Origin of the sequence: Streptomyces sp. NPDC001480 (assembly GCF_042894725.1) — a bacterium.
Classification (GTDB): Bacteria; Actinomycetota; Actinomycetes; order Streptomycetales; family Streptomycetaceae; genus Streptomyces.
Map to the genome: position 1 here is coordinate 1 of NZ_JBIAVX010000026.1, position 54957 is coordinate 54957.

The following is a 54957-nucleotide window of genomic DNA, read 5'->3' on the forward strand; positions in this document are numbered from 1 at the left end:
ACGCCTGGTGGAACGAAACCGCCCTCGCACGCACCCGCATCTCTCGACTGGCAGCCCTCGGCCTCGCAGCGTGAGGTCAATTGGGCAACAGGGTCATCGAGGTCTTCCACAACCGACAGCGGCGCCACTCAGCACTGGGCTACCGCACCCCGATCGAGTACGAACTACTCTCCGAGCAAGACACCATCCCCTCCCCCAGTTGGCCACCGCAACTGGAACCCCAAACCGTGGGGCAGGTCATCTTGAACTGGCTTGCCCTGAGGGGTGGGTGGGAAGGATGTTGCTGTGCCTCGTTCCCCCGGCAAGCCCTTACGCATCGGCTGATCACACTCGCCGAGAAGGTGCTGGTTCTGCGACAAGGCAGCCGCCGGCACTGTCAGCCAGGGAACTCCGCCACGGCCTTGCCGAGGTCACGTTCGAGGTCACCAGGCGTCTGGAGGCCCCGGTTCGCGAGGTAGTCCAAGCGCTCACGGCTCTCGGGCAGTGCAACCAGGCTGAGGAACGTGGCCGAGTCGGAGCGGACGTTCGCCAGGGGTGGCAGCGTGAGGTCGTTGATCGCGCGCTTCGCGGCCTTGCCCCCTCCGGGCGGGAACCCGGAGATGCGCTTGGCCAGGCGCTCGACGAAGCCGTCCAGCTCGGCGTCGGGTAGGGCGCGGTTGATCCAGCCGTAGCGCTCTGCGAGCTCGGCGTCGAAGTCGTCGGCGCCGGTGATGGCCTCGATGGCACGTGTTCTGCCCAGCCGCCGGGTCAGGTGCTGGATTCCGCCGGCGCCGGGCAGGGCGCCGGTGCCGGACTCGAACTGTCCGAATACCGCGTTCTCACGCGCGGCGAAGATCATGTCGCAGGCGAGGGCGAGTTCGTTGCCACCGCCGCGGGCCCTGCCGCGCACCTTGGCGATGGTGATCACCGGGACGTGCGCCAGCTTGTACAGGAACATACCGAGCGAGGCGTCACCAGGGCCGCCGGCCTTAGCGGCTTCTGCGGTGTACTGCGGGATCGCCGTGAGGTCCACGTGCGCCGAGAAGAATTCGGGTGAGGCGCTGTCGATGACGACGACCCGCACGTCGCCCGGTCCGTGTGCAGCGTGCCGACAAGTGAGACGAGGTCATGTACAAGGTCGACACCGATGAGGTTGAGGGGGCCGGCGTCGAGGGTGGCGAACAGGACACCGGCCTCCTCTCGCGTCCGAATCGACGAGTACGCAAAGCTCATGATCTTTCCTTTCCATCAGGGGTGCGGAAAGCAGCTGGAGACAGGCGGAGTCCTGCTGGAACCACTGCAAGCCACGCGAGGCATGCCTCGGACCGTGAGGGGGGCGGCTCGAGCGGTGACTTAGCGCTTGGCGATGAGCATCAGGAATGGGGCAGCCGACCTGCCCGATTCACTGTTGAGAGGGGCGCTATGTCCTCCAGCTTCCACCCTGGAGTGGCAGGTTGGTATGCGCCTGCGGACTCTGGGGCCGCAGAGTGCCGGGCCTCGTTCGCTAACCGATCAGCTCCCGCGAGCTGTCGATGCGGTTCTGTAGCGGATTGCTCCCTACCAGCGGGGGGGGGGGAGCTGTCGTCGCTGGTCCACGCAGATGGGGATGGTTCTTCTTCGGATCGCGTGCGGCACGCCGGGTAAGGGGTGCGTTCGCCCGTCAGGCGAGATGCTCACGGAACCAGGCGCGGGCGGCGCCGCTCGCCCGATCGAACTGTCTGGCGTACGGGTCGAAGTGGCCGCCTGGGATCAGCTGCAGTCGCTTGGGCTCCAGGGCACGTTCGTAGGCGGCGAGCGCCAGGTCGGTCACGGTGACCGCGTCGCCCAGGGCAACCACCATGAGCAGCGGGGTGGGCGAGACCCGCACGCATGCTCAGGAAGGCCGCCGCGCGCGACGTCATCGGCTACGTTGCTCCGGTCGGCGAAAACCAGGAGACAATCAAGCGCGCCATGCGCGCCGTCCACACGGGCGCGGTCGCACCGCGCTGACGTCCCGCTCAGGCTGGGCACAATGAAGATCCATCCTCTTGAAGCCGCCTTGCTGGTCACGGCCGGAGATGTGCGGCTGCGGTCGTTGGTCACGGGCGGCTTCCGGAGTCCAAGCCCTTGTCTGCCGCTTCGGCGATCAAGGGCCACCGATTCCGAATTGTCCGTCTCGACGCATCCTCTTCACCTTGAGTGGGCGGGCGTTCCGTGGGTCGCCGCGCCTCTGGAGACCAACATGAATGAACTACTCACCGAGGCGATCGAAGCGCACGGCGGGACCACGCGCTGGCGCCAGCTGACTCGGGCGCGAGCCACCCTTGTCAGCGGCGGTCATCTGTTCGCCGCGAAGGGCTTGCCGCAGGATCCCGCGCCGCGCGAGATGACCGTTTTCCTCCATGAGGAGCACGCCTCGGTCAGACCATTCGGCGCCCCGGACCAGAAGACCGACTTCACCCCCGGACGTGTGAGTATCGACAAGCTCGACGGGCGGATGGTGGCCGAACGCGAGGACCCACGGTCATCCTTCAGCGGGCACACTTTGGAGACCCCCTGGGACGCACTGGACCGCGCCTACTTCAACGGTTACGCCCTGTGGACCTACCTCACCACGCCGTTCCTGCTGGCCATGCCCGGCTTCACGGTCACCGAGATCGCGCCGTGGCGGGAAGGGGACGAACTGTGGCGAGGACTGCGCGCCACGTTCCCACCCGAGATCGTCAGCCACAGCACCCACCAGGACTTCTACTTCGGCGCCGACCGCCTGCTGCGCCGACACGACTATCACGTCGATGTGGCAGGCGGGTTCGCCGCCGCGCAGTACGTCTACGACTGCCTGGAAGCGGACGGCATCACGCTGCCCACGAAGCGCCGGGCCTACCGCCGCGACGCCGATGGCTATCCCATGCTCGATCAGGTCATGGTCTCGATCGACCTAAGCAACATCCACTTCAGCTGACAGCAAGGCGCCGCCGGTGGCGGTACAGCAGCGAAGTCTCGCCTCCTACTCTTCGTTTTTGTCCCGGTCACTATCAAAGACGAAGAGTGGTTCGGCGCCATGAGCGGGTGTTTCGGCGAACGAGATGGCTTCAGTAAAGCGTTCGAGTGGGAACGGCCGCCCGGGGGATGCTCAGCACTCCATCAGTGACGAGAGTACGAACCTCGGACAGCGCGTCCAGCACATCCGCAGGTGAGGCGATGCCGAACCAGCGGTTCAGCCAGAGACCGCGGACCACTTTGGTCTCGTAGACGACCGAGCGTGCCGACAGCGGAATCGTCAGCGCCGTCGGGTCGGTCTGCCGATGGGTGGAGAGCGCCCCGTAGACCGCGACCTCTCGACCCACCCGTACACCCTCCGCTGGAGCGGTTGCGTGCGCACTTCGAGTTCCTGGGCGCAGACACGGTCGCCAGCGGCTTCGCCTGCGGATGCCTGGTGAGCGACCTGGGCGCAGAGGTGGCGGACCACTCCGAGGAGATCCGCTCCGCCGCCCGGGGTGATTTCGAGCAGTGGGCCGCGCACATCCGGCGGGTGCTCGCCGAAGCGCAGGAAGCAGGTGAGCTGGACGATGCTCTGGACGTCGAGGACGCCGCGCTGTTCATCCTTAGCGCCTGGGAGGGCACGCTGATCGCGGTCCGGGCCGACAAGTCCTCCGCTCCCTTCGACGCCTTCTTCCGCATGGTCTTCAGCGTCCTCCTGCGCTGATCGTGCCCGGCTGCCGAAGACTCGTGGGCACCGCCACCCACACCAAATGCTTCACCGCCCGCGGGACGAGCGTGGGCACACGTACACGACTCGTCGTCGGACGGTCCTATGGGCGCTGAGAGGGAAGAGTTTCCTCGGTCAAGACCGTCTTTCCCGTCGTTGGTCTGACGGATCCCACCCGCGCACGCGTGGGGCGTGCGCGGGCTCGATGCCAGACCCCCGGGACCTTGCCCTGCTGCTCCTGCAGCGATTGGGAACTGAAGCGCTCGCCGAAGCGCGCCCACCTGGGACATTCGCTTAGTGATTCCTCGGACGGTTCCACGACCTGCGGAAATCCTTGAGGTCGCAACGGAGGCACCCAACACGTCTCAGAGTGCGAGGGAGCGGCGCGCAGGAGCCAGGCGCAGGCTGGATAGGGGAGGTGGGTCGTGGCGCACAACGAAGCCATTTCGCCTGTCGAGGGTGCGGCAGTCCTGGAAGCTTTGTTCCACCAGTCCCCGACTGGCCTGATGGTCCTGGACCCGGAGCTGCGGATTCTACGGATCAACGTAAACACGTCGGTCCTGCACGCAGGGCCCCCTGAACAGATCATGGGCCGGCGCTTCGCCGACGTATATGACCTTTCCGCGCCCGATGAGGTCGAGGCGATGCTGCAGGACGTGCTGGAAAGCGGCGAGCCGGCACGGGGGCGACTGGTGGAAGTGCGTCCGAAGGGCGCGCCGGGGCCGGAGTACCAGTTCTCCGTCTCGGTATCTCGTCTTGAAGACGCGCAGGGGAGGACCTTGGGTGTGCTGACGGAGATCCTCGATGTCACCGAACGCGAAAAAGTACGTGCCCGTCTGCGCGTCCTCGGCTCGGTGCGCGAGCGCGTGGGACAGACCCTCGACGTGGTGGCCACCTGCGAGGAACTGGTGCGGGCGGTGGTGCCGGACCTTGCCGACATCGCCGTGGTGGACGTGGTGGAATCAGTGGTGCGCGGCGAGGAACCTCCGCCGAGTCCTCTCGGGCGGGAGGTGCCGTTGCGTCGTGCCGCCTTCGGCCTCAGTGGCGGCGAGGAGCAGGCACATCCGGTGGGTGACGTGCGGGCTCTGCCGTTCCCGACGCCTTACGCGCAGACGCTGAGCGACCTCAAGCCCCGTCTCGTCGCCCTGGGCCCCGAAACGCCCTGGCTGGCGGCCGTCCCGCAGCGCGCCGAGGCGATCCACGCCTCCGGTGCCCACAGCCTCATCACCACGCCCCTGACGCTGCGGGGAACCGTTCTGGGGCTGATGAGCCTCTACCGCACCGACCAGGACGACGTCTACGACGAGGGCGATGTCACCCTCGCCGTCGCTGTGGCCGCTCACACCGCGCTGTGCATCGACAACGCTCGCCGCTACACCCGCGAACACACCATCGCCTTGACCATCCAGCGCCACGTGCTGCTTCCTGAGGCTGCGACGCGGACGACCGTTGAGACCGCGCACCTGCTGGTGCCCTCTGATTCGGGCGGAGGCGGAGGGTTCGGCACATTCGCCCTGTCCGGCGCCCGCACCGCCCTGGTGGTCGGCGAAGTGGCCGGCCAAGGCATCCACGCGGCCACCACCCTGGGGCAGGTACAGACCGCCACCCACTCCCTGGCCGCGCTCGATCTGGAGCCCGACGAACTACTCGCCCGCCTCAACGACACCGCCATCAGCCTGGCCCAGGAACGCGCAGCTCTGCCGCCCGGCGAACCCATGCCGCTCACGGGAAGCTGCGCCTACGCGGTCTACGACCCGCTCGCCCAGACCTGCACCATCGCCCTCGCCGGCCACCCCCCACCCGTCATCGCCCATCCCGACGGGACCACCGAGATACCTCACCTACCGAGCGGACCTCCCCTGGGCAGTACGGAAGGACCCCCCTTCGCTGCCACCACGGTCCCTATCACCGACGGCAGCGTCCTCGCCTTCTACAACCCATCCCTGCTGCACGCCTCCCAATCCCCGGAGACCCTCCAACGGGTGCTCGCCCACACTGACCGGCCACTGCAGGACCTGTGCGACGACGTGCTCTACCGGCTGCGGAACGACAGCCGCCACGGCGACCTCATCCTCCTCCTCGCCCGCACCCACGCATTCCCCGCGGACCACGTCGCCGCATGGCATCTCGACCACCACCCCAAAGCCGTCGCCACGGCGCGCACCCACACCCAACACCAGCTCACCCGTTGGGGAGTGGATGACGAAACCGCCTACACCACCGAAATGATCGTCAGTGAACTGGTCACCAACGCCATCCGCTACGGCACCCCGCCGGTGCGGTTGCGGCTTATCAAGGACCGCACGCTCGCCTGCGAAGTCTGGGACAGTAATTCGCTCGCGCCGCGGCTGCGCCACGCGAAGACCATCGACGAAGGCGGGCGCGGCTTGTTCATCATCGCCCAACTCGCACAGAACTGGGGTGTCCGTTACTCCCTCGACGGCAAGACCGTCTGGGCCGAGCAGACTCTCCCACCCCCAGCCTCGCCCGGTCCCCAACAGCGGTCATAGCGACACCGAGGCCGCCCTGATCCTCGTCGGCCAGCCGTATGCCTCCGGCTGCGACCGATGGCATCGGGTCCCGAGAACGACGAATCCGTCCTCGGCGAAGGGGCACGCATAGGGTCTGACAGGAAGGAGAGCACCTGGCCGATGCAGCTCGGACGGGTCAGCCAGTGCCGTGGGTCCCCTTTGTCGCGCCGGGCATGGGGATCAGTGGGCCGGGACCGGGAAGAGCATGCAGCTGCTGGTGGCGTGGGCCAGGAGCCGGTCGCCGGAGTCGCGGAGCTCTGCCTGGGCGAGGGCGGTGCGACGGCCGCTGTTGAGAACGGTGCCGATGGCGCGGACTTTGCCGGTGTCGACGGTGATCGGGCGCAGGAATTTCAATGTCAGGTCGATCGAGGTGTATCCCATGCCCTGGGGCAGTACGGACTGCACCGCGCAGCCGGCCGCCGAGTCGAGGAGCGTGGCGTAGACGCCGCCGTGGACACTGCCGATCGGGTTGTAGTGTTCCTCCCCCGGCACCAGAACGAAGACCGCCCGGCCGTGCTCGGCCTCCTCCAGGGTGAAGCCCAGAGTGGCGGCGATCGGCGGGGCGGGAAGTCGCCCGGCCAGGATCTCGCGGAGGAAGTCGAGACCGCTGTGGTGGGGGAGGGCGCCGGCGGAGATGGCAGGGTCTTCCCAGCCGAACACACGTGATCTGTGGATGGCCGCTCCTGTCTCACCGGTCGCGTCGGCACGCAAGGACTTCTTCGACGTTTCGGACATGCGGCAGCTCCTCAGGGGCGCGTGTTGTCGGTGTGCCGTGTCGGCGGGCTGTGCCGGGGGTGGGCCCACGCTGCGGTGGAATCGTCCTGCGGGGTGTTTCAACGCCGGTGCGTTCAGGGGCTGTCCTGGCCGACGCGGATGAGACCCGGGCCGGCATCGACGAACGAGTCCCCGATCGGCACGTCGTGCCCGTCGTCGCAGCGGAGCACCGCGTGCACCGGAGCACCGCAATCCTCGTGGCGTACGACCACGGGGGGCCCTTGTTCGTCGGCGGCCCACCTGTCGCCCCATTGCCGAAGCGCCACGATGACGGCACGGAAGTCCCGGCCCTTCTGGGTCAGTTGATAGGCGTACCGGGTCCGCTGGCCGGGCTCCTGATAGGGGACGCGCTCCAGGAGACCGGCGGCAGTCAGTTCCTTCAGGCGCGCTGCGGCGGCGGGTTCGCCGATGCCCACACGCTTGGCGAAGTCGTCGAACCGGCGTGTGCCGAAGAACGCCTCGCGCATGATCAGCAGCGCCGTCCTGTTGCCGACGATCTCCAGGGTCCTGGCGATGGAGCAGTTGACCATGGACCAGGTGTCCCGTTCGTCCAGTAGATCCTTCATCTCTCCATCCTCCACCTGGCTTGCCTCATGCAAAGTCAGCCTATACCGTTGTGGCTGACTTATCCAATCATTAGTCAGGCCGGGTGTGCGCATCCCGAGGAAGGAATCATGGACATCAGCACAGCAACCGTCCTGGTCACCGGCGCCAACCGCGGGCTCGGCAGGGCGCTCGCTCAGGAACTGGTCGCGCGTGGCGCCACGGTGTACGGAGCAGCGCGCCGACCGGAACAGATCGATCTGCCCGGTGTGAAAGCGATACGGCTCGACGTCACCGACCCCGCCTCGGTCGCCGCGGCTGCGGAGGAGGCCCGTGACATCACGGTGCTGATCAACAACGCGGGCAGTTCCACGGGCGCCGATCTGCTGGCCGGCGACTGGGATGCCGTCCGCCTGGAGGTGGAGACTCACTACCTGGGCACCCTCGGCATGATCCGGGCCTTCGCCCCGGTGCTCGAGTCACAGGGCGGCGGTGCCATCCTCAACATCCTGTCCGTGCTGTCGTGGATCAGCTTTCCCGCCGTCGGCGCTTACGCAGCGGCGAAGTCCGCGGAGTGGAGCCTGACCAACGCGCTGCGACAGCAGCTCGCGCCCCGGGGCATCACGGTGTCCGGACTCCACGTCGGCTACATGGACACCGACATGGCCCGCGATGTCGACGGGCCCAAGACCGACCCGGCGGACGTCGCCCGCGCGGCCGTCGACGGCATTGCCTCTTGGGCTGCCGAAATCGTCGTCGACGACCGCAGCCGCCAGGTCCAGGCCGACCTGTCCGGTGGCGTCGCCGCTCTTTACCCGCAGCTCGGCTGAGACGAGGACACCGTGACTTCGACTCCTTCCCCCGCCTTCGGCCGGCTCAAGCCGACCGGCAGGCAAACCGGTCTCCGGCCATCCGCGAACCAGCCCTCCCGGCTCACTGCCACCGTCACGCTCATCGCCATGTGTTTGGGCGCCATGACGACCTTTCTGCTGATCACCGCATCGGTGTCGGCTCTGTCGGCCATCCAGGACGACCTGCACGTGTCCCCGACCGGCCTCGTCTGGATCCCCTCCGCGTACACCCTGCTCGTGGCCAGTCTGGTGATGTCCGCGGGCACCATCGGCAACCTCTACGGCCGCAAGCGAACCTTCGCCATCGGCGCCGCGATCATGATCATCGGCTCGCTCATCGTCTACGCGGCGGGTTCGGCGGGAGGCGTCATCGCCGGCCAACTCGTCTCCGGCCTCGGTGGCGCGCTCATTCTGCCCAACAGCCTGGCAATCCTGGGCGCCACGTTTCCCGACCCCCACCGGCGCACCGAAGTCGTCACCATCTGGGCGGCCGCCTCCGGTATCGGACTCGCCGCCGGCCCGCTGATCGCGGGCGCCCTGCTGGACCACTTCCATTGGAACACAGTCTTCCTGTCGACCGCCGTCCTCGCCGTGGTCACCATGGCCGCCGCCATCTTCGTCGCTGAATCGCGCGGCCCCGAGGGCGAGCTCGACATCCCCGGCCAGGTCCTGGCCGTCCTGGGCATCGCCGCTCTCGTCTACGCGCTCATCGAAGGCGGACACGACGGCTACACCAGCCCCCGCATCCTCACCGCTTGGATCATCGCGGCCGCGGCCCTGACGGGTTTCGTCCTCGTCGAGCGCGCCGGCCGGAAACCCATGCTGGACATCAGCCTGTTCCGGTCGGCGTCTTTCAGCGCGGTCATGTTCGTCGCGGCCGTCTCCCTGTTCGGCTTCACGGGACTGGCCATCCTGGCGGTGCTCTTCTACGAGCGCGTCCAGCACCTGTCCGCCCTGGACGTGGGATGGCGGCTGCTGGCCTTCTTCGGCGTCTACGTCATCGTCAGCTACGCGACCGGACGCGTGATCCGCCGCACCGGCTTCAAGCTCCCGCTGACCCTGGGCTTCGTCATCGGGGCCGCCGCCACGGCCGGACTCACCACGCTGGATCCGACCACCTCCTACGCCCGGGTGTGGTGGCTGTTCGCGCTCTTCGGGGCTGCGAGCGGGATGGTGGCCGCGCCGAGCACCGCGGCCGCCCTGGTCAGCGTCTCCCACGAACACGCCGGCATGGCTTCCGGAGCCGTCAACGCCTTCCGCCAGATCGGATCCGTCACCGGCTCCTCCCTCCTCGGAGCACTCCTCGCCGGCCGACTCCAGTCCCAACTGCCGACCCGGCTGGACGCCCACCACGTCCCCCGAGCAGCCTGGCCCGCCGTCGAGCACGCCGTCTCCACCGGCAGCGGCAGCCACCGAGCGGCCCCGCCGAACGTGACCGCCGCGATCGGCGACGCCTTCACCTCCGGCGTCCACGTCGGAATGACCGTCATCGCCGCCGTATTCTTGTGCGCGGCCCTCGCCTCGGCCCTGTGGGTACACAACCGACCGCACCACACGACTGTCACGACGAACTGACGCGTGACTTCCAGGAGTAACCCCGAGAACGGTGGATTCGTCTGCTGGGCGATGCCGACGGGGTCGGGACGGTGTCAGGCGGCCGCAGCAGGGCGTGACTCGCCGAGGAAGACCTGGCGGGCGTGCCAGTCACGGTGAGCGGCCGCGACGGGGTGTGCTCCGGGCTGCGGGCCGACGAGTGGACGGCCCTCCAGGGCTATGACGTGCTCGCGGGCGGCGGGGCTGTGGCCGGCGAAGCGCTGTGAGACCAGGACGCGCTGATCGTCTCCCACCCCGAAAACACCCTTGTCGAAGAGCTTGTGGTGCAGCGAGCACAGGCACAGTCCGTTGTCGATCTCGTCGGGGCCGCCGAACGCCCACCAGCGCACATGGGCGGCCTCCAGCCCGGCCGGCACCGCGCCGATCCGGCGGTCCTATCCGCAGAAGGCGCACCGGTACTCGTAGGCGGTCAGCACCAGCTCCCGCAACCGCCGGTCCCGCTGCCTGCGTGCCGCCGAGATCTGCTCGGTCTGCGCCGGCTCCCGTTCCGGGCCGACGGCTTCGCACAGTTCGCCATGGACGGAGGGTGGGAGGTGCAGGTGGAGCAGCACTCACGCGATCCCGCCGAGCAGTTGCGGTTCGCGCCGCAGAGCTGCTCTCAAGTCCGGCGCGAGCCGCCCGGCGGCACTGTCTCCCTGAGATCCCGCACTCCGCTTCCGGGGCTGCCGGGCCCGCGACCGATGCGCACTCCCCATACGCCGCCGCTGGCCAGGTGGTGGAAGGGGTAAGCCGGCGTGGTCTTGTTCGAAGGGCCGTACTCGGTGAGCAGTCGTTGCAAGTTCTGCTCCACCGCGCTGTAGCGCAGGCCGCCCTCCGCGTCCTCCTGAAAGCGGCCGAGGGCGTACGGGAGCAGCAGCGGCTTGTGCGGTGCGCGCGTCCCGCTCCTGGTCCACTGCCTCAGTCCCGCGGTCCGCTCCAGTCAGCCCATGGCGGCTGATCGTAGACGGGCCATCCCCGGCGCATGATTGGACGGGAACGGAAAGCCCCGGCATGAGTTGGCTCAGGCGCGGGGATCGGCCAGCCAGCGCAACACGCTGAGACTCGGCAGGAACCAGTACTCGCCGCCACAGGTGATGTCGTAGCGCTCGACGTCGTGCAGGCGATGCCGGACGGGGCGCTGGGGATCGAGAAGAGGCTTGTCCCGACGACCGCGGTAGGCCGGCGTGGCCGCCGGCGGCTGCGATGCCGCAGTGCGCTCATCCAGCGCCGGGCATGGCGTCCTGAGCGGCCGCCCGGCTGGCGGGGTGACGTGCACGCCGCACAAGGAAGACCGACGAGGCGACCAGGCACCACACGGCGAGCACCACATACGGCTCGACGTGCCGGTTGTGCGGGAAATAGATGGCATTGCGCTGGGCATTCACCGACGCGCCCGGCGGAAGGAATCGCCCCAGACGGCGATTCATAACGGATCAACCGTGACTGGCGCACGACGTCGTCGAAAGATGACAGCACCAAAGGAGATGCCCACGGCAGCAGCCGACCAGCCGGCCGATTTCGACACCGGCCCCCAGAGCCCGGCCTCGTTCGACGGCTTCTCGTCCGCAGAGGCTGGTGCGGGCGGGAATCGGCTGGTCGAGTGAAGTTCAGGCGTAGGCGTCCTCGATAGCCAATCGTCGCACTGTGCGCAGCGTCGACTGGAGACGGTCCAGATCGGTCGAACCCAGAGCGAGGCGGAGCGCCTGTGGCGTGTGCATCGAGGTGGTGAAGGGCTCCGCCGTGCTTACCGAGATGTGCTGACGTGCGAGGTCGGCGGTCAGGCGATCAGCGCGTGCATCATCGGGCAGCGGAAGCCAGGTGAAGTAGGACGAGGGGTGGCTGATGAGCGGCAGACCTGCCAGCTCTCGTCCGGCGAGTGCTTGGCGGGCTTTGGCATCCTCTCGTTTCTGCACTTCCAATTGGTCCACCGTGCCGTCGTCGAGCCAGCGGCAGGCGATCGCGGTGGTGAGGGCCGGGGTGTTCCAGGTGGTTGCCCGAATCGCGCGTTCGAGTGATGGCACCGCGGAGGGCGGGGCGAGGACGAAGCCTACCCGGAGGCCGGTGGCGACACTCTTGGACAGTCCCGAGACGTAGACGGTGATGTCCGGCGCGGTCGCGGCCAGAGGGGGTGGTGGGTCCTCGACCAGGTAGGCGTAGGAGGCGTCTTCGATGATGAGCGGGCCGTGCTGTCGAGCGATCTTGATCAGGCGGGTTCGGTCGGTTGTCGGCATGACCCACCCCAGAGGGTTGTGCAAGGTTGGCATGGTGTAGATCGCCCGCACAGGGCGGGTCGCGCACAGCTTCTCCAGGGCGTCGAGATTCGGTCCGTTGGTGGTTGTCGGTATGGGCTCCAGGTCGAGATGAAAGGCATGCGCGAGCACCTTGAAACCGGGATAGGTGAGTGCATCGACCGCGACGACGTCGCCAGCGTTGAGCGCGGCCATGACGGTGATGGCGAGGCCGTGCTGCGCACCGTTGACGATGAGGATCCGGTCCGCGTCGGTGGTGATTCCCCGGCGCCTCAGGTGCCGTGCGATGGAGGCTCTGTCCTGGGCACGCCCTCGATGTGGTTGGTAGTGCAGCAGCGAGTCGAGATCACCGGAGGTAGCCACGTCCCGCAGGGCCTGCCGAAGGAGATCAGCTTGCCCGGGCAGCGACGGATAGTTGAAGCTGAGGTCGACCGCATCCGTGGCGACGATCTGCAGATCGATGCCGTGACCGGCGGGAACCGCGATGTCACGCACGAACGTGCCGCGGCCTTGTTCCCGGCTCACCAGGCCCATGGTTTCGAGTTCGGCATACACCCGGGTCGCTGTCACCACGGCGATGCCCTCACGGGCGGCGAGCCCGCGATGTGTCGGCAGCCGCACGCCTGCGGCGAGCCGCCCGGTCCGGATGTCGGATGCGAGCGCGTCAACCAGCTTTTTGTACCGCGAGGCTGCCATGCACCGAATTGTATCCATGACAATTCTTTAACTGTCCTGTTCGCGAGTCCTTACCGTGAAGATCCACCCCACTCATAGGGAAGGACAGCCGCCGTGCACATCGCCATCCTCACCTTCGAGGGCTACAACGAGCTCGACTCCCTGATCGCTCTCGGTGTGCTCAACCGCGTCAGGACCGACGACTGGCGCGTCACCATCGCCACTCCCAGCCTCAAAGTGACGTCGAGGAACGGGGTGGTCATCGAACAGATGTCCACACTCGAGGAGGCGTGCGCCGCTGACGCCGTCATCATCGGCAGTGGCATCGCTACCCGCGAGGTCGTCGAAGACCCGGTGATCATGAACATCCTGCGCGCCCTCGACCCCGCGCGCCAACTCATCGCCGCGCAGTGCTCCGGCGCGCTCGTACTGGCCAAGCTCGGCCTGCTCAACGACATCCCCGCCTGCACCGACGTCACCACCAAGCCATGGGTCATCGCCGCCGGCGTCGAGGTGCTCAACCAGTCCTTCTACGCCAAGGACAACATCGCCACCGCCGGCGGCTGCCTCGCCTCGCACTACCTCGCCGCCTGGATCATCGCCCGCCTCGCGGGCAACGACGCCGCCGAAAACGCACTGCGCTACGTCGCCCCGGTCGGCGAGAAGGAGGAATACATCGAGCGTGCCTGGCGCAACATCACTCCCTACCTGCCCGCACCCGCACCGGCGCTCGTCTGACCAGTCGCAAGCAGTGACCGGAAGTCATGCCCCCGTCCGCCTGACTGGTCGTTTGCGGCCCGAACACCTACCGGGCTCCTCTAGCCTCGGGACTGTAAATCGTTCGGTCCTGTCTCACTTTCGGTGGTGACGGAGGGTGGCGCTATCCGAGGAGGATGCGGAGGCGGTGGAGGGAGAAGCCTGCTCGGCCGTGCATCTGGCGCGCGATTCGCTTGGTCTTGGTGTTGACACCTTCGGTGGGGCCGTTGCTGTACGCGGTACTGGGATTCCTCTCAGCCCGTTTCTCCACGCCGCCCTCCCGAACCGGACGTGCGAGTTGGCCCCGCATCCGGCTCTCCACAAGCCCCGTTGAGCAGTTGCTTTCCTCAGGTCGTGCTGGGCCAGGGCGTCGGGATGGTCGTCCCCCTGGGCCGGTATCGCGTGGTGACTACCGAGCCCGGGTTGAACAGGACGACGTCGCCGTCGTGCGGCCACCATCCGCCGTCGCAGTAGCGGCGACGGAGTTCCTTCCACCCGGTACCGAGGTGTTTGCGGCGGAACCATCCGAAGACTGACGTCAGACGATCATGCGCAAGTATTGGAAGGCCCGAGCGGACACCCCCGGGCGGAAGCAGGCGGTACAGCCCCGCAGCACCTGGTTGAGCTTGTGCAGCAGGACTGACAGCGGCAGGCTGACGTTCATCCGGCAGAGCGTCTTCGAAGGTCTTTCACCCCCGCTCGACTTCAAGCGCCTCGTGGCGCACGTGATCCTCAGCCCAGTCGATTCCACAGGTCACGTGCAACGCACGCTCCTTTCGGGCTTTCCCTGTCCGTCGATGCCGGGCCGAGGCAGGACCGCCCGGCGACCAAATAGAAGCGCTCATGGGCGCACCACCCCATCAGCCGTCCGTGGCCCCAGCGGTGTCCAGGGTCCTCGTTCTCGTGAAGAGTTCCACGGCTCCGGCTGATCGGGAGGTGTTCCTTGCATGGCGACCATCGTGCAGACACGGAGTCAAGTGGGCGCGGGGGCGCACTCGTAGCCCGTGCTGCTGCTGCCGTAGTGGGTCGTGCGGATCGGCAGACCGGGCGCGGACGTGCGGCGAGGTCGGCGACCTTGCGTACGTCGGCTGCGTCCAGGCCGAGATGCCTTAGGTCTTCGGCGAGGAGGTCTTGGCCACCGCGATCCTCGACCGGCTCCTGCACCACCGCGAAATCGTCTCGATCAACGGCAACAGCTACCGGCTCAAGAACCGCCTCCAGGCCGTCGAACGGGACACCGACGTGGCCTGAGAGCAGTGGAGCACATAACTTCGTACCCGGTGGTGCACTCAGACGAGTACCTGGACACCAGTCGGCGCTGACGCAAACACTACTCGAGTCCAGGCCGCTATACCCGATGCCACCTGGGCGCACTTCGCCTGCCACGCCAGCGTCGACGCCGCTTCTCCTTGCCGAAGCGGCATATGCCTGTATGACGCCGCTCTCCCCATTTCTGAGATCAGCCGACTTCAGCTGCAACATGCCGAAATGGCTTATCTTTCCGCATGCTCGACGGCGCACAGCGGTATAAGACTCGCAGACGAGTCCATCAACCTGGCATCGGCTTTCCATCTGGCTGGATTTCGTCACGTCATTGCCAGCCTCTGGCCCCTCGATGATCACCTCGCTGCAACGGCCGCCCGTAGTTTCTATAGTCACGTGTCTGGCAGCGCCACCGCGGACTTCGCCGCCTACGTCCTGCATGACATCACACTTGAACTACGGACCAGTCACCCTGATCGCCCTGACCTCTGGGCGCCACTTGTTCATAGCGGACCCTAACCTCGGGCTTTCACGAAGCGGGCTGTCCGGCCAATGATCAACAAGGCAGAAAGTGCCTCTGACCAGCGAGAATTAGGATTGCTGAGATCCTTGTTCCCGTCACCGTCGGAGGCACTTCCCAGGTGAAGAAGCGTATCGCGTCCGTGATGAGGTCGGTCCAGGGCCAATGGGCCGCGAATCTCAGGTGCCGGCGGCGGGCGGATGTGACGAGTTGAGCCGCGGCGGAGAACAGACTCAGTCGTAGGCGGCGTGGCTCCCAGTGCGCTCGGCAGCAGGCGCGACCACAGCTCCCGCTTGAGCTTGACCGTCAAGAGGTCCCTATGCTCTTCGTAGAGCGCCGCCAGCGTCGCATAGTCGAGCTTATGGGACACGCTTCCAGCGCGCAGGCGGCCCTCGATCACCTGGGGGGTCGGCTTGGTGCTGGATTCCTCAAACGGAGTACACGTATCGGCGGCGTAGGACACGGGTTGAAGGCGCGGGTCTTCCCCATACCCAGGGCCGGGCTCGTGGGTCAGATGCAGGTTTGGGTGACAGGTTTGGTCACGCGGCCTGGAGGGCCGGTGTGGTCATGACGGCCTCGAATTCGACGGGTGTCATCCGGCCGAGTGCGGCTTGTCTGCGGCGCCGGTGGTAGGTCCTCTCGATCCAGGCCACGATCGCGATCCGCAGTTCTTCACGGGTGGCCCAGGTCCGGCGGTCGAGGACATTCTTCTGCAGCAGGCTGAAGAAGGATTCCATGGCCGCGTTGTCGGCTGCGCGGGCCGGTGGTGGTCACTGTGCTCGGACAGATGCTCCGTAGCTGTCGGTCTGGCGGAGCACCGTGGCCTCCCGGGCCGGTGCGGGCCATACCTGGATGAGGTACCACTCGGTGATGTCGTCCGGGGCGAGGTCGACGGCGGTGTCCCGGCCACGTGCGTGGACGCGCAGCCGGTAGTCGCCGGGGCCGTCGAAGGACAGCTCGGGCAGCTCCTCGTCGAGGTCGGCCATCAGGCCGCGCACCATCAGTTCTCCCGATGCGGAGTGCAGCGAGACTTCGACGATCTCCTCCCAGTCGGCGCCCCCGGGCTGGGGGGCGCTGGTGTGGAAGGTGACGGTGACGTCGACCTCGCCGGTGTGGATGCCGGTGAGCACGGTGGCGATGCCGTCTTGCACCTCGACCAATCCGTTGTGCTCGGGAGGCAGGTCGGGGCCGACGGGGCCGCCCTCATCGCTGATCCTGAACTGGTGGTAGTGCACAGGCACGAGCTGCTGCCCGTGTGTGGCCTGCTCGTTCATGAGGGTCCCGGATGGTCGGCGGATGACTAGCTCTTGATCCAGACGAGGAACCTATCCTTCTCGGTGATCCGGTTGTACAGGTAGAAGTTGCCGAGGGCTTTGCCGCCGTCCCGGCTCTGCGCCGCGGGGATCATGCGCCAGCTGAAGTTGCCGTCACCGGTGGAGGCGCCCTGCCAGGTGGAGGCGAACGGGTACTCGTCGCATTCCTTGCCCGCAGGCCGGTGCCGGCTGGACGGGCACGCCTTGTTCCGGTTCTTCTTGATCTTGGCCTTGTCTGTGAGGCGTGTCAGGTACTTGGTCGTGCCGTGCTTGCCGGGCAGGTGCTTGGTGTTCTGCGCGTACTCGATGTGCTTGGCGAGTTCAGGGAACTCGCCACTCTTGCTGTACACCAGCTCCGGGATGTACGGCATGACGCACCCAATCCTGGAGGTGCCGGGCAAGGCGTTGTCGCAGCGGACCACTGGCGTGTTCAGTGTGATCTCATTCGTCGGCGCTGCCCACCGGTTGGTGAACTGCCAGTGGGCCGTCCCCTGCCCGTTGCCTATGTCGCCCTTGGGGGGCCCCTGATCGTGGTGTCGAAGAAGAACTGGCCGACAGCGTCCTTGTCCTGGCTCATCGCCTGAGAGGGGAACTTGCTGTCGTTGACCTTGCACTTGCCCGCGCATGTGCCCTTGCCGCCCGCGCTGCTGCCCACGGCGTCGCCCGAGGCGTTCACCTGCATCAGCTCGACCTGGTACGCCCACCTTGCGATGCCGTAGTCGCTGTAGGCATAGGCAACGACCAGATAGTGCACGTCACTGACGCCACCTTCGCCGGCGTACTCCCGGCTCGCCCAGCAACTGGCAGCCGACCGTCGAAAACACCGCGAGGAGGTTACTCAGTTGCAGGCCGCTCTCGAAGCTGGCCACAGCGAGCTGCTGGTCCTGAGACGCAAGTTGGATGCGCGAGGAATCTAGTGAGCGCGTCGATGCTGCACCAGCGGTGGCCTGCCCTTGAAAGTGATCAACCAATGGGCTGAACCACCCTGCTGCTGGCAGGGCAGGGCCGTCGCGCCGCCCACTCTCGCACCGCGCACCGGTGGCCACTGGGGTGTGGGACCAGGGTCGTCCCTGGTCCCACACCGCCGGGCCGGAAGCATGCTCGGCAGAGGACACCCGGCCGCGCTGGAGCACGGGCGGAGCAGATGTGGGAAGAGGCGATCATGGAGCGACTGGACGGCACCGTGGTCCTGGTCACCGGGGCCAGCAGCGGTATTGGCGCGGCGACCGCCGTCGCGCTCGCGCAGCAGGGAGCGGCGGTCGCCCTGGTGGCGCGGCGGCGCGACCGTCTGGAGGCCGTGGCGCGGCAGGTGCGCGATGTGGGCCCTCCCGCGCTGTGTGTCGAGGCGGATGTGACCGACCGAGGGCAGGTGGCCCGGGCGGTGGAGAAGACCGTGGCCCGCTTCGGTCGGTTGGACACTGTGGTCAACAACGCCTGCGCCATGCTCGTCGGCCCCGTCGAGGACGCCCCGCCGGGCGAGTGGGAGCGGATGATGGCGGTCAACCAGTTGGGGCTGCTCTACGTCACCCGCGCCGCGCAACCGCACCTGGCGAAAGCCGCTGCCTCGGACCTGCGGCACGTGGCCGACGTCGTCAACATCGGCTCGACCGCAGGGCGGGTGGCTCGCCCCGGGACGGCCGTCTACTCCATGACCGTGGCTGGCGTGTTGGCCTTCTCCGCGTCTCTGCGGCAGGAGCTGCAGCCGCAGCGAATCCGGGTGAGCGTGGTCGTGCCCGGTGCCGTGGGCATCGGACATACCCCGCAGGCGCGGGAGGAGCAACGCGTCGGCAGCGAGGCGCAGGTCCGGAAGATCGAGCGTCTGGCGCCGGAGGACGTGGCGCGCAGCGTGGCGTTCATCGTTGCCGGCCCGCACCGCGTCGCGTGAACGAAATCCTCGTCCGGGCGGCGGATCAGGCCTGGTGAGGCGGCGGACCTCTGCGCCGGATCTGCCAGAGCTAGCGCCGCCCGGCTGAGGATCCGTCGCCCAGGGTCGGCAGCGCTTCCCGCAAGGCTCTGCGTGACGTGATGCCGAGCTTGATGTAGATCTTCCGCAGGTGCCATTCGACGGTCCGCGCGCTGATGAACAGCTCGGCGCCGATCTCCGGGTTGGTGCGGCCGTCCCGGGCCAGGCGCGCAATGTGCGCCTCTTGCGACGTGAGCCCGGTGGCGGCCTGGGACTCCGGTCTGCGGATCTTCTCGCCGGCCGCGGCCAGCTCGCGGCGGGCCCGTTCGGCGAACGCCTCCGCGCCCATGACGGAGAACCGTTCGTGGGCGGCCCTGAGCTGGTCGCGAGCGTCAGTGGGCCGTTGCTCGCGGCGCAGCCACTCGCCGTACAGCAGCCGTGCCCGTGCGGCTTCGGGGCGCAGCGGTGTGCGGTCGAGCCGCTCGATGGCCTCGGCGTACAGCGGCTCTGCTGCGGTGCCGTCGGTGAGCAGGGCTCGGCATCGGCTCTCGATGCCTACCGGCCAGTCCGAGTCGCCCGCGTGTTCGGTCAGTCGTCGCAACGCCTGCTCGGCGACGTCCCGCTTTCCGGCGCGGACGGCCGCCTCGATCAGTTCGGGGAGCACCCACCAGGTGATCTGCGGCAGGTAGGTCTCGTCGACGGCCCGCTCTGCGGCTGCCATCGCTTCGGCGTACTGGCCGAGTCCGTTGCGCAGCACCGCTTCCGTCCAGTGCGCGGCCTGCAAGGAGATGCCCTCGCCGCGCTCGACCGCAGCGGCGGCCGTCGCCTCGATCAGTGGGATGCCCTCGTCCGCGGGGCCCCGGTATGCGGCGAGCAACGCCGCTCCCAGCGGGAACATCCTCGTCCCGGTTGCTGCGGCGATCGTCTCGCCCTCGTCCCGTAGCGCCGCTGCCGCCTTCAGGTCGCCGCTCCACGCGGTGACCAGCTCCCGCACGCCGAGGGAACCGACCAGCGGAGCCAGGGCGCCCGATGCGCGGGCATGCTCCGTCCAGCGCCCGCTCAGCAGGGCGAAGGTGTCGAAGTCCCACAGCAGGACGGCGGCCGTCGCGACGAGGTTGGCGCCCTTCTGGAACCAGCCGGGATCGGGGTCGTGCACGAACGCGTCGACGGCCTGACGCAGGCTCGAAGCCGCGGCGGCCGGCCCTTCGTCGATCAGGGTCGCCAGGCCGCACAGCAGCAGCTGGGCCGGGCCGGGCGACGGCTCCGCCAGGGCCCGCGACTGCAGGGTCGCCCGTGACACCTCCGGAAGATGCCCGCCGGATTCGGCGAACCGGCCGGCGACCAGGGAAGCAGCCCAGGCGTCGAGGTAGGTCTCCCGCGCCAGACCCGCGTCGAGCCCGTCGAGCTGCATCGCGACCCGCAGGAGCTGCACCGGGGCTGACCGCCCGGGGACCGCGGCCCAGTCGATCTGCCCCCGCAGCCGCGCCACCAGGGCCCGCTGCAGATCGGTGTCCGCGTCCGCCTCGGCTTCGGCCACCAGCCCTGCGGCGGTCCGCAGCGAACCCGCCTGCAGGTGTGCCGACGCGGCCGCCAGCGTACGGTCCGCCCGCGTATCGGGGCGCTCGGTGAGCGTCGCCGCCCGCTGCAGGAACCCGGCGGCGGCCGACAAGCCGCCGCGGGCCTCGGCCCGTCCCGCCGCCCGCTCGAGCTCCACGGCGATGTCCTCGTCCGGCGCGGTGGCGGCTGCGGCCCGGTGCGACAGCCGGCGTTCGGGATCGGCCTGCGGATCCGTCGCCTCGGCGAGCGCCTGGTGCGCGGTTCGGCGCTGCTCCGCGCTTCCTGCCGCATACGCCGCCGACCGCACCAGCGGATGCCGGAAGCGCACCAACGAATCGATGACGAGCAACTGCTCCGCCTCGGCGGCCGCGGCCTCCTCGCGTCCCAGGCCCAGGGCGCGCGCCGCACGCCACACGAGTACGGGGTCGGCGGTCGGGTCGGCCGCGGCCAGCACCAGGAACAGCCGCGCTGCCTCGGGCAGGCCCGCGATCCGCTGCAGGTAGAGGTCGTGCAGCATGCCGGTCATGGACGGTCGGCTGGCGAAGCCGCCGGCCAGCTCCTCCGGGCTCATCCCGCCGGCCAGCTCGACCAGGGCCAGCGGGTTCCCGCGGGTCTCGGCGATCAGCCGGTCGCGGACCCGTCCCTCCAGACGCCCGGGAACGGTCGCGGTCAGCAGCTCGCGCGCGTCCTCGTCGGTCAGCCCGCCGAGCGTCAGGCCCGGCAACACGGCGAACCCCGGGTCATCGGCGTCCCCGGTGTCTGACCGGACGGCGAACAGCAGCAGAACGGACTCGGCGTTCAGCCTCCGACCGACGAACCCGAGCACCTGCTTGGACACGCTGTCCAGCCACTGGGCGTCGTCGACGAGGCAGACCAGCGGTCGCTCGGCCGCGACCTCGGACAGCAGGCCGAGCGTCGCCAGGCCGACGATGAACGGATCCGGAGGACTTCCGCCAGCCAGCCCGAAGGCCACCCGGATCGCCTGCTGCTGGGGAGCCGGCAGGACGTCGAGCCGGTCGAGCATCGGTGCGCACAGCTGGTGGAGCGCGGCGAACGGTAGCTCCATCTCCGACTCGACGCCGCAGACCTCTCGGACCTGGAACCCGAACGCCTGACGTGCGCAGTACCGCATCAGGGCTGTCTTGCCGATGCCGGCCTCGCCCCGGATGACCAGGACCGAGCCGGCCCCGTGACGGGCGTCGGCGAGCAGGGCGTCGAGTTCGATCCGCTCACGGGCGCGCCCCATGAAGGCAGCACTCCGCGATCTGGACATGCACACAGGCTACGGGCGCGGGCCGAGGTCCGGCACTCGGATCGCCCTCCCGTCGCTCCCCGGATCTCGCCGGGGGTTGCGCGCCTGCCCGGGGCTTCCTGACCGCCGGGACCCGGGGGTCCTCCCAGGGACTTGCCTGGGGGCAAGGGACCTCCTGAAAACCACTCTGGAGCTACCGGCCCTGAACCGCATGCGGGGCCACCACCAGCACACCGGATGGGACAGGTGACAACGATGAAGAGCGTGAAACTCGGCAGTGAGGGTCTGACGGTCAGCGTCCTCGGCTTCGGCTGCATGGGCATGAGCACCACGTACGGGCCCAGCGACGACAAGGCGAGCCGTGCCACCCTCGCGCGGGCAGTCGACCTGGGGGTGACGCTGTTCGACACGGCCGAGACGTACGGGCCGTTCCACAACGAGCGCCTCGTGGGCAGCGCCCTGGCCCCCGTCCGCGATCAGGTACGTATCGCGACCAAGGTGGGCTTCGTCTTCGACGACGACGGAAACATGGTGACCCACGACGGGGGCCGGCCCGCCGTCGACTGCAGCCCAGAGCACCTGCGCTCCGCCGTGGACGGTTCGCTGGGCCGCCTCGGCGTGGAACAGATCGACCTCCTCTACCTGCACCGCATCGACTCGAAGATCCCGATCGAGGAGTCCGTCGGCGCCATGGCGGAGCTGGTCGCGGCCGGCAAAGTCGGCCACATCGGCCTGTCCGAGGCGTCCGCCGCCACCATCCGGCGCGCCCACGCGACGCATCCCCTCACCGCCGTGCAGAGCGAGTACTCGCTCTTCGAGCGCGGCGTGGAGCACAACGGGGTCCTCGACGCCGTCCGGGAACTCGGCATCGGCTTCGTCCCGTACTCACCGCTCGGCCGCGGCATGCTCACCGGCGCACTGACCAGCCTCGAAGGCCTCGACGACAACGACTTCCGGCGCCACGACCCGCGCTTCCAGGGCGAAAACCTCCACGTCAACCTGCGGCTGGTGGCCGCGATCGGCCAGGTGGCCGCCGGCAAGGGGGTGCTGCCCTCGCAACTCGCCCTCGCCTGGCTCCTCGGCCAGAGCCACGTGCCCATCCCGGGTACCCGCCGGATCCAGTACCTGGAGGACAACGCGGCCTCCGCCGACATCGTCCTCACCGACGCCGACCGCGCCGCGCTCGAGGACGCCGCCCCCATTGGCACAGCCGTCGGCGACCGCTACCCCGCCGGGATGCTCGCGACCCTCGACACCGACGCAGAGCCCCGGCAGTACTGACCGAACCCGCCACCACTCGAACAAGGAGACCCATGTCCACAACGACAGAACCGACCACCGAGACGATCACGATCGGCGGAGAGCTGACCGTCGGCCGGATGGGCTTCGGCGCCATGCGGCTGACCGGCGATCAGGTGTGGGGCGAGTACCCGAACCACGACGGCGGGATCGCCCTGCTGCGCCAGGTCGTCGACTCGGGCGTCACCTTCATCGACACCGCCGACGTCTACGGGCCGCACTCCAACGAGCTGCTGATCCGCGAGGCGCTCCATCCGTACCCCGACGACCTCGTGATCGCGACCAAGGGCGGCTTCGTCCGCGGCGGATACCCGTACGACACCCTCGGCGCGGTCGGCAATCCGAACTACCTGCGGCAGTGCGTGCACATGAGCCTGCGGCGCCTCGGCCTGGATCGCATCGACCTGTACTACCTCCACAGCGGAAGGGCAACGGACGCACCATTCGAGGACCAGGTCGGCGTTTTGGCCGAGTTCAAGGAACAGGGCCTGATCCGCCACATCGGCCTGTCCAACGTCACCGTCGACCAGTTTGAAGCGGCCCGCCGCATCGTGGACATCGCCGCCATCACCGCCGAGTACAACCTCGCTAGCCGGGCCGGCGCCGCCCAGCTGGCCGCCGCCGAGCGCACCGACGTCGTGTTCTCCCCCTGGGGACCGACCCGGATCGACGGCCCCGCACCGCATATCGGGGAAGAGGTACAGGCCATCGCCCAGTGCCACGGCGTGACACCGCAGCAGGTCGCGCTCGCCTGGCATCTGCACCGGTCGCCGAACAGCCTGCCGATCCCGGGCACGACGACGCCCGGTCACTTCGCCGAGAACATGGCCGCCGCCAAGCTCCGCCTGTCCGACGACGAGGTCCGCCGGCTCACCGAGCTCACCTGCGAGGACCAGCCCAACAGTTGACGCCGGTCCCGTTCACCCCACAAGCACACGTACGAGAAGAGGTTCCAGAAACGAACAAGCTGTTCGAAGGAAAGCGGGCGTTCGTCACCGGCGGAGGCTCCGGGATCGGCCGGGCGAGCGCCATAGCCCTGGCGGCCGAAGGGTGCTTCGTCACCGTCGCCGGGCGGACCGGGGACTCGCTGGAAGGCACCGTGCGCGCGATCAACGAGATCGGCGGATCGGCGCAGGCAGTCAAGTGCGACGTGACCGTCGACTCGATGGCTCGACGTCGCCGTCAACAGCGCGGGCTATGACGGCTCGGCGTCGCTGCCGACGCACGAGTGGACGAGCGAGATGGTGGAAGAGATGCTCGCTGCCAACGTGCGCGGCACGTTCCTGGCGATGAAGTACGAGCTCGAGCTCATGAACCGCCAGGGCTCCGGCTCCATCGTCAACATCGGCTCGGGCGCGGCACTGCTCGGTGTCCCCGGCCACGCCGGGTACGTCGCCTCCAAGCACGCGGGCATCGGTCTGGCCCGCAGCGCCGCCCTCGACTATGCGGCCAAGGGCATCCGGGTCAACGCGGTCGCCCCCGGCCTGGTCGACACGGGGCTGCTGCACGCCCCGTCCGGGGAGTTCTACGACTACATCCAGCTTCGTCACCGGCGTGGCGCTGCCCGTCGACGGTGGCCTCAGCGCCGCATGACGTGCAGCGCGACGACGCCCTGCCGGCCGGCGCACGCGCCGGCAGGTCGTCGCATTGCCGCTTCGTACTGCTTGACACCACTTGATACAGCACGCCATGAGGAGGAGACCAACATGAGTGCCCACACCACGATCACCCTGGAAGAAGCGGCGGACCGGCTCGCCATCCGCGAACTGATCGACGCCTACGCCCACTTCGCCGATCGCCGGCAGCCCGGCAGCCAGGCCGCGCTGTACGCGCCGGAAGCCAGGACCTTGGTCTACACCGCCGACCCGTCCACCTCTGAGCCGGTGCAGATACTGGTCGGCCGCGACGCCCATGTCGAGGGCTTCATGTCGCTGAACCAGTACGTCGCGACGATGCACTTCAACGGCCAGAGCAGGATCGACGTCGCCCCCGAGGCAGGCCGAGCCACCGGCGAGACCTACTGCCTCGCCCACCACCTGCTCGAAGGCGACGACGGCCGCAAACTCGTCCTCATGTCGATCCGCTACGAGGACACCTTCGCCAAGCAGGACGGCGTGTGGCTCTTCGCGGAGCGCAAGGTCATCATCGACTGGACGGACACCCGGCCGTCGGTGCCGTAGCCCTGGAGGCGTCGCCGCTGGCGTGGGCGAGTCGAGATGGCCACGCCTGTGTTTGCCACGTGCGGTGGTACGTGACGCCGGTCATGTAAGCTGCGGGGCTCCGCGGGCACGGAAATCTCAAAGGGAATATCGTCCTCCGGCTGCTCTCACGTCGCCGCACGCACGCGGAGCCCGGTCCAACACCCTCTTTTCTGAAGCCGGTTGAACAGCATCCTGTGGGGTTAACGGTCTGAACTGGCCCCACTTTTCCGGCCCCGGGTGGCCCCATGTCGTCGTGCAGGGTTCTGAGTTCCGGCTTGACGCGGCCTCGGCTTCCGGTCTCCTGTGGCCCCAGCCGACGATGGGTCGGCGCGTCTCCTTGATCACTCGTCACGAGTCATACGACGTCAGGTCGTTGACTGACCGTGGCGGTACTCCTTGGAAGGCATGGAGTCCCATTCGGTATTCGCGCCGTCGCGCGTCACCATGAACAACGGACGTGAACGCATGACCTGCCCAACGTGTTGCCCGCGCATGACCACCCCAGGATCATCCGGTCCTGCATAGCCCTCGGGCGTGTAGCGAAAGTGCCCGTCCACTGCCTCGGCATGCGCGATTATGTCGCTCTCCAGTTCCGACAGGTCCCTTCCGACCAGGGAGATTCCGTCGTGCCCGACCTGGGGACCGTGGACCGCGTCAGCTGCGATGCAGAACAACCCCACAGCTTGGCTCACGTAGGCCGTGACAGCGGGCAGCGAGGGAGTCACCCCGCGGCGGTGGACTTCGACCGCCCACGTCGGCGAGAAGATCGCAGCGAGCCGTGCGCACTCGCTGACCTCCGCCTGGCCGAGAACTTGAACCGCCTCGACCACTTCGTCGACGGTCATACCGAATCGGAGCGGTCCGACGCCGACAGCAGGCGCATAGGACCACTCGTGCCGATCGGCGACTCCGGAATCGGCTTCGGTCTTGAAGGTCATAGTCGCCCCCGGAGACATCTGAAATTCTGCTGGCGCTCATCATGTCAATCGTCGACAAGCAGCCCGCCGGGCGCCTCCAAGCGCGAGCTACCCCCGCCTGCCAGGGGGCGCAGGGATCTCCAGGCCATCGCTGGCCTCGCTGCTGCCGGGCCTTGGTCTGGGCGATTCGGTAGGAGTCGGTGCCGGTCTCGATGATGGTGCCGTTGAAGGTGAGCCGGTCGACGATGGCCGCGCAGAGCCCGGACAGCGGACGTCCGCCGGTCACCGGACGCCCGGCTCACCGGAGCCGGCCTTGTACGCGACGCCGGAACCGACCGCGACGTCACCGACCGCGACGTCACCGACCGCGCCACCGTCCTGCGTATCGCGATCAGGCACCTCGGTGTCGGCAGCTTCGGCCACGTCGTACTGCTGCTGCAACCCACCCACGCTCTTCGCGCGCCCGCTCTCGCCCTCGATGACGACGGTGAAAGCCCAGGGGCCGTCGGATCGGTGCTGTTCGTCGTGTGCTCATGCTGTCCTCCTGTCGATGGTTGACGCTGGGCACGACCATGATCGAGAAGTGCATTGCTCTGCACGGAATCGCTGGACGGACACGCCGCCTTCGACCAGTCTCAGATGACTGACTCTGCGGTGGCGAGCTGTAGCAGGACGGCCACTGATTGGCGGTCACATGATCTGCCGGCAAGCAGCAGCCGGGGCCCGATGCTTGCCGCTTTGACACGGTCGCGGTCCGCCCGGCCCGTCGCGCAAAAGCGGTGCGCAGCGGGCCCGCAGACAGCAGGAGCAGGGTTCCACTGCGGGGTCTGCGGGGCCGGTGAATCACTCACGTACCCTGCGGTGCGCCCGATACGCCCGATCCCTCCCGACTGCTCTGGCGAGAAGTCTTCCTACGTGAGTGGGGCCCGGCCGTACCCGGCCGGGCCCCACTCACCTCTCGCGCGTAACGCGGTCCTCGCGCCGGGTGTGTCCGTCGTCTACCAGCGGTACCAGCGACCCTTGCCGCCTGCGCCGTCCGACGACCGGACGACGAAGCCCAGCAGCCACACGATCAGCACGATCACCGCGATCCACCACAGCACCTTCAGTGCGAAGCCCGCACCGAAGAGGATCAGAGCCAGAAGAAGAACCAGAAGCAGGGGAACCATCGTTATCAACCTCCTGACCACCGGACGCGTCGCTCTGGCCGCAGCTGACGGTGCTGGCCCTGGCCTGGGTTTTCGGCGCCTACGCGCTGGTGGACGGAGCGATGCTCCTGGGCGCGACGTGGCGGCACCGGCATGAGCGCCGGCCCGCGGCGACCTGTGCGGGGGCCGGCGCCCTGGGCGTGGTGGCCGGACTGATCACGGCCCTGTGGCCGGGTCTGACGGGCCTGACGCTGGTGGTCATGGCAGGCGGCTGGGCCATCGTGACCGGCTGCCTGGAGCTGTGGGTCGCCAGGCGGATGCGGCATCAGCTGCGGCACACCCGGTGGTGGCGGCCCTCGGCCGTCGTGTCGGTGGCGGCGGGTGTGCTGCTCTAGCTGCGCCCTGTTGCCGGCGCGGTGGCCATCGCACTGGTCCTGGGCGTGTACGCGCTGATCGTGGGCGGCCTGTGGCTGGCTGCCGCCTGGCGCGAGGACCGCACCCGCATCGGGCGCGGTTCGCGGTCATGGACCGGGGCCGGACATCCGGGGCCCGCCTAGCCCACTGACCTGCTCCTCAGTACCGCAGGTGCGGCGCATCGCAGGTCCGCGGGGCGTGCGGTGCGCCCTGGATGCCGAGAGGGCAGGTGAGCATCGTGACGCGGCTGCACATCGACGGCGGCGATCTGGTGGTGCGTCTGCCATGGCGGTGGGCGCTGGCGGCGCGGCGCCGCAATGTACGCCCGCCACTGAGGTGCGTGGACGAGGTCCGCGTGGAGCCGCACTGGTGGCACGCAGTGCGCCCGCATCCCGGGCCCCGCTGCCGCTTCCGCCCGGGATGCCGGTGCGTGGGCGAACTGCAGCACACCCGAGGCCGGGACTTCGCCGTCCTGCACGCCGGGGGCCTGGTGCTCGTGGTGACGACCTTCGGCCACGACGCCCCGTACACCCTTCTGGCCGTGTCCACCGCCGATCCGGAGGGTGACGCGGCCTGGCTGCGGAAGACAACCGCCACCAACCGCCCGAGAAAGTTGAGCCGATAGTTGTCAACTTTCCGGCGTGGTGGTATATCAGAAGTAGAGCGGATTGGACGCAGGAACGACGTGAAGGAGGGATGACAGATGCTGATGCGTACAGATCCCTTCCGCGAGATTGACCGGCTCGTCGAGCGGGTCTGGGGCACAGCCGCGCACCCGGCGGGCATGCCGCTGGACGCCTGGCGTGAGGGTGAGACGTTCTTCGTGGAACTGGACCTGCCGGGCGTGGACGCGGAGTCGATCGATCTCGATGTCGAGCGCAACGTCCTGACGGTGAATGCCGAACGCAAGCCGGCGTACGGCGAGAACACCGAGACGGTGGTCACGGAGCGCCCCGCGGGGAGGTTCAGCCGACAGCTGTTCCTCGGCGAGACCCTCGACACCGAGAAGATCGAGGCCTCCTATGAGGCCGGTGTGCTGAGGCTGCGGATCCCGGTCGCCGAGCAGGCCAAGCCCCGCAAGATCGCCATCAGCGGCGGCAGCGACCGCAAGGAACTTGACAGCTGACGCCACAGCAACTCCTCTCTCCAAGGGCCTCGGGCACCAGCCCGGGGCCCTGACGCCGTCTCCGCCCCTTCTCCAGCTGCGGCCGCAGGGCACCGAGGATCCGGTCGGCCAGATGGTCCGGATCTGGCCCATGATCCCAGCGGCGGCCCACCGGGCCATGAACCCCCAGACCATGCGCCACGGCGGGAAATCGGCAGGCAGGGACCGCCACGGGCAGGTAGAGCCCTTGCCGCCTTCTCGCGTGCGGCGCTGGGAGCGCATCAAGACGGGGCCGGACCTGCCGGCTTCCCGCCGTCCGCGTCGAACACCTTGGTGAAGGTGGCTCCGCACCGGCAGCGGGAGTGCTCGATCAGTTCTCCCTCGGCTGACACGCTCAGCCCCTGGCTGAGCCGCACGTGCACATGATCACCCATGAGGAGCTGCCCTCCTTGACCTCGTCTGGTCCGGTCATCGTGGATGCCGGCCGCGTGGATCGGCAATGCCGCAGCTCACATGTGAGTGCCGGTGGTTCCGCCCTTCAGGGGCAGCCGCAGTGCCCAGGAGATCGGCGTGCGGAGTCCCTGCCGCAACAGTGCGCGCTCGCCGTCACGGGAGGGGCGCGCGTTGTCCGGATCATCCGGACGGCTTCGTGGACGGCCGGGCTGCTCGTGCGCCGGGTTGCGGCTGCGGGTGGCCGGCGGCCGGCAGCATCGGTGCCGTGTGCCGCTCGGGACGATGGCCGCCCTCGGTGGGGACGCGGCGGCGGGGTGCCTCGCGGTCACCGGGCAGCGGCACGGGCCGGCGCGCCACCAGGCGTCCGACCCAGCGGCGGCCGCAGTGCTCGCAGGGCGGGGCGCCCTGCGGCGTGTACGGGGAGGGAACGGCGGTGTTGTCGCGGTGGAAGACCTCCCACTCGGCGTCGAGAGCGTCGCGGTAGCGCTGGACGTCGTAGTCGACGCTTCAGCGGTGCCAGCACGAACCGCAGGTGAACTCCACACGTTCGACAGCGAGTTCGGTGATCACTGCACTGCACCTCCCATCCGGTGTGCGGGCATGGCCCTGGGTGCCGACAGGGCCGCGTCGGGGGAGGGATACACGGGCAGAGAGGCAGCGGCGCCGCTGCCGCGCAGCAACCGCTTCGTCCGCCCTTGTGGGCATACCAGGCTCAGCTCTCCCCGGTCCAGCAGCGTCCGCACGGAGATCAGAGCGCCGAGGCCGTCGGCGTCGGCATGGGTGAGTTCGGACAGGTCCAGGATCAGATGCTGGTGCCGGCGCTGCGCGTGAACGGAGGCTGCGAAGTCACGCAGTTCCCCGACCGTGGCCCCGTCCAGAACGCACCTTTGATCTCTATCGCGGCCCAGCCGTTGTGCCAGTGCGCCGCGAGGCACAGCGCCATGATCCACACCCCACTCTCCACTTCCCGGTGCCTGCGCGAACCGCCCGCGGTCAACGGGCCTGGATCGTTGCCTTCACTCCTGCGCCCACTGCACCGCTCGGCATTCCCCAGTCACGGACTACAGCAGGCACCACCTCCCCCATACCTCTCCATACTTGACAAGGCAAGACTCAAGTTTTATCCCAGAGAGGTAGGCAAGGGGATGGGAAGTCGCAGCTCAACATGGGCAAGGGAGGTGGCCGGACGTGCAGGCGCCGGAGCCGGAATCGGACCTGTACGCAGTGCTGGGAGTGCAGCCCTCGGCGACGACCGAGAAGATCACCTCGGCCTTCCGTACGCGGGTGCGGGAACTGCGCCCCGACACCCGCGTGGACGCGGCCACCGCCGCACGATTCAGTGAAGTGCGGGCGGCGTACGAGACGCTGCGCGATCCTGTCCTGCGGGCGGCCTACGACCAGCGCCTCGAGCGCACGCTGCCGGCGCCTGATCGAGGTGCTGCCCCGACCGAGCCCGTGCGGCCCGCGTGGCGGTACGCCGTGGTGCTCGGGCCCGTGCGTCCCGAGCCGCCGCTGCGCGCGGGGCCCGTCCGGTGGATCCCCGACCGGTGAGACGAAGAACGAGGTGAGGACGAGAAGGGAGCGCACAGATGGCACGGGCGGTTGGTATCGACCTGGGAACGACGAACTCGGTGGTCTCGGTCCTGGAAGGCGGCGAGCCCACCGTCATCACCAACACCGAAGGCGCGCGGACGACCCCGTCGGTGGTGGCGTTCTCCAAGAACGGTGAGGTGCTGGTCGGCGAGGTGGCCAAGCGGCAGGCCGTGACGAACGTGGAGCGCACCGCACGCTCGGTCAAGCGGCACATGGGCGACCACGGCTGGCGTTTCCCCGAGCACGGGGACGTCGACGGCAAGCGGTACACCGCGCAGGAGATCTCCGCGCGCGTGCTGCAGAAGCTCAAGCGGGACGCGGAGTCCTACCTGGGTGAGGACGTCACCGACGCCGTGATCACCGTTCCCGCGTACTTCGACGACACCCAGCGGCAGGCGACCAAGGAGGCCGGGGAGATCGCGGGCCTGAACGTGCTGCGGATCATCAACGAGCCGACCGTGGCCGCGCTGGCGTACGGCCTGGACAAGGAGAACGACCAGACGGTCCTCGTCTTCGACCTCGGCGGCGGCACCTTCGACGTCTCCCTGCTGGAGATGGGCGAGGGCGTCATCGAGGTCAAGGCCACCAACGGCGACACCCACCTCGGCGGCGACGACTGGGACCAGCGGATCGTCGACCACCTCGTCACGCAGTTCAAGAACCACTACGGCGTGGACCTGTCCAAGGGCAAGATGGCCGTCCAGCGCCTTAGGGAGGCGGCAGAGAAGGCGAAGGTCGAGCTGTCGTCGTCCACCGAGACGACCATCAACCTGCCCTACATCACCGCCTCGGCCGAGGGTCCGCTGCACCTGGACGAGAAACTGTCCCGCGCCCAGTTCCAGCAGCTGACGGCCGATCTGCTGGAACGGTGCAAGGCCCCGTTCCACAACGCGATCAAGGACGCCGGCATCAAGGTGTCCGACATCGACCACGTGGTCCTGGTGGGCGGCTCGACCCGCATGCCGGCCGTGACCGAGCTGGTCAGGGAGCTGACCGGCAGGGACCCGCACAAGGGCGGCATCATGACCAAGCTCACCGAGCGCAACACCACCATCCCGACGAAGCGTTCGGAGATCTTCACCACCGCCGACGACAACCAGCCGTCGGTGACCGTGCAGGTCTACCAGGGCGAACGGGAGATCGCCGCCTACAACAAGAAGCTCGGCATGTTCGAGCTGACCGGCCTGCCCCCGGCCCCCCGGGGCGTACCGCAGATCGAGGTCACATTCGACATCGACGCCAACGGAATCATGCACGTCTCCGCCAAGGACCTGGGCACCGGCAAGGAGCAGAAGATCACCGTCACGGGTGGCTCCGCGCTTCCCCGCAAGCGGCGTGAGGCTGCCGAGACGCGCAACCAGGGTGAACAGCTCGTCTACTCCACCGACAAGCTCCTGAAGGACAACCCCGACAAGATCCCGGCCGATGCCAGGACCGAGACCGAGTCGGCGCTGGCCGAGCTGAAGGAGCGGCTCAAGGGCGAGGACACCGCGGCGATCCGGCAGGCGATCGACCGCACCGCGCGGGCTGCGCAGAAGATCGGCACCGCCCTGTATCAGCAGTCCCAGGCCGAGCAGCCGGCCGGTGCCTCCGCGGGCGGTGGTACGAGCGGTGGTCCGGCCGAGGATGACGTGGTGGACGCCGAGATCGTTGATGACGACAAGCCGGAGGCTGGCTGACGATGACCAGGAGCGGTCCGCAGAGCACCGAGCTGGACCAGCTGCGGCGCCGGGTTCAGGAGCGGACCGCCGACCTGCAGCGGGTCAAGGCCGAGTACGACAACTACCGCAAGCGGGTGCGGCGGGATCGCCCGGCCGTGCGCGAGATCGCCGCAGCCAACGTGGCGCGGGCGCTGCTGCCCGTGGTGGACGCCGTCGACCGGGCGTTGGCAAACGAGCCGCTGACGCCCGGTCTGAGGGACGTCGCCGACAGCCTGCAGGAGCAGCTGGGCTCGCTGGGCGGCACGCCGTTCGGCCAGGTGGGCGATCCGTTCGATCCCGCGTGCCACGACGCTCTCGCCCACCACGTCTGCGCGGTCACGGATCGCCTGGTGTGCTCGGCGGTTCTGCGTCCCGGCTACCGTCTGGGCGAGAACCTGCTGCGCCCGGCGACTGTGGAGATCACCGGGTCGGCCCCGCCCGCGAGGAGTGCACCGGCGCCGGAGTGCGGCGTACGGGGGTGCATCCGCCCGCGCAGGAAAGCCGCCCCTGCCTGTCGTGCAGAGCTGACATGCTTGCTCCCACATGGGTACCGGGGAAGGGGGCATCGCATTCGATGCCCTCAGATCGCTAGCAAGCGGAGGTGACGAACGATGCAGCACCATGAGTTCCTCGCGCGCGTACGCGAGCTCGGCGAATACGGCAGCCAGGACGAAGCCGCGACAGTCACCGACGCGGTGCTGAGCGTGCTGGCCCAGCGCATCAGTCCGGGTGAGGTCGATGACCTTGCCTCTCAGCTGCCCAGGCCGCTCGGACAGGCGCTGGCCGCAGCCAAGCAGGCGCAGGCGGAGAGTTTTGGGATCGAGGAGTTCTACCGCAGGGTCGCCGAACGCACCGGCGCCCGGCCGCGCACCGCACAGTGGGACGCCAGCGCGGTTCTGACCACCCTGGCCGGTGCCGTCTCCGGCGGTGAGCTGAACCAGATCATGAGCCAGCTCCCCTCCGGCTACGCCGTCCTGTTCGGCAAAGCCGATCTGGCCGGTTGACACCGCAACCCCCGAGGGGCACCCCGAATGCGGCCACGCCGTCGGTGTTCAGACCAGCACCGGTCCACTCGGCCGGGATGCCTGTGTTCCCGATCGCCGAGCGCGCCGAGCCTCGCAGGATCGCCATCAGTGCGTTTTGCGGGGACGATCTCCGGCTGGCCGACGGAGGCCGGGACCGGCACAAGGACGGAGAACGGGCATCTCATCCCCCTTACCCGCCCTTCGCCCCCACCGGAGCAAAGAGACGAAGAAGGGTGGTTACCACGTGACCCTGCGACGCGAAGCCTTTCTCGAGAAGGTGAAGGAACGCGGCGAGTACGAAACGGAGCACGAAGCAGAGCGGGCCGCGCGCGTGGTCCTTGCCTTGCTGGGTGCCCACCTGGTCGGCGAGGTTCGTGCCCAGCTGGCGGCGCGCCTGCCAGACGAATTCGCCCTGATCTTGCTCAACCCCCTGCAGAGCGCCGAGCCGCTGACGCCGGAGAGATTCGTACGGGCAACAGCGGCCTGGATCGAGGGAGCCACCGAGCAGACCGCGGCCTGGGACGTCAGTGCCATCCTCAGCACTGTCGCCGACGCCGCCGGCCACGACCTCCTGGACCAGGTCCTGCTCCAGCTCCCGACAGGCTACGACATGCTCTTCGGTCGCACCCGGCCCAGCTGACCCGCATCCGGTGCCGCACACCCGCCACGCACCGGATGCCAGCGGCAGAAGGGCAAACGTCCCAGGCCCGCAACGACCTGGCGGACGGCTTCGTCGGCCCGTCCCGAGGTCGGTGTCGACTTCACGTCGGACAACCCCCCGGGCCAGGCCCTCGGCCTCACGCTGGCGTCCCAGGCCCGCGTCTGACGCCCGCGTCGGCTCCCCTGCCGGGCGGCAGCTGCGCCCGGGCGGTGGGCCGTCAACAGCGGCTCCAACTGGGCTGGCTGTTCTGACAATTGGCGGCGCGCTGCCGGACGACGTGGGCGAGTTGTCTTCGTGCTACAGCAGCTGACCTGCCTGGCATGCCAGCAGCAATCGCCGTTCAGGCCGCGTCCGGAGGATCCGGGGCACCACGCCACCACGCCCTTGCTGGTAGACGCACGGGGCGGGGCACGTGCGGTGCCCCGCCCCTGGGCCGGAGGGCCGGAGGGCCGGTCAGACGGTCGCGGACAGCGGCTCGGAAGCGAGCGGTGCCGCCAATCGGCCCGTGCGATGCAGGCCGTACAGGGCGGCCGCGCACGCCAGGCCGAGCGCACACAGCGAGATCCACGGCAGTGCGGGCAGGCCGGCCGCGCGGGCGGCATCGAGCGCGGCGCCCGTGCCCAGGTTCCCGACGGTGATGCCGATCGCAGATCGTGTTGTACAGCCCGTAGTGGGTGGCGACGAAACGGTCACCGGAGAGGAGAGGTCCTCATGACGACTCCCCACGTCGTCTCCCAGACGACGGTTCCGTCACCGGGGATGGTGTGGGATCGCGCTCCGCCCCGGCCCGGATGTCCAAAACAGCCTGCTCCCGCCCCTGACGGCGGCGCCTGCGGCGCCAGGCGGAGCGGATCGCACCAGCGGTGACCGCAGTGAGAGCGAACATCACGGCAGCGATGTACTGGGTGCTGACGTCATGGATGAAGGATGTTGACATGGCTGTACCGGCGCTCATCCGCGTGCGCCTCGCTCCTCGTAAGAGCCGGCGGTACAGAGAACTGCCGCTTGGCATGCGCGAAGCCGCCACGACGGCGAACCCGCGCACTGCAGGCAACGGCTCGGGACGGCCTCCGTTGCGGCTGTGGTAGGGCTGCTGATCACCGGTGCGGCCGTTTACCTCACCCGAGAGCATCCGAGTCTCGCGCAACCCCTGGGCGTAGGCGCCGCCGTCATAAGCGCGCTCGCCCATCGCCGGCATCGTCGCCCGCGTCAAAGGGCGATGATGACGAGCACGGGCCCCGCGTGTCGGGTCCGACACGACTCGTCGCAGCGTTGCTGTGCGCGGACAGTCCGGTGACCTCGCCGGGCGAGCTCACGCTGCGGCAGGAGTTCGTCGTCGGGCCGGACGAAGCCGTGCAGAGCGGAGGGCACGAGGACACCGGAGGGACCGGCGATCCTCTCGGCGGCTCGCCGGCACATGAGGTGATACGAACCGGTGTAGAGGTGGCGGGCGGGGGTGCGGCGGTCCACTGCAAGCTTGGCGGCCGAGCAGGGCGGCCAGCTCCGCCCGGCGCCCGGTGAAGGCGGCGATGTCGTGCGTCAGGTCGTTGCGCACCGGCGTAGGGGCGCCGATACCGGCCGGGGACTCGTCCTTGGCCCGCTCCCATAGCTCACGCATGAGCCTGGGGTCACTACCGGCCGCCTTGCACAGTGCAACCACCGTCGGCCATGGCGGACTGGCCTGGCCGGAGAAGTAACGCGACAACGAGGAACTGCTGCCGTCGACGTCACGCGCCAGCTCCCGCAGACTTGGTCCGGTCCGATCCCGTAACTGCCGTCACTGCCCCGCCAACACCTCACGCACGCTTGCCAACCCCCTCCGGCGTCACGCGCTGATCCTAGATGGAGCTGTGCGGATCGAGACCGGTCCCGGGCCGTCCCCGCGTGGGTCACCGACTCCTGCAGATCAACAACGCGCCGGTTCCGCCCGCTGACCCCTCCGCCGTCAACCCGCCTGGGCGTCAACTCGCCGAGGCGCGCAAGCAGTACGGGCTGGCCGGCCTGGCCCCCCGACGTGCTGACCGCCCAACGACGCGAGCGCGCCCCTGTCCGCAGCGAGAAGGGCATCCGCTGGGGCGGACGGCCACTCGCCCAAGCGCCGGCCGACGACGCACGCGGGTCCGCGCTGCACCCCCACCGACCTCACCCCGCGTCCTGGGTGCCCGACGACATGGGCGTCCCAGGGGCGGATGCGTGGTGGGTGGGGGTGTCGTGGCGCTACCGGACCATCGGCCGACTTCAGCCGGTGCTCAGTAGGCCACGGGAGCGTTCTGGCCGGCCGCTGGGAAGCGGTCACGACCGAGGTTTGTCACTTCGACATGATGAAATCCAGGGTGAAACCGGGAGCAGTCGTCCAGTAGGTGACACGCTGACCGTCGTCCGCGTACAACGTGTCGACGGGCATGGGGACATCGATCGGCTTGCCCGCGCTGCTGCCGGGCTTACGCCCCTGGAGGCTGAGGGTGATGCTCTTCGCCTCGTACTCATCCATGGCGCCGCCGCTGACGAGCAGAGCGGCATACGCCTCCTCACCCGGAGCGAGGGTCACGGGCACCCCCGGGTTGGGGTCGCTCTCCTTGATCACAGGGGCCGTGGTCCGACCGGCACCGAGCCGCACGAGAGGGTAGCGGTAGAGGTTGCACTTCTTGTCGCCGGCGTTCTGGACGCTGAGGAGGAGGTGCCTGGCGTCCTTGCTGTCTGCGGGCTCCTTCACGGCGGACACCCCGAGGACCTCCTGGGAGCAGGCGGCGACGGTGGCCTTGTCGCCACTGCCACCCGAGCGGTGGGTCACCGCATCATCGGCCTTCCCGCTGACCGTCCGCGGCCCGGTGGCGGAAGCCTGTGCCTCTACCGACACACCACACCCAAGAGCCAGGACGAGACCTGCGGCCACGGCCACACGGCGGCCCACAAGGGACTTCACGTTCATATGCGTGTTCCTTTTCTGATCGGTATGAGGTCGCACGCGCCTGCGGCCTGGCACTGCGGATCAAGGTGCGTGCCGGGCTGCCGCCGCCACACCATCCGTCTCCTCCTCGGACCGCGGTGGCCGGGGCGAAGGCGGTCGGGCGCCACCTTGGGCGTCCGCGCCGTGCATCCCCGGTGCCCGAAGAGACGGGTGTCCCAGTGGACGGGCGAGTCGGGGTGTCGTGGCGCTGCCGGGCGGTCGGCCGCTTCAGCCGGTGCGACAGCCACAGCGTCGAATGCCTCGTGGACCTGGGACAACAGCCGCCACCCGACCTGCAACGGTGGGACGATCCCACCCCCGACGAGCTGCAGAGACAAGGAAGCCTGGGATGCCGGTCCGGGATGGGGAACCCTCTGAGGCCGACGGCCGGCCACCCGCTGGACTCGACCCGCGCCCGCCGCGGGGCAGCCCGGCCCACGCAGCGGTGGTGACCCCGGAGGTCGGAGGTGACCGGGCGAGGGCTGATCGCCCGCTGGCAAGTCCTGTGCGTCGACGTCCCCGACCCACTCCGCCAGGCCGCGCCGCTCACCGGCGGGAAGCGGTGATCCGATGCGGTGTGCGGGCCCGGCCGGCGCCGGTGCGGAAGGCGGCGCCCCAGGACCGCTGGTGAGGGTGGTCTCGAGGAGAGGGATGGCGCAACTCCGGAGCCATCCCAGCCGTATTGACTTACAGGTATGGGGAGTGCCTGGGATGCCGTCCCGGATCGGGAAATGACTGCACAGGCCGACGGATGGATGCGAGTAGGGACCACATGGATGCAATCCACGATGACGTAGCGGCGTTCGCGTCACTGATGATGCGTCTGAAGGAACGCACAGACCGCAGTTACGCGGCGCTGGCCCGCCGCCTGGGCATGAATGCCTCCACGCTGCACCGCTACTGCGCCGGAGAGGCGGTTCCCCTGGACTTCGGCAGGATCGAGCGGTTCGCCGCACTCTGCAGAGCCTCCTCCGAGGAACGCGTGGAGTTGCACCGCCGGTGGATCCTGGCAGTCGCGGCACGGCAACGACCACGCCCATCCGGTGCCCGGCGGGCACCGACGCCCCACCACACCACGAGCGCCGCGGCATCGGCCGCATCGGCGAGCCACAGCAGCCCGGCGGACGAGGCACGCGAGCCGACCTCGCCGTCCGACGTGCATTCGGGGTCGACCTCGCCGGCCCACCTGCGGCCGCACGCCGGGCGCCCCCGACGACGGCCCGTGCGATCGATAGCACTGGCGGCCTCGCTCGTCGTCGCGCTCGCCGGCCTCACCGCATCCGCTGCCGGACCCTCCTCCGGTGGCCGTGAGTCGTCCGCCTCCGCCCGCACCACACCGAAACCCTCGGCGCCGGCCACGCACAGCGGCGGCAGCCCGCGATCCGCTGCCAGCCCCCCTTCCGGTGGCGGTGAGCCGTCGGCCTCCGCCCGCACCACACCGAAGCCTTCAGCGTCGGCCACGCACAACGGCCGTAGCCCGCACAGGAACCGGGCGAACGATGGCACAGTCCCGCCGTCGGCCCCGCTCACCTGGACGGCCAACTCCCATCTCTGGCGAAGCGAATGCGACCATGACTACGTCATCGCCAAGCCACCGCAGCAAGTCCCGCCGCCGCCGACCCCGCAGGACGCCGCGGCGTGGGCCGCGTCCCTGGGGGCGGTGCACGGGCGCACCACCGATCTGCGGATCACGGTGCAGGGACGCGGCTCCGCCGCCGTCGTCCTGGAGGCACTGCACGTGCGCGTGGTCAACCGCACCGTCCCCGCCACCCGCCTGGGCACCGCCTACTCCATGTACGAAGGCTGCGGCGCCGTCCTCCTCCCCCGCTACTTCTCCGTGAACCTCGACACGCACCGACCCCTGGCCCGTTCGATGCCCGGCAACGACCCGGACAGACCGTCCCCCGCGATCGACTTCCCCTACCAGGTGTCCCTGCGGGAGCCGGAGGTCCTGCTACTCTCTGCGCGCACCGAGTCCTGCACCTGCGACTGGTACCTCGACCTCGACTGGTCCTCACAGGGTCGAAGCGGCACGGTGCGCATCGACGACCACGGGCGCCCGTTCCGCACCACCGACATCAAGGGGCTACCGCACTACTGGTACCGCAACCCCCGTGGCTGGATCCCCATGACCGCCGCCCACGACAGTGCGGAAACCGGCGACTGACGAAGCAACAGGCCCCACAGCCCGTCCGGCAGCAGGACCGGCCGGGGGGCCGACGCTCGGCCGCGTGGCCCGCTGCGTGGCTGGCTCCCCGACACCGAGCGTCGGCGTCCACCTGCCGCCGGCACCCGCCCGGCAGCCCCGGAACCCAACGGCACTCCAGGGCTTCCTTGACTGGCAGCACATTCCCCGCCCCCGGTCCTGGCGCGTCGCCACCCACCCCGCAGGCTGACCTGATCATTCTCATGGTGATGCTCATCTTCTTGCCCCGGAGCCTGCCAAAGCCGAGCCCGGCAAAGGACCTGCACTCAACATGCGGCCGGAAGCGTGACCTCAGCTCGTCAAGTCTTCATGATCAGGTAGGCCAGCTGCAGCCGACCCAGAAGAAGACGTGCCCGCGCCTGGGGGACGGCATTCGCGAGCGTTCGGCGAGGACGATCAGTGCACTGCGCAGCTCTGTGCTCAGCTGGAAAAGTCGGCGACTGTACTGTCCGCACCTGTAGGCGCACAGCCGGAAGACCTTGACGGCCAGTTCATCTCGGCCGTCGGCGAAGGTGGCCGGGAGGCCGGCGAGCAACTCGAAGTCGCATTTACCGGTCGCCGCGTCAGCTACTGCGCTCAGAGGCAGGAGGTCAAGCTCTGCGGAAGACACGGAAGTGGCGACCGCGACGGCATGGGCGGCCAGGGCCGCGAAGACCTCGATCAACCGTTCGCCTTCCGGGATGTTGATGCCCCGGGCCTCCAGGCGCTCGTGACGGCGGGCCTGGCGCCACGCTTCCTCGTCAACCACAGGCAGCATCGCCTCCGCCTGTTCTCCGCCGCCGCTCAACTCGTGCACACCGGCCGCTGCCACTGGCTCCACTTCACCGCCCGATGGCCCTGGACCGACGTCATCACTCACGCAATCAACAGGCTCCACGCTCTGCCGAACCCAGGCTGACCAGCTATTGCACCCGCCCCCGCCCCGACTGACCGCACCACTACACCGGTGAAGTGGAACCCGGCGTCCACCCGACACGAGAGCCGGGCCCTCAGCCTGCCCCAACCCCGAAAGGCCGCACCTCGCAAACACGGAGTCCCCGTCAGCACACCGACGAGGACTCATGAACGATCGAGGCTAAAGGCCAAGGATTGCGCCGTTCCCCGCGCCCCTGAAAGCCCTGAAGGCCCTGAAGGCCCTGAAGGCCCTGAAGGCCAAAAACTGGCGTATCCCCGCTTTTCAGGGGCGCGGGGAACTGCGCGACCAGCCCCCACCCACCCGCAGGCGAACACGCACCCGCGGCTCCCCTTACTCCCGGGGGAGTAATCCGCACCCCCCGCCACCCCAGGCAGTACCCGCAGGCTCCCCCTCCCGTCCGACGTAAACCCCTCCCCGCGCCGGAAGGCTGACAGCTGAAACGGTAGTCGTCGTAGCGAGGGAGATCTGCTCATGACGGTCGGGAAGACACCCACGAAGGGTGTGGGACGCAGGCGGGCCGTGCCCTGGGCGCTGCTCGGGCTATGGGTGGCCGTGCTCGTGCTGGTCGGCCCGTTCGCGGGGAAGCTCGCCGACGTGCAGCACGACCGGGCCACCGACTACCTGCCCTCCAGCGCCGACTCGACCCAAGTGGCCCGGATACAGGACGCGCTGCCCGGGGGCGAGAGCACCGAGATGGTGATCGTGTATCACCGGGGCGGCGGGCTGAGCGCAGACGACCGGCGGGTGGCGGCCGGGCAGGTCGAGAAGATCGCCGCAGAGCATGAGCTGGTCGGCGGGGCGCCCAAGGGGATTCCGTCCGACGACGGTACGACCCTCATGTACCCCGTCGTCAGCAACGAGCCCGGGCACGACGAGAAGCTGCGGGACGCGCTCGTCGAGGACGTCCGGGGCATCGCCCGCGGCCAGGACGGGTTGAGCGTCGAGGTGGGCGGCACCGCAGCGCTCGGCACCGACGCCGGGAAGGTCTACGACTCACTCGGCGGGCCACTGCTCTACACCACCGTCGCCGTCGTCGCCCTCCTGCTGATCCTGATCTACCGCAGCCCGGTGCTGTGGCTCGTGCCGCTCGTAGTCGCCGGCATCGCCGACCTCATGTCGATGGGCGTCGCGTACGGTCTCAACCAGGCCTTCGGTACCACCGTCACGGGCCAGAGCTCCGCCGTGATGACGATCCTCGTGTTCGGCGCGGGCACCGACTACGCACTGCTCCTCGTCTCCCGCTACCGGGAGGAACTGCGGCGCATCGAGCGCCCGTACGAGGCCATGGTCGCCGCCCTGCGCGGCTGCGGGCCCGCCGTGCTCGCCTCCTCCGGCACCGTCGCCGCCGGCCTGCTGTGTCTGCTCGCCGCCGATCTCAACAGCAGCCGCGGCATGGGCCCGCTCGGCACGGTCGGTGTGCTGTGCGCGCTGATCGCGATGCTGACACTGCTCCCCGCCGTCCTCGTACTGCTCGGGCGGCGGGTCTTCTGGCCGCTCGTACCGGCCTACGGCAGCGAACCCAGACAGCGGCGGAGCCTCTTCGCCGCGATGGGCGACTCCGCCGGACGCAGGCCGCTGACCGTGCTCGCGACCGGAGCCGTCCTGCTCGGCGCACTCGCCCTCGGCACGCTCAACCTGCCGGGACCGGTCAAGCAGGAGGACTCCTTCGTCACCAAGCCGGAGGCCGTCACCGCCATGGAGACCCTCGCCCGGGCTTACCCCCAGCGCGGCACCCAACCCATCGACGTGATCACCCCGGCGGACCGCGTCGACCGGACCCTCGCGGCGATCCGGGACACCCGGGGAGTCGAGAGCGCCGAGAAGGGCCGTGCCGGAGACGGCTGGGCCGAGATCTCCGTCATCGCGAAGGACACACCCCAGTCGGCGGGAGAGACCGCCACCATCAAGTCCCTGCGCAGCGAACTGAAGGGCTCGTACGTCGGCGGGGACAGCGCCGAGCAGATCGACCTGGAGGACACCAACAGCCGGGACACGAAGATCGTCGTACCCCTGGTCCTCGTCTCGGTGCTGCTCATCCTGTTCGTCCTGCTGCGCAGTCTCGTCGCGCCGCTCATCCTGGTGGCCGCCGTGGTCGCGGTCTGGGGCGCGGCCCTCGGGATCGGCGGGCTGGCCTTCGGGCCGGTCCTCGGCCTCAAGGGAACCGATCCGGGGCTCGGGCTGCTGTCCTTCGTGTTCCTCGTCGCCCTCGGCGTCGACTACGGCATCTTCCTCATGCACCGGATGCGGGAGGAGTCCCTGGCCGGGGCGGAACCGGCCGCCGCCGCGCTCACCGCCCTGCGGAGCACAGGCGCCGTCATCGCCTCGGCCGGCCTGGTCCTCGCCGCGACCTTCGCAGTGCTGATGAACATGGGGCTCGTGCAACTCGTCGAACTCGGCTTCGTGATCGCCGTCGGCGTACTCCTCGACACCTTTCTCGTACGGACGTACCTGGTGACCAGTGCCAGCGTCGCCCTGCGCCGGAAGATGTGGTGGCCGGGCGGCCTCTCCCGCGAACCCGCGCCCGGTGCCGGGCCGTCCGAACCGACCGATCCGCCGCTGCAGCCGGAACAGGTCGGCGCGCCCTGACCTGTCGGGCTCACCACAGCCGACCGGGCGCCTCTCCTGCCTGCTGCCGGAGGGGCGCCCCCATGACGGAAGATGGAGTCGTGCAAGATCGGGGAGCGACCTCAGCCGCAGGGCACCTGAGAACCACCGTCGTACGGGGTGACGCGCGGCCCCGCCGACTCGAGCGCGTCATGGCGGTCGTCAACCGGGACCCGCTCACCGCGCCGCACCGCACCCGCAACGACGCGTTCCTCGCCGTCGGTGTCGCCGTGCTGGCCGTCATCTTCGCGTTGCTCCTCGACGACGGACTCCCACTCGGTCCGCCCGGCTGGGCCCTGCTGGCCGGCGCCCATGTGCCGCTCGTGTGGCGGCGCAGCAGTCCGCTGCTCGTGCTGCTCGCGGTGGCGGTCTGCGTCACCCCCTACCACGTCCTCGACTACAACCACGCCGTACCGATCCCCGCGACCCTCCTGGCGCTCTACACGGTCGCGGCGACCGGCACGGTACGCCGCTCGCTGCTCACCGCTGTCGTCGTCCTCGGCCCGACGCTGATCATCAACAGCTTCACCAACCCCGACGGGGCACTGGAGCTCCTGCGGATCTCCGGCTGGGTCATCGCGGTCCTGTTCTTCGGCGTCGACGCCCGTTTCTACCGCCAGTACGTCGCCTCCATCGTCGAGCGGGCCGAGCGGGCCGAACGGACCCGTGAGGAGGAGGCGCGGCGCCGAGTCGTCGAGGAGCGGCTGCGGATCGCCCGCGACCTGCACGACCTGCTCGCGCACAGCATCACCCTGATCGGTGTGCGGACGTCCGTGGCGGCCCACGTCCTCACCGCGGATCCGGACCGGCTCGACCGCAAGGCGGTCGCCCAGGCGCTCGACGACATCGCGGAGACCTGCCGGACGGCCCGGGGCGAGTTGCGTACGACGCTGGAGGTGCTGCGGGCGAACGAGGTGAGCGTGAGTGTCGCAGGGGAACGGGAGTGGGTGGCCGAACCCGGCTCCGGATCGGGTTCCGGTTCCGGGCTCGGCTCTCCGGACGGGCGCGGGCCGCTGCCCGGGCTCGACGGGCTGGGCGCGCTCGCGGAGGCGGCCAGGGTGGCCGGGGCCAAGGTCGAACTGTCCGTCCACGCGGACGGCGTACCGCCCTCGGTGGGCGCCGCCGCCTACCGGATCGTGCAGGAGGCGCTCACCAACGCCGTACGCCACGGGGGCCGCGACGACCTGACCGTCCGGGTGGGACTGCGGGCGGCGGAGGGTACCCTGCGGGTGACCGTCGCCGACGACGGGGCGGGGCAGGGGACGGGCCACGGGGTGAGTAGCGCGGTGCGCAACGGGGTGGGGCACGGACAGCGAGCCGTCGGCGGCGCGCCGGGGTTCGGGCTCGTCGGGATGCGTGAGCGGGCCCGTAGCGTGGGCGGCACACTGGTCGCCGGACCGGGTCCCACCGTGGGCTTCGAAGTGACCGCCGAGCTGCCGCTGCCCCGGGAGGAACCCTCGTGACGGCCCCGATGCCGATCCGCGTACTGCTCGCCGACGACCAGACCCTCGTACGGGCCTCGTTCGCGATGCTCGTCGCGTCCGCCGGGGACATGGAGGTCGTCGCCGAGGCGGGCACCGGGCGGCAGGCCGTGGACCTCGCCCGTTCCGCGAGGGCCGACCTCGTCGTGATGGACATCCGCATGCCCGACCTGGACGGCATCGAGGCGACCCGGCTCATCGCCGCCGACGAGGACTTGGCGGGCGTGAAGGTACTCGTCCTGACGACATACGACACCGACGAGCACATCGTCGATGCGCTGCGGGCCGGGGCGTCCGGGTTCCTGGTGAAGGACATCCGGCCGGCCGAACTCCTCGACGCCATCCGGACCGTGGCCGCCGGGGACTCCCTGCTCTCGCCAGGACCCACCTCACGGCTCATCGCCCGTTTCCTGCGCGCACCCGACACGTTGATGTCAGCGGTGGGCGGCCCGGACGGGCTGTCCGAGCGGGAGCGGCAGGTGCTCACCCTGGTCGCGCGCGGGTTCAACAACACCGAGATCGCCGAAGCGCTGGGGCTCAGCCCGCTCACCGCGAAGACCCATGTCAGCCGGATCATGGGCAAGTTGGGGGCACGTGACCGGGCGCAGCTGGTGATAGTGGCGTACGAGTCGGGGCTCGTGATACCCGGGGCGGTCTGAGAGGTCGGTAAGTGGCGTGGTGTCTGTTTTGTACTTTCGGTTGGATTGGGCAGGCTGGTCGCGGGCTCGCTGGGTGGCTATGGCCGTGACGGACCGGCGCTGGCCCGGTTGTAGCGGGACACAGGCGGGAGTGGTCGGAGTTGACCGGTCGGCTCGCGCCGTTCTCGATAGCCGTATCGCGGGCTTCCTGACTCACGTAGGCGGGGATGTCGGTGCCGGTGCGGACTGCTCCAGATCGACGACGCGACCACCAAACTGATTGCGACAGCCGGCAGCCTCACCGACACACAGGTCAGCGAACCCTCGTTACTGCCGGGGCGGACCCGCGGTCACGTCCCCACCCATATCGCCCGCGCCGCCGAGGGCCCACCGGTGCAGGCTTGGATACAAGCGGCCACCGGCTGTCCGGCACACCTGGCGATACCCAGGATATTGATCCTGACCTGGGGGAACGCGAGCTTCCCCCACCGGCAGGGGCTTTCGGGCGTACTGAGGGGTGGGGTGTGTCAATTTAGACATTCCCTGACAGGGCGCGACCGGTACGGTCGTTGTTGTTGCGAAGGCACCCCGCGGGCACATGGCACACCGTGCGTTACCCGAGACCGGCTGACCGTTTCACTTGCTGGGCCGGGCGGGGGCGAGCGAGGTCAGTCCCGTGTCGATGAGGCGGGCTGCGCGTTGGACGTCGGCGCTCACCACGTCGTGCAACTGCTCGGGGCTCTGGACGCGGTTCAGGTGCCTGCCTAGCGCCTGGAACTGGATGGGCCACAGGGCGAGCAGGGCGGTTGCGGCGATCTGTGGTTCAGGGTCGTCCGGGCTCATCTCATTGCGCTGAGCCAGGACTTCGGCGGCTACGGCGACCTGCTGATCAGCCATGTCGCGCTGATAGGCCCGCAGGGACGGGGTGGACCTGATCAGCATGCCGAAGCGCAGAAGCATGCTCTTTGCCTGGGCCAGGTCGTCCTGTTCGGTCAGCCAGGATGTGATGCCCGCCAGCTCGCCGGACAAGATCTTCAGCACGGCCTCGACCGGCGACAGATCTGGATCGGCCAGCGTGGTCCGCAGGGAGCCCAACGTGGCCTCGCCCAGGTCCAGGACGAGGGACTCCTTGGTGGGGAAGTAGTTGAACACGGTCTTCTCCGACACCCCGCAGGCTTCGGCGATCTCGGAGACACGCACGGCGTCAAAGCCCCGTTCCATGAACATCTCGGTGGCCGTGTCCGACAGCTGCCGCCGCAATAGCCGCTTCTTGCGCTCCCGTAGTCCCTCAGCGGCGGGTTCCGCGTCGCGACGGCGCAAGGCCGTCCAGTCCACAGTGCGCATGCTCATTGGTGCAGCGTAGTCCAGTGTCCATAAAATTTCTGTTGCTATAAATTTTCATTGACTGTAAGTATAGGCTGCGCTTGACGCCCATGCCCGAGGAGCCCGCCATGAGCACCATCCACATCGTCCGCGACTACCCTCACCCGCCGCAGAAGGTCTGGCGCGCCGTGACCGATCCAGAGCTGATCCCGCTATGGACGGCCACCGGCGCCGGCGCACGCCCGGAGGGCTTCACGGCCACGGCCGGCACCACGTTCAAGTTCATCGCGAAGCCGAAGCCGGGGTGGAGCGGCGTGGTGCTGTGCGAGGTGCTGGAGGCACGTGAGCCCTCGCTGCTGCGCTACTCCTGGCAGGACGAGGGCGGCGGCGAGGTAACGGAGGTCGCCTACCGACTCGCACCGCACGGCGGCGGGACCCGTTTCACCTACCACCACACCGGCTTCACCGGCACCGGAGGATTCTTCATGGCCAAAATCCTCGGCACCGTCCGCACCAAGATGCTCACCAAGGGCCTGCCCGCCGTGCTGGACGACCTCGACGACAACGGCACCCTGCACCCGGACAGCACCTTGCGCCCCAAGCGGGACTAGCGGGGCTGTGACAGGAACCCACTGAAGAGCGGGCACTTCCGCACCTCACCGTTCGCGGCGCCCACACCACGCCCGCGGGCACGGGACATCACTCGTGCCCCCGGCCATCGTCATCCTCGAAGCCGGAAAGAACCGCATGGTCCACCGCAACGGATCGGGCCGCGCCAGCAGCGACTTGCCGGTGATGCGGATCTCCTCGGCGACCCGGTCGAACTCCTCCAATCGCGCGGTGAGTTCCGCGATGCGTCCCCGCGTGGCCTCGGCCTGCGCGGCGATCTCGCGCTCTTCCTCCTCCAGGTGCGCCGGCACCGCTCCCAAGGTCAGCTCGCTGCCGCTCATGCGCCGCGCCAGGTCGGGGTGACACTCGCGGTGAGCATCCGGGCCATCCAGTCGCCTGCGGCAGTACACCCTCGACTCGGCGGAGCGTGCAGGCTCTGGGTGTCGAGCACCACCAGGCTCGGGTCGGCCTTGCGCCCCTGGTTCTCGCGGACCTGCCAGCGCAGCAGGTCGTGGATGGTCTGGTCGGTGCCGTCGTCGCGCCACTTGTAGAAGTAGCACTTCACCGCTCCGACCGGGGGCAGGTCGTGGGGGAGGTAATCCCACTGGTAGCCGGTACGGGACTGGTAGAGCAGGGCGTTGACGCTCTCCCGCATCTCGTAGGCGCCCTGGTGGCCGCTGACGGAGGGATGCTGAGCCTTCCAGGAGACGATGACGGGCTCGATCAGGGCCCACCGCTCGTCGGACAAGTCGGCATCACGTCACGTACCACCCTCTCACAGGGCAGCAGCGGCTTCTCATGGCGATCTCCGCCGAGTCGTCGTCCTCCGGGACCAGGCTCACCACCGTGGCCGCCGCGCTGGACAGCGCCACCCGCGGGGCGCCCTCCTCCAAGGCCCGCCACAGCGCGGTCACGTCCACGTCGCAGTCGGTCTCCTCCAGCAGCTCCAGCTCCTCGATGAACACCTTCGACGCGCGGGCCACGAGCCTGGACGCCTTCTCCAGCTGCGGACACCTGCGGCTCAGGCAGCGCTCCACTGGTGCGCGCGGCCACCGCGCCACTCGATCCACCGATCATCGTCCAGGATGCTGTCGGGATCGTCGACGCCGGCGCCCTCGAGGAACACCACCAGATCATGATCGCTGTAGGCGGTGCCGATGATCTCGTCCCGACCCTGGGAGTGCACGGTGACTCTCCGGCCGCCCGAGAACAAGGGCGGGTGTACGACGATCGGCGCGCTGCTCACACGTCCAGCGTGCCGCCGCTGGTAATGCCCAGCGACCCGGCTGCGGCCTCCAGGGGCTGTCGCCGGAGTCCTGAGGTCCGTCTACAAACGGATACGGACGAGCGCCGGAACGACGCCGGGCTGACCGCCGCTTCGCAGGAGATTGCGATCTTGACCTATCTGATGGCGGTCTGATCCTCGCCGCCGTGGCCGACTGGCCCACTGAGCGCGTCGTCACGGCTCGGGGGCGCGGCCGTGACTTCCTCATCCCCGTGAGGTTAAGATCCCCCGCCGACCTGCGGTAGTTCCACACAGGCGGCTTTGAGGAGGTGTGGAGTGGGCAGGGCTGCAGGGGCGCTGGGCGGGCTGACCCGGTGGACGTGCGTCGTGCTCGCCGCGTACGCAATGCTGACTGCGGCGGCCGGGGTAGCGGCATGGCACAAGTACCAAGTGCTGCACGCACCGCCACTGCCGGCCCAGCCGGACGGCAGCGACGCGCTGCCGCTGCTCAACGCCGACATGTGGTTCGGAAATCTGAGGGGCTGGTGGAACGGCGCCACCCTCGTGACTGTGCTGGTCTTCAGCATCTGGATGTCCCGCATGCGCGACCTCGCCGAGCTGGCCTGGCCCGAAGGACAGCGTCGCAGCCGTGCCTGGTTGTTCCTCGGCTGGGTGGTTCCCGTCGCCGATGTGTTCGTGCTGAAGATGTTCGTCAACGACCTGTGGGCCGCCGCCCGGCCGGCGGCGCGGCGGGAGCGCGGCCACCCCCTGCTCACCTGCTGGTGGCTGTCCGTCCTCGCCGCAGGCGCCACGGGCGCCAGCGCCCTGTCCGCGCTGAACCACGCACACAACGCCGACCAGACCAGCCAGGCGTTGCAGCAGGTCATGGAAAGCGACCTGTTGTACGTCTGCGCAGCAGCCCTGTCCGCCGCCGTCGTCCGGCAACTCAGCGGCCAGCTGAAGCAAGCCGTGCAGGTGACCCCGGCATCGTAAGCACCTGGTAGCCGAACGGAACCAGCGACACCGTCCTGGCAACCATGGAATCCAGCACCCACTTCCTGCGACCGGTACACGGCGCCGGCGCCTTCGCCATCGCGCGCCCGTTCCACGTCGGCAGGTCAACAGTCGCCGTGGAGATCAACATCACGGACGACAAGGACCGGCTCTGCGTCCGCGTCACCCAACTCGTCACCCTCAAGAGGACTCGTGACTAAGAGGCCCCACCAGATCACAGCGAGCGGCCGCGTCGACACCACCGAAGGCCACCGACGCCGTCGCGCCAAGCGCGGCGACGGCGGCCGGCTGCGGGAGGAACTCCTCGAAGCGGCGACGGCACTGCTCGACGACGCCGGCGAAGACGCCGTCACCATCCGGGCGGTGGCACAGGCAGTCGGGGTCAGCATCCCCGCGGTGTATCTACACTTCACCAACCGACTGGAACTGCTCCACACCGTGTGCCTCGGCGTCTGGGACGAGCTCGACCGACGGATGCGGAGCACCAGCACCAGGCCAACCGACCCGTTCGCCGAACTCCACCAACGCAGTGCCGCCTACATCAGGTTCGGACTCGACCACCCTCTGCGCTACCGCCTGGTCGCCACCGGACCTGCGACCACCGCCACCCAACAGGTCGCCGACGCATGCTTCCGATTCCTCCGGGACACCGTGCAACAATGCGTCGACCGCGGCACCCTCCACGGCGACGTCACCGCGCTGACCCGGGCCATCTGCGCCTGCCTGCACGGCGCGGTGTCCCTGCTGATCCTCCAACCGCCCTCGAGCTGGCCCGAGGACATCGCCCAGTTCGCGGACGACGTCGCCACCGTCGCCAGCCAAGGCGCCGCCGCCCTCTCACGGGCCACTGCTGATCCTGAACGACAAACCCCCGAGTCAGTCGTAGCACCACAGCCCGATCACCGAGCAGTGACCTGAGGCCACCAAAGGCGGCTGCGCGGGACTGTAGATCGTTTTACAGCCCCGCCTTCAGGCCGGAGCTGCCGTGTTCGGGACAGGTGGCGGTGGTGGGGACTGACACGAAAATGACTCGTGGGTGAGTCAGTCGGTCAGGCCGTGAGCCGTGATGGGTTCGAAGCGGATGGTCAGGCCCACGCTGTTGGCTTCCTTGAGCAGTGCGGCGCATGGCTCGTTCGGGGTCGCGGCGGGTGAAGTGGTCGGCGCCGAGTTCCCGGTAGTGGGTCTTGTCGTGTAGGACGTGCCAGATGGCGATGGCGAGTTTGTGCATCACGGCGACCAAGGCTCGTTTGCCGCCGCGTCGGGCGGCTAGGCGTCGGAAGAAGTCGCCAAGATATGAGTTCTTGTTCCTGATCGCGACCATGGCGGCGATCCCGAGCAGCCGTTTGAGGTTGCTGTTGCCGCTTCCGCTATGCGGCCAACAAGCGAATGCGCCACGCAGTGGACTGGTGGGTCTTCAATATGGCTCGCGAAGTCCCTTGGGTGCGTGAGGCATACGAGCAGGCCAGGGCCCGCCGTCAGCCCCACAACCGCGCTATCCGCGGTCTCGGCGCCCGCTGGGTCCGCGTCCTCTGGCGTTGCTGGCAGGACCACACTCTCTACGACCCCGACCTCCGCCTCAGCAACCGCACGGAGGCCGATCTGACAGCCTGAAGGCCTCCTGCGCCGTCTGACCAATCGTGCAGCAGACCCGGCCTATACCTACCTCGGCACCGTCATCTCACTTCACGACAGCTCAGCCACCCGAGGTGAAACGGGGGGGCTAGGAGGGTTGGCGGATCTCCGTGACGACTGTGTAGAGCTCGATGATGACGCCATTCTGGGTGCGAGCGATGTCCATGCCACTGACCATGGGCGGTTGTCCGGCCGGGCCGTACTGGAAACCGAGGTGGCCGATGTCGTCGAGGCCTGACGAGGGGCCTACGGGCCTGAAGATCCAGTCCGGGTTTTCCGCACGCAACTCTTCGGCACGGCGTGTGAGGTCTGTGCGCCCCTTGTTGATGCGGTCTGGTTCGTGCCATACCACATCCTCGGCATAGTTCTCCGCAATGACTGCGGCCCGTCGGATCGGGTCGGGTTCGTTGAACACCTCGAGGAGGTTGACTCGCATGAGGTCGGCTGGGGATCTGGTCATCGTGAGCCCATTCGTGGGAGCTGGCCGTTGCAGTTCTACCTGGAACGCTCTGTTGCGGGAGTTTTCAGTCTGAAGCGAGGTGCAGCCTCCTGCTTGGCTCCGCCGTCTTCACGACGGCGTACCAACGGCTGCGGTTCTCCGCAGGGGTGCGAGCGCCGAGGTCCAGGCGACGACTTGGTCGAGCATGGTGTCCAGCGCATGCAGGTGGTGGTCGCCGGGTTTGTAGACGTTGTAGTTCTCGAAGTCGGTGATCAGAGAAAGTAGGACCTGCTGGCGTACGTCGGCCATCTGGAGTTCGGCGGCGACGAGTCGCAGCTGCTCCGAGGAGCGTGCGCCGCCTGCGGCGCCGTAGGAGACCAGGCCGAGGGCTTTGTTGTTCCACTCGGCGTACAGGTAGTCCAGGGCGTTCTTCAACACGCCGGGGATGCCGTGGTTGTACTCGGGAGTGACGATGACGAATCCGTCGTACGCGGCGATGGTCTCGGCCCACTGCCGGGTGTGCTCGTTCTGGTACTGGCCGAGCGAGGGTGGCATCGGCTCGTCAAGGTGGGGAAGGGGGTGGTCGCGAAGATCCAGGAGCTCAAAGCCGGCGTCGGTCCGGCGCGTGGCGCGGTCGAAGACCCACCGCGCCACCTGTTCGCCGACACGGTTTGGCCGGGTGCTGCCGAGGATGATGCCGATGGTGGGCATGGTCGGGCCTGCCTCTTTTGTTCGAAGTGCGCGGCGCCTGCGGGACGTGTGCTGCCGGAGAGATCGCCGATCGAGCGGGCACATTTACCAACAGCAAATTGCGGGGTGCCAGAGCGGTCGGTCAGCTCGGCACGTGGGCCGATGCGGTGACGGTGGCGGCGAAGTCCGGCTGCACACCGAGCTGGGCGAGCATGACACTGAGCCCGACGTAGCAGTTGAACTCCTTGATCTTGCCGTCCTCGATGTACCAGAAGTCCGCAGTGGGGATGCTGAGCTTGGCGCCGGTCGGCCGTATGGTGCCGGCGGGCGTTTCGAAGGGCCCGGTGAAGGTGCCCTCGATCGTCAGCTCGACGGCGACGATGTCGCCCATGACGTGGAACCGGTGCAGCTCGCGGTGCACGTCGGGCGCCAGCGTGCCCATGAAGACGACCAGATCGCCCAGGTGCTCACCACGGTAGCTCTCTCCGGCGACGATGTTGTTGAGCACGCCGTCCTCGGCGAACAGGTCCATGAAGCCCTGGACATCCAGGATGCTGCCCTCGGCCGCGTGGTACGCCGCCCGGACGACGGCCTCTGCGTTGGTGGACATGTGCCCTCCCACTCGCAAGAATCTAATCAAGCACTTGATTAAGAGTCTGGTCAGAGGGGCGGAACTTGTCAAGCGATCGTTTGAATTCCTTGTGGCTCACCTGGTCGACGGCATCAGGCGCCGGCCGGATCCCCTCGGAACGCTCCAGCCACCACCGGAATGAGCATCCGCTCGACCCGCTCGGCGGAATCAGCAGCCAGTTCGGCCCCGATCGGAGCCAGTGCCAGCCAGTTCAGCATGCCGGCCGCGCAGCGCGTACGGAAGATGAGCTCCTGCTCACCGACCTCTGGAAGGTTCGCCGCCAGCACCCGCACGGCATGCCGCCGGGCCTGCTCGAACTTTCCGGCCAGCCGCTCCCACCCCTCGGGGGGATCGATCCCGACCCGCGCCACGGTCCGCATCACAGCCAGCTCCCGCCCACCGGTCGTGAGCGCGCTCATCATCGGCCGCGCGAACGCCTCGGCCAGCTCGCCCAGCGTCGCGTTCCTCGCCAGCGCGTCGAGCGCCTGGATCTGCGCGTCCAGGTACCGCTCCAGCGCATGCTCGATAGCCGCGTCACACAGTACCTTCAGTGACCCGAAGTGATAACTCACCGCGGCGACATTCGCCCCGGCACTCTGCGTGATCTCCCGAAGCGTGACACCCTCCTGGCCCCGCTGCGCCAACCGCTCCAGCGCGGCCAGAAGCAAGGCGTCCCGCGTCCGCTGACCGGCTTCCCTGCGAAGATCCGTCTTATCCACCCTCACAAATAAACTCAAGCGGCTGTTTGACTTAATTGTCAAGCGGTCGCCGCCAGGATTGATGCCTCGTGGAGTGACTTGTGCCGTATCCCCGGACTGGTCTTGGGCAGGGCTTGGAGCGCTCGGCGTACTGGGCTGGAACACGCCGCGCCAGGTACGCACGTTGCGCCGTCTGGTCGTCGACCGCGCTCCCTGGACGGCTTTCGCGGCCACACGGGCACTCAGCCCGGCAACCGTGAACTGACCCGTTGGCGACGGTCGGTGCAGCTCCGCTCGAGAGGTCCGTAGACCGGTCAACAAGACGCGGCGCCTCACGTTCGGTTACATCTGGCGGATGCGCTCGAGATACCTGTGCTGTTCGTCGACCCAGTCGTCCGACAATTCCACGGGCACGGCCATGGCCGTGCAGGAGCCTTGAACAAGCCGGCATCATCACCGGCGACCTCACCGTCACCACCACCCTCCTGCCCGACGGCCACGCAGCCCGCGTCACCATCCAATACACCGGCGTCGACGAGTGGTACACCCTCACCGGCAGCCCCGCCCCATCCCTCTGGGCGGCGGCGAAGCCCGCTGATCTGACGCCGATGAGGACCCCGACTGGGCGGTTTCGGTGGCCTCCCTACAGCGCATCCTCGGCGACGAGCTGGCCGACTCCCCTGGCCTGGTGCGCGCCGCAGACCCGACCACCAAGGCCGCGACGAGCGCCCCCACCGAAGGCCCGGCGTTGTACGCCGGCATACGCAACCTTGAGGTACCCAGCGACCCCGTCGCCCGGCTGTGGCACTCCGCGACCATGCTGCGCGAGCACCGCGGCGACGGGCGCATCGCCGCCCTCGTCGGCGCGCGCATCGGCGGCACGGAGGCCCACGTGCTCTCCGCTCTGGAACAGGGCATCCACCCCCCAGAGTCGTTCGGACGCATCCATCACCTTCCGAAAGAGCGCCTGGCCGCCGTCAAGGACGGCATGCGCGAACGCGGACTCATCGACACCGACGGCCACTTCACCGACGCCGGCCGCGCGACCAAACAACGCATCGAAACCCTCACCGACGAGCTCGCCACTCCGCCCTATGACGCCCTGTCCCCCGCCGAACTCGACGAACTGACCACCGAGCTCGAACCCATCACCGCGCCCCTGGTGGCCACAGGCTCGCGGTGACACGCAGAAATTGCTACAGATCTTCATGATCAGAGAAGGCACAGGACACCGACGCCGCTGCGGAGGACCGGAGGGCGCGGGTGTCATCGCCTGGGGTCGGGTCGTCCGACGGATTACGCGGCTCGAGCCACACCCGCCCGTCCTGCTGACGCAGCACTTGCACCGTGGCTGCGTCGCCCAGGAGCGCAGCGACGATGTCGCCGTGATCGGCGCTGTCCATCTTGCTTACGGTGACGGTGTCGTCGTCACAAATCGCCGCATCGATCATGGAGTCTCCGACCACAACCGGCCCCTCGCTCCTGCCTCGCAGGCCGGGTGCCCAGTGACGCCTGCGCCGCTGGGGCTAGGCGGTCCTGCTGAGGGCGATGGCCTGGCGAGCCGGTCGAGGCCCGGCACAGCGCGATGTCGTAGCAGCCGAGGAACGGCGGGAAGCGGAACGCCGCCGCGGCGACCAGATGCGCCCGCGTGCCTGATCCAGTACGAGCTCAACAAGCAGAACGCCGCGAAGAGCGGGCGCTGCCGTCCGGCCACCCGTGAGAGGCACACCGCCCGTCCGATCCCGCCGAGGCTCCCGAGGATGCTGCGGGCGGCCGTGCGGTTGGCGGCGGTGGGGGCGAAGGCCGGGGCGAGGGCGCCCTCCCGGGGGGGCAGGCATAGGGGACGGTGTCATGCCTCGTCAGGTGCGAGGTGTACGCCAGCGCCAGAGCTGGTCGGTCCAGGGACCGTACTCCTCGACCTCGATCGGCGTGGCGTTGATC

General features: G+C 68.7%; 60 protein-coding genes and 11 pseudogenes (1 of these 71 only partly in view). 34 read left to right on the forward strand and 37 right to left on the reverse strand.

Features of this window, described 5'->3' with window-relative positions; all coding sequences use genetic code 11:
• Nucleotides 1-376 precede the first annotated feature (376 nt).
• Nucleotides 377-1063 (reverse strand): enoyl-CoA hydratase/isomerase family protein, encoded by a 687-nt coding sequence (locus ACFY01_RS41145; RefSeq protein WP_390740916.1) that lies wholly within the window; start codon nt 1061-1063, stop codon nt 377-379.
• Between the two features lie 576 nt (nt 1064-1639).
• A complete protein-coding gene (locus tag ACFY01_RS41150) occupies nt 1640-1846 on the reverse strand; it encodes a hypothetical protein (protein ID WP_390740917.1) in 207 nt (68 codons plus the stop codon).
• A gap of 144 nt (nt 1847-1990) precedes the next feature.
• Between ACFY01_RS41150 and ACFY01_RS41155 the strand changes: the two genes are divergently transcribed.
• Nucleotides 1991-2920 (forward strand): hypothetical protein, encoded by a 930-nt coding sequence (locus tag ACFY01_RS41155; RefSeq protein WP_390740918.1) that lies wholly within the window; start codon nt 1991-1993, stop codon nt 2918-2920.
• A 130-nt stretch (nt 2921-3050) separates the two neighbouring features.
• Here the strand turns inward: ACFY01_RS41155 and ACFY01_RS41160 are convergent, their stop codons facing one another.
• Entirely contained in the window at nt 3051-3305 is a 255-nt protein-coding gene (locus ACFY01_RS41160) for a hypothetical protein (protein ID WP_390740919.1), read from the reverse strand.
• Between the two features lie 23 nt (nt 3306-3328).
• Between ACFY01_RS41160 and ACFY01_RS41165 the strand changes: the two genes are divergently transcribed.
• Both ACFY01_RS41165 and ACFY01_RS41170 read left to right on the forward strand, forming a co-directional pair.
• Entirely contained in the window at nt 3329-3664 is a 336-nt protein-coding gene (locus ACFY01_RS41165) for a TetR family transcriptional regulator C-terminal domain-containing protein (protein WP_390740920.1), read from the forward strand.
• Nucleotides 3665-4092: 428 nt separating this feature from the next.
• Nucleotides 4093-6177, forward strand: a complete 2085-nt coding sequence (locus ACFY01_RS41170) for a SpoIIE family protein phosphatase (RefSeq protein ID WP_390740921.1) — start codon at nt 4093-4095, stop codon at nt 6175-6177.
• 201 nt (nt 6178-6378) lie between these two features.
• Here ACFY01_RS41170 and ACFY01_RS41175 read toward each other — a convergent pair whose 3' ends face one another.
• The gene (locus tag ACFY01_RS41175) at nt 6379-6873 is read right to left on the reverse strand and encodes a PaaI family thioesterase (RefSeq protein WP_390741004.1); all 495 of its coding nucleotides are present in this window, start codon (nt 6871-6873) and stop codon (nt 6379-6381) included.
• 173 nt (nt 6874-7046) lie between these two features.
• Nucleotides 7047-7538, reverse strand: a complete 492-nt coding sequence (locus ACFY01_RS41180; RefSeq protein WP_390740922.1) for a winged helix-turn-helix transcriptional regulator — start codon at nt 7536-7538, stop codon at nt 7047-7049.
• Between the two features lie 108 nt (nt 7539-7646).
• On the opposite strand from ACFY01_RS41180, the gene ACFY01_RS41185 reads away from it, so the two are divergent.
• Both ACFY01_RS41185 and ACFY01_RS41190 read left to right on the forward strand, forming a co-directional pair.
• Nucleotides 7647-8345, forward strand: coding sequence for an SDR family oxidoreductase (locus ACFY01_RS41185; RefSeq protein WP_390740923.1), 699 nt, complete (start codon nt 7647-7649; stop codon nt 8343-8345).
• 129 nt (nt 8346-8474) lie between these two features.
• Nucleotides 8475-9941: an MFS transporter gene (locus ACFY01_RS41190; RefSeq protein ID WP_390740924.1), complete on the forward strand. Its 1467-nt coding sequence runs from the start codon at nt 8475-8477 to the stop codon at nt 9939-9941.
• 74 nt (nt 9942-10015) lie between these two features.
• Here the strand turns inward: ACFY01_RS41190 and ACFY01_RS41195 are convergent.
• From ACFY01_RS41195 to ACFY01_RS41205, 3 genes and pseudogenes are all read right to left on the reverse strand, one after another.
• Nucleotides 10016-10899: pseudogene (locus ACFY01_RS41195) on the reverse strand (phosphorothioated DNA-binding restriction endonuclease).
• An 81-nt stretch (nt 10900-10980) separates the two neighbouring features.
• Complete coding sequence (locus ACFY01_RS41200; protein WP_390740925.1) at nt 10981-11235, reverse strand: hypothetical protein; 255 nt, start codon at nt 11233-11235, stop codon at nt 10981-10983.
• Between the two features lie 331 nt (nt 11236-11566).
• Nucleotides 11567-12904: a PLP-dependent aminotransferase family protein gene (locus ACFY01_RS41205; RefSeq protein WP_390740926.1), complete on the reverse strand. Its 1338-nt coding sequence runs from the start codon at nt 12902-12904 to the stop codon at nt 11567-11569.
• Nucleotides 12905-12997: 93 nt separating this feature from the next.
• On the opposite strand from ACFY01_RS41205, the gene ACFY01_RS41210 reads away from it, so the two are divergent.
• Nucleotides 12998-13621 (forward strand): DJ-1/PfpI family protein, encoded by a 624-nt coding sequence (locus ACFY01_RS41210; protein WP_390740927.1) that lies wholly within the window; start codon nt 12998-13000, stop codon nt 13619-13621.
• Between the two features lie 556 nt (nt 13622-14177).
• On the opposite strand, the gene ACFY01_RS41215 is transcribed toward ACFY01_RS41210, so the two are convergent.
• Nucleotides 14178-14303 (reverse strand): hypothetical protein, encoded by a 126-nt coding sequence (locus ACFY01_RS41215; RefSeq protein WP_390740928.1) that lies wholly within the window; start codon nt 14301-14303, stop codon nt 14178-14180.
• Between the two features lie 449 nt (nt 14304-14752).
• Here ACFY01_RS41215 and ACFY01_RS41220 point away from each other — a divergent pair.
• Nucleotides 14753-14890: pseudogene (locus ACFY01_RS41220) on the forward strand (ATP-binding protein); the annotation flags it as partial.
• A gap of 66 nt (nt 14891-14956) precedes the next feature.
• Nucleotides 14957-15421: pseudogene (locus ACFY01_RS41225) on the forward strand (CHAT domain-containing protein); the annotation flags it as partial.
• Between the two features lie 540 nt (nt 15422-15961).
• Here the strand turns inward: ACFY01_RS41225 and ACFY01_RS41230 are convergent.
• The 4 genes and pseudogenes from ACFY01_RS41230 to ACFY01_RS41245 form a co-directional block, all read right to left on the reverse strand.
• Nucleotides 15962-16174, reverse strand: a pseudogene (locus ACFY01_RS41230) (IS3 family transposase); the annotation flags it as partial.
• 18 nt (nt 16175-16192) lie between these two features.
• Nucleotides 16193-16696: a hypothetical protein gene (locus tag ACFY01_RS41235; RefSeq protein WP_390740929.1), complete on the reverse strand. Its 504-nt coding sequence runs from the start codon at nt 16694-16696 to the stop codon at nt 16193-16195.
• 26 nt (nt 16697-16722) lie between these two features.
• The gene (locus ACFY01_RS41240; protein WP_390740930.1) at nt 16723-17106 is read right to left on the reverse strand and encodes a NucA/NucB deoxyribonuclease domain-containing protein; all 384 of its coding nucleotides are present in this window, start codon (nt 17104-17106) and stop codon (nt 16723-16725) included.
• Between the two features lie 131 nt (nt 17107-17237).
• Nucleotides 17238-17489: a hypothetical protein gene (locus ACFY01_RS41245; RefSeq protein ID WP_390740931.1), complete on the reverse strand. Its 252-nt coding sequence runs from the start codon at nt 17487-17489 to the stop codon at nt 17238-17240.
• A gap of 408 nt (nt 17490-17897) precedes the next feature.
• Between ACFY01_RS41245 and ACFY01_RS41250 the strand changes: the two genes are divergently transcribed.
• A complete protein-coding gene (locus ACFY01_RS41250) occupies nt 17898-18620 on the forward strand; it encodes an SDR family NAD(P)-dependent oxidoreductase (protein WP_390740932.1) in 723 nt (240 codons plus the stop codon).
• 70 nt (nt 18621-18690) lie between these two features.
• Here ACFY01_RS41250 and ACFY01_RS41255 read toward each other — a convergent pair whose 3' ends face one another.
• Complete coding sequence (locus tag ACFY01_RS41255; protein WP_390740933.1) at nt 18691-21468, reverse strand: AAA family ATPase; 2778 nt, start codon at nt 21466-21468, stop codon at nt 18691-18693.
• A 234-nt stretch (nt 21469-21702) separates the two neighbouring features.
• Between ACFY01_RS41255 and ACFY01_RS41260 the strand changes: the two genes are divergently transcribed.
• From ACFY01_RS41260 to ACFY01_RS41275, 4 genes are read left to right on the forward strand one after another with little or no spacing between them, the layout of a single operon-like run.
• Entirely contained in the window at nt 21703-22728 is a 1026-nt protein-coding gene (locus ACFY01_RS41260) for an aldo/keto reductase (protein ID WP_390740934.1), read from the forward strand.
• 32 nt (nt 22729-22760) lie between these two features.
• A complete protein-coding gene (locus ACFY01_RS41265) occupies nt 22761-23654 on the forward strand; it encodes an aldo/keto reductase (RefSeq protein WP_390740935.1) in 894 nt (297 codons plus the stop codon).
• Nucleotides 23651-23947, forward strand: coding sequence for an SDR family NAD(P)-dependent oxidoreductase (locus ACFY01_RS41270; protein WP_390740936.1), 297 nt, complete (start codon nt 23651-23653; stop codon nt 23945-23947). The genes ACFY01_RS41265 and ACFY01_RS41270 overlap by 4 nt, the downstream gene beginning before the upstream one ends.
• 13 nt (nt 23948-23960) lie before the next feature.
• Nucleotides 23961-24926, forward strand: coding sequence for an SDR family NAD(P)-dependent oxidoreductase (locus ACFY01_RS41275; RefSeq protein ID WP_390741005.1), 966 nt, complete (start codon nt 23961-23963; stop codon nt 24924-24926).
• A 386-nt stretch (nt 24927-25312) separates the two neighbouring features.
• Here the strand turns inward: ACFY01_RS41275 and ACFY01_RS41280 are convergent, their stop codons facing one another.
• The 4 genes and pseudogenes from ACFY01_RS41280 to ACFY01_RS41295 all read right to left on the reverse strand — a co-directional run bounded on the left by ACFY01_RS41280 (nt 25313) and on the right by ACFY01_RS41295 (nt 27033).
• On the reverse strand, nt 25313-25885 hold the full coding sequence (locus tag ACFY01_RS41280; RefSeq protein WP_390741009.1) for a hypothetical protein: 573 nt from the start codon (nt 25883-25885) through the stop codon (nt 25313-25315).
• A 136-nt stretch (nt 25886-26021) separates the two neighbouring features.
• Nucleotides 26022-26123: pseudogene (locus ACFY01_RS41285) on the reverse strand (AAA family ATPase); the annotation flags it as partial.
• A gap of 23 nt (nt 26124-26146) precedes the next feature.
• Nucleotides 26147-26305, reverse strand: coding sequence for a hypothetical protein (locus ACFY01_RS41290; protein ID WP_390740937.1), 159 nt, complete (start codon nt 26303-26305; stop codon nt 26147-26149).
• 557 nt (nt 26306-26862) lie between these two features.
• Entirely contained in the window at nt 26863-27033 is a 171-nt protein-coding gene (locus ACFY01_RS41295) for a hydrophobic protein (protein ID WP_390740938.1), read from the reverse strand.
• Between the two features lie 50 nt (nt 27034-27083).
• Between ACFY01_RS41295 and ACFY01_RS41300 the strand changes: the two genes are divergently transcribed.
• The 4 genes from ACFY01_RS41300 (at nt 27084) to ACFY01_RS41315 (ending at nt 28552) form a co-directional block, all read left to right on the forward strand.
• On the forward strand, nt 27084-27407 hold the full coding sequence (locus ACFY01_RS41300) for an HdeD family acid-resistance protein (RefSeq protein WP_390740939.1): 324 nt from the start codon (nt 27084-27086) through the stop codon (nt 27405-27407).
• A gap of 21 nt (nt 27408-27428) precedes the next feature.
• Nucleotides 27429-27569, forward strand: coding sequence for a hypothetical protein (locus ACFY01_RS41305; RefSeq protein ID WP_390740940.1), 141 nt, complete (start codon nt 27429-27431; stop codon nt 27567-27569).
• Nucleotides 27570-27655: 86 nt separating this feature from the next.
• Nucleotides 27656-28051 carry a hypothetical protein gene (locus ACFY01_RS41310; RefSeq protein ID WP_390740941.1) on the forward strand — a complete coding sequence of 132 codons (396 nt, stop codon included), beginning with the start codon at nt 27656-27658 and terminating at the stop codon, nt 28049-28051.
• A gap of 78 nt (nt 28052-28129) precedes the next feature.
• Nucleotides 28130-28552, forward strand: coding sequence for an Hsp20/alpha crystallin family protein (locus tag ACFY01_RS41315; RefSeq protein WP_390740942.1), 423 nt, complete (start codon nt 28130-28132; stop codon nt 28550-28552).
• Nucleotides 28553-28669: 117 nt separating this feature from the next.
• On the opposite strand, the pseudogene ACFY01_RS41320 reads toward ACFY01_RS41315, so the two are convergent.
• From ACFY01_RS41320 to ACFY01_RS41330, 3 genes and pseudogenes are all read right to left on the reverse strand, one after another.
• Nucleotides 28670-28768, reverse strand: a pseudogene (locus ACFY01_RS41320) (transposase); the annotation flags it as partial.
• Nucleotides 28769-28812: 44 nt separating this feature from the next.
• Nucleotides 28813-28965 (reverse strand): hypothetical protein, encoded by a 153-nt coding sequence (locus ACFY01_RS41325; protein ID WP_390740943.1) that lies wholly within the window; start codon nt 28963-28965, stop codon nt 28813-28815.
• A 585-nt stretch (nt 28966-29550) separates the two neighbouring features.
• Nucleotides 29551-29934, reverse strand: coding sequence for an STAS domain-containing protein (locus tag ACFY01_RS41330; RefSeq protein WP_390740944.1), 384 nt, complete (start codon nt 29932-29934; stop codon nt 29551-29553).
• A 238-nt stretch (nt 29935-30172) separates the two neighbouring features.
• On the opposite strand from ACFY01_RS41330, the gene ACFY01_RS41335 reads away from it, so the two are divergent.
• From ACFY01_RS41335 to ACFY01_RS41355, 5 genes are all read left to right on the forward strand, one after another.
• Nucleotides 30173-30535 (forward strand): J domain-containing protein, encoded by a 363-nt coding sequence (locus ACFY01_RS41335; protein ID WP_390740945.1) that lies wholly within the window; start codon nt 30173-30175, stop codon nt 30533-30535.
• A 38-nt stretch (nt 30536-30573) separates the two neighbouring features.
• A complete protein-coding gene (locus ACFY01_RS41340) occupies nt 30574-32256 on the forward strand; it encodes an Hsp70 family protein (RefSeq protein ID WP_390740946.1) in 1683 nt (560 codons plus the stop codon).
• 2 nt (nt 32257-32258) lie between these two features.
• Nucleotides 32259-32882, forward strand: coding sequence for a nucleotide exchange factor GrpE (gene grpE / locus ACFY01_RS41345; protein WP_390740947.1), 624 nt, complete (start codon nt 32259-32261; stop codon nt 32880-32882).
• Nucleotides 32883-32888: 6 nt separating this feature from the next.
• On the forward strand, nt 32889-33281 hold the full coding sequence (locus ACFY01_RS41350; protein ID WP_390740948.1) for a DUF2267 domain-containing protein: 393 nt from the start codon (nt 32889-32891) through the stop codon (nt 33279-33281).
• Between the two features lie 265 nt (nt 33282-33546).
• A complete protein-coding gene (locus tag ACFY01_RS41355; RefSeq protein ID WP_390740949.1) occupies nt 33547-33942 on the forward strand; it encodes a DUF2267 domain-containing protein in 396 nt (131 codons plus the stop codon).
• 474 nt (nt 33943-34416) lie between these two features.
• Here the strand turns inward: ACFY01_RS41355 and ACFY01_RS41360 are convergent.
• Together ACFY01_RS41360 and ACFY01_RS41365 are read right to left on the reverse strand one after the other, a co-directional pair.
• Nucleotides 34417-34663: pseudogene (locus tag ACFY01_RS41360) on the reverse strand (MFS transporter); the annotation flags it as partial.
• 612 nt (nt 34664-35275) lie between these two features.
• Nucleotides 35276-35728 (reverse strand): annotated as a pseudogene (locus ACFY01_RS41365) (helix-turn-helix domain-containing protein); the annotation flags it as partial.
• 243 nt (nt 35729-35971) lie between these two features.
• On the opposite strand from ACFY01_RS41365, the pseudogene ACFY01_RS41370 reads away from it, so the two are divergent.
• A pseudogene (locus ACFY01_RS41370) lies at nt 35972-36046 on the forward strand (integrase); the annotation flags it as partial.
• Between the two features lie 225 nt (nt 36047-36271).
• Here the strand turns inward: ACFY01_RS41370 and ACFY01_RS41375 are convergent.
• Complete coding sequence (locus ACFY01_RS41375) at nt 36272-36754, reverse strand: DUF4232 domain-containing protein (RefSeq protein WP_390740950.1); 483 nt, start codon at nt 36752-36754, stop codon at nt 36272-36274.
• 973 nt (nt 36755-37727) lie between these two features.
• Between ACFY01_RS41375 and ACFY01_RS41380 the strand changes: the two are divergent.
• Nucleotides 37728-37841 (forward strand): annotated as a pseudogene (locus ACFY01_RS41380) (helix-turn-helix domain-containing protein); the annotation flags it as partial.
• Here ACFY01_RS41380 and ACFY01_RS41385 read toward each other — a convergent pair.
• On the reverse strand, nt 37808-38371 hold the full coding sequence (locus tag ACFY01_RS41385; RefSeq protein ID WP_390741010.1) for a hypothetical protein: 564 nt from the start codon (nt 38369-38371) through the stop codon (nt 37808-37810). The pseudogene ACFY01_RS41380 and the gene ACFY01_RS41385 sit on opposite strands and share 34 nt — an antisense overlap.
• A gap of 199 nt (nt 38372-38570) precedes the next feature.
• Here ACFY01_RS41385 and ACFY01_RS41390 point away from each other — a divergent pair, with 199 nt between their 5' ends.
• Nucleotides 38571-39077: a hypothetical protein gene (locus ACFY01_RS41390; protein ID WP_390741011.1), complete on the forward strand. Its 507-nt coding sequence runs from the start codon at nt 38571-38573 to the stop codon at nt 39075-39077.
• Between the two features lie 352 nt (nt 39078-39429).
• On the opposite strand, the gene ACFY01_RS41395 is transcribed toward ACFY01_RS41390, so the two are convergent.
• The gene (locus tag ACFY01_RS41395) at nt 39430-39975 is read right to left on the reverse strand and encodes a hypothetical protein (protein ID WP_390740951.1); all 546 of its coding nucleotides are present in this window, start codon (nt 39973-39975) and stop codon (nt 39430-39432) included.
• A 528-nt stretch (nt 39976-40503) separates the two neighbouring features.
• Between ACFY01_RS41395 and ACFY01_RS41400 the strand changes: the two genes are divergently transcribed.
• From ACFY01_RS41400 to ACFY01_RS41410, 3 genes are all read left to right on the forward strand, one after another.
• Nucleotides 40504-42618: an MMPL family transporter gene (locus ACFY01_RS41400; RefSeq protein ID WP_390740952.1), complete on the forward strand. Its 2115-nt coding sequence runs from the start codon at nt 40504-40506 to the stop codon at nt 42616-42618.
• Between the two features lie 170 nt (nt 42619-42788).
• Entirely contained in the window at nt 42789-44099 is a 1311-nt protein-coding gene (locus ACFY01_RS41405) for a sensor histidine kinase (RefSeq protein ID WP_390740953.1), read from the forward strand.
• Nucleotides 44100-44107: 8 nt separating this feature from the next.
• On the forward strand, nt 44108-44776 hold the full coding sequence (locus ACFY01_RS41410) for a response regulator transcription factor (protein WP_345666422.1): 669 nt from the start codon (nt 44108-44110) through the stop codon (nt 44774-44776).
• A gap of 615 nt (nt 44777-45391) precedes the next feature.
• Here ACFY01_RS41410 and ACFY01_RS41415 read toward each other — a convergent pair.
• Complete coding sequence (locus ACFY01_RS41415; protein ID WP_390740954.1) at nt 45392-46105, reverse strand: TetR family transcriptional regulator; 714 nt, start codon at nt 46103-46105, stop codon at nt 45392-45394.
• 101 nt (nt 46106-46206) lie between these two features.
• Between ACFY01_RS41415 and ACFY01_RS41420 the strand changes: the two genes are divergently transcribed.
• On the forward strand, nt 46207-46689 hold the full coding sequence (locus ACFY01_RS41420; RefSeq protein WP_390740955.1) for an SRPBCC domain-containing protein: 483 nt from the start codon (nt 46207-46209) through the stop codon (nt 46687-46689).
• A gap of 45 nt (nt 46690-46734) precedes the next feature.
• On the opposite strand, the gene ACFY01_RS41425 is transcribed toward ACFY01_RS41420, so the two are convergent.
• From ACFY01_RS41425 to ACFY01_RS41440, 4 genes and pseudogenes are all read right to left on the reverse strand, one after another.
• Nucleotides 46735-47028: a hypothetical protein gene (locus ACFY01_RS41425; RefSeq protein ID WP_390740956.1), complete on the reverse strand. Its 294-nt coding sequence runs from the start codon at nt 47026-47028 to the stop codon at nt 46735-46737.
• Nucleotides 47025-47435 carry a transposase gene (locus ACFY01_RS41430; protein WP_390740957.1) on the reverse strand — a complete coding sequence of 137 codons (411 nt, stop codon included), beginning with the start codon at nt 47433-47435 and terminating at the stop codon, nt 47025-47027. The genes ACFY01_RS41425 and ACFY01_RS41430 overlap by 4 nt, the downstream gene beginning before the upstream one ends.
• A gap of 43 nt (nt 47436-47478) precedes the next feature.
• Nucleotides 47479-47697: pseudogene (locus ACFY01_RS41435) on the reverse strand (hypothetical protein); the annotation flags it as partial.
• Nucleotides 47698-47708: 11 nt separating this feature from the next.
• The gene (locus ACFY01_RS41440) at nt 47709-47933 is read right to left on the reverse strand and encodes a hypothetical protein (protein WP_390740958.1); all 225 of its coding nucleotides are present in this window, start codon (nt 47931-47933) and stop codon (nt 47709-47711) included.
• A gap of 315 nt (nt 47934-48248) precedes the next feature.
• Here ACFY01_RS41440 and ACFY01_RS41445 point away from each other — a divergent pair, with 315 nt between their 5' ends.
• The 4 genes from ACFY01_RS41445 to ACFY01_RS41460 all read left to right on the forward strand — a co-directional run bounded on the left by ACFY01_RS41445 (nt 48249) and on the right by ACFY01_RS41460 (nt 50537).
• Nucleotides 48249-48905: a DUF4328 domain-containing protein gene (locus ACFY01_RS41445; RefSeq protein WP_390740959.1), complete on the forward strand. Its 657-nt coding sequence runs from the start codon at nt 48249-48251 to the stop codon at nt 48903-48905.
• A 35-nt stretch (nt 48906-48940) separates the two neighbouring features.
• Nucleotides 48941-49126, forward strand: a complete 186-nt coding sequence (locus ACFY01_RS41450; RefSeq protein ID WP_390741006.1) for a PaaI family thioesterase — start codon at nt 48941-48943, stop codon at nt 49124-49126.
• A complete protein-coding gene (locus tag ACFY01_RS41455; protein WP_390740960.1) occupies nt 49119-49844 on the forward strand; it encodes a TetR/AcrR family transcriptional regulator in 726 nt (241 codons plus the stop codon). Before ACFY01_RS41450 ends, ACFY01_RS41455 begins: the two co-directional genes overlap by 8 nt.
• A gap of 522 nt (nt 49845-50366) precedes the next feature.
• Nucleotides 50367-50537: a hypothetical protein gene (locus ACFY01_RS41460; protein WP_390740961.1), complete on the forward strand. Its 171-nt coding sequence runs from the start codon at nt 50367-50369 to the stop codon at nt 50535-50537.
• Nucleotides 50538-50646: 109 nt separating this feature from the next.
• Here the strand turns inward: ACFY01_RS41460 and ACFY01_RS41465 are convergent, their stop codons facing one another.
• The 4 genes from ACFY01_RS41465 to ACFY01_RS41480 all read right to left on the reverse strand — a co-directional run bounded on the left by ACFY01_RS41465 (nt 50647) and on the right by ACFY01_RS41480 (nt 53037).
• Nucleotides 50647-50973 carry a nuclear transport factor 2 family protein gene (locus ACFY01_RS41465; protein WP_390740962.1) on the reverse strand — a complete coding sequence of 109 codons (327 nt, stop codon included), beginning with the start codon at nt 50971-50973 and terminating at the stop codon, nt 50647-50649.
• 153 nt (nt 50974-51126) lie between these two features.
• Complete coding sequence (locus ACFY01_RS41470) at nt 51127-51708, reverse strand: NADPH-dependent FMN reductase (RefSeq protein WP_390740963.1); 582 nt, start codon at nt 51706-51708, stop codon at nt 51127-51129.
• Between the two features lie 121 nt (nt 51709-51829).
• The gene (locus ACFY01_RS41475) at nt 51830-52297 is read right to left on the reverse strand and encodes an ester cyclase (protein ID WP_390740964.1); all 468 of its coding nucleotides are present in this window, start codon (nt 52295-52297) and stop codon (nt 51830-51832) included.
• A gap of 113 nt (nt 52298-52410) precedes the next feature.
• Nucleotides 52411-53037: a TetR/AcrR family transcriptional regulator gene (locus ACFY01_RS41480; RefSeq protein WP_390740965.1), complete on the reverse strand. Its 627-nt coding sequence runs from the start codon at nt 53035-53037 to the stop codon at nt 52411-52413.
• A gap of 613 nt (nt 53038-53650) precedes the next feature.
• On the opposite strand from ACFY01_RS41480, the gene ACFY01_RS41485 reads away from it, so the two are divergent.
• Nucleotides 53651-54199, forward strand: coding sequence for a hypothetical protein (locus ACFY01_RS41485; RefSeq protein ID WP_390740966.1), 549 nt, complete (start codon nt 53651-53653; stop codon nt 54197-54199).
• A gap of 13 nt (nt 54200-54212) precedes the next feature.
• Here the strand turns inward: ACFY01_RS41485 and ACFY01_RS41490 are convergent, their stop codons facing one another.
• Both ACFY01_RS41490 and ACFY01_RS41495 read right to left on the reverse strand, forming a co-directional pair.
• Nucleotides 54213-54482, reverse strand: coding sequence for a LexA family protein (locus tag ACFY01_RS41490; RefSeq protein ID WP_390740967.1), 270 nt, complete (start codon nt 54480-54482; stop codon nt 54213-54215).
• 393 nt (nt 54483-54875) lie between these two features.
• Nucleotides 54876-54957: the end of a hypothetical protein gene (locus ACFY01_RS41495; RefSeq protein ID WP_390740968.1), read on the reverse strand. Its footprint extends 392 nt past the window's final position; only the last 82 of its 474 coding nucleotides appear in the window; its start codon lies beyond the right edge, outside the window; the stop codon is at nt 54876-54878.

What these genes read in the sequence shown, in the direction of transcription:
- ACFY01_RS41215 (WP_390740928.1), bottom strand. Translation starts at nt 14,303, where the DNA reads ATGAACGTCAGCCTGCCGCTGTCAGTCCTGCTGCACAAGCTCAACCAG.
- ACFY01_RS41260 (WP_390740934.1), top strand. Translation starts at nt 21,703, where the DNA reads ATGAAGAGCGTGAAACTCGGCAGTGAGGGTCTGACGGTCAGCGTCCTC.
- ACFY01_RS41190 (WP_390740924.1), top strand. Translation starts at nt 8,475, where the DNA reads ATGTGTTTGGGCGCCATGACGACCTTTCTGCTGATCACCGCATCGGTG.
- ACFY01_RS41410 (WP_345666422.1), top strand. Translation starts at nt 44,108, where the DNA reads ATGCCGATCCGCGTACTGCTCGCCGACGACCAGACCCTCGTACGGGCC.
- ACFY01_RS41155 (WP_390740918.1), top strand. Translation starts at nt 1,991, where the DNA reads ATGAAGATCCATCCTCTTGAAGCCGCCTTGCTGGTCACGGCCGGAGAT.
- ACFY01_RS41420 (WP_390740955.1), top strand. Translation starts at nt 46,207, where the DNA reads ATGAGCACCATCCACATCGTCCGCGACTACCCTCACCCGCCGCAGAAG.
- ACFY01_RS41295 (WP_390740938.1), bottom strand. Translation starts at nt 27,033, where the DNA reads ATGGTTCCCCTGCTTCTGGTTCTTCTTCTGGCTCTGATCCTCTTCGGT.
- ACFY01_RS41235 (WP_390740929.1), bottom strand. Translation starts at nt 16,696, where the DNA reads ATGAACGAGCAGGCCACACACGGGCAGCAGCTCGTGCCTGTGCACTAC.
- ACFY01_RS41470 (WP_390740963.1), bottom strand. Translation starts at nt 51,708, where the DNA reads ATGCCCACCATCGGCATCATCCTCGGCAGCACCCGGCCAAACCGTGTC.
- ACFY01_RS41240 (WP_390740930.1), bottom strand. Translation starts at nt 17,106, where the DNA reads ATGCCGTACATCCCGGAGCTGGTGTACAGCAAGAGTGGCGAGTTCCCT.
- ACFY01_RS41405 (WP_390740953.1), top strand. Translation starts at nt 42,789, where the DNA reads ATGGCGGTCGTCAACCGGGACCCGCTCACCGCGCCGCACCGCACCCGC.
- ACFY01_RS41325 (WP_390740943.1), bottom strand. Translation starts at nt 28,965, where the DNA reads ATGGGTGATCATGTGCACGTGCGGCTCAGCCAGGGGCTGAGCGTGTCA.
- ACFY01_RS41425 (WP_390740956.1), bottom strand. Translation starts at nt 47,028, where the DNA reads ATGAGCGGCAGCGAGCTGACCTTGGGAGCGGTGCCGGCGCACCTGGAG.
- ACFY01_RS41255 (WP_390740933.1), bottom strand. Translation starts at nt 21,468, where the DNA reads ATGTCCAGATCGCGGAGTGCTGCCTTCATGGGGCGCGCCCGTGAGCGG.
- ACFY01_RS41400 (WP_390740952.1), top strand. Translation starts at nt 40,504, where the DNA reads ATGACGGTCGGGAAGACACCCACGAAGGGTGTGGGACGCAGGCGGGCC.
- ACFY01_RS41415 (WP_390740954.1), bottom strand. Translation starts at nt 46,105, where the DNA reads ATGAGCATGCGCACTGTGGACTGGACGGCCTTGCGCCGTCGCGACGCG.
- ACFY01_RS41350 (WP_390740948.1), top strand. Translation starts at nt 32,889, where the DNA reads ATGCAGCACCATGAGTTCCTCGCGCGCGTACGCGAGCTCGGCGAATAC.
- ACFY01_RS41475 (WP_390740964.1), bottom strand. Translation starts at nt 52,297, where the DNA reads ATGTCCACCAACGCAGAGGCCGTCGTCCGGGCGGCGTACCACGCGGCC.
- ACFY01_RS41280 (WP_390741009.1), bottom strand. Translation starts at nt 25,885, where the DNA reads ATGACCTTCAAGACCGAAGCCGATTCCGGAGTCGCCGATCGGCACGAG.
- ACFY01_RS41250 (WP_390740932.1), top strand. Translation starts at nt 17,898, where the DNA reads ATGGAGCGACTGGACGGCACCGTGGTCCTGGTCACCGGGGCCAGCAGC.
- ACFY01_RS41265 (WP_390740935.1), top strand. Translation starts at nt 22,761, where the DNA reads ATGTCCACAACGACAGAACCGACCACCGAGACGATCACGATCGGCGGA.
- ACFY01_RS41315 (WP_390740942.1), top strand. Translation starts at nt 28,130, where the DNA reads ATGCTGATGCGTACAGATCCCTTCCGCGAGATTGACCGGCTCGTCGAG.
- ACFY01_RS41180 (WP_390740922.1), bottom strand. Translation starts at nt 7,538, where the DNA reads ATGAAGGATCTACTGGACGAACGGGACACCTGGTCCATGGTCAACTGC.
- ACFY01_RS41205 (WP_390740926.1), bottom strand. Translation starts at nt 12,904, where the DNA reads ATGGCAGCCTCGCGGTACAAAAAGCTGGTTGACGCGCTCGCATCCGAC.
- ACFY01_RS41340 (WP_390740946.1), top strand. Translation starts at nt 30,574, where the DNA reads ATGGCACGGGCGGTTGGTATCGACCTGGGAACGACGAACTCGGTGGTC.
- grpE (WP_390740947.1), top strand. Translation starts at nt 32,259, where the DNA reads ATGACCAGGAGCGGTCCGCAGAGCACCGAGCTGGACCAGCTGCGGCGC.
- ACFY01_RS41185 (WP_390740923.1), top strand. Translation starts at nt 7,647, where the DNA reads ATGGACATCAGCACAGCAACCGTCCTGGTCACCGGCGCCAACCGCGGG.